Below are 48,981 nucleotides of genomic sequence, written 5' to 3' on the forward strand. Positions count from 1 at the left end.
CGGCAGCATCTCGGCCTCGAGGAATTCCACCAGCTTGCGGTTGGCGAAATAGTCGGGCTGCACGATGGCCACCTTGTCGCCGCGCGTCACCGTCGCTCCCACGGCGAGGAACAATGCGCCCTGCGTGCCCGGCGTGAGGATCAGCCCGTCGCGCGCATCGACCGGGGCGCCGGTGAAGGCCGCCAGCCGCGCCGCCACCGTCTCGCGGATCCCCATGTCGCCGCGATATTCGGTATAGGCCTGCGCGCCGCCAAGGGCCACGCCGGCCGCGAAAAGATCGAAGCTGCCGGGCGAGGGCGGATGCGCGTCCACATCGCCATGCGAGAAATCGACCGGCCGCCCCTCCAGCCGGTCGCCCCTCAGCACCGCGGCCAGCCCCTCGCCGCTCTGGCGCACCTCCTGCCCCGGGGCGTTGTCATTGGCAAGTCTGGCGAATTTGTCCTGGATCGACATCTGGTTTTCCTTGGCATGCCGTTGTCCCCACCTTCTTACCGCCGGGAACGGGAATGGCAAAACGGCGCTTTCCTGTTTCGAGGAATGGCAAGGCATTCATCCCGTCGTGCAGACGGAAACACCTTTCCTCGTCCCCGGCGGGTCCACCTGCGAGGTGATCGGCTCGCATCAATCACCCGTTCGGGTTGCCTGAAGCGCCCGGACGAAGATGTCCCAGGACCGCAGAAGGCGCTGTTCGTCGATGTCGCGGCCGATAAGGACGATGAAATCAGGATCCCCGGCGCCCGGCGGGGCCTCGGGCAGGATTTCGGGCGCCTGCACATGGTGCCGGACCGATTGCAGCAACAGCCGCCCTGCCGGAGTCGTGATCACGCCCTTGATGCGCACGATGCGGTCGCCCCGGGCATGCAGCAGCGCCGAAAGCCACGCGGACAGCGCCCACCACCCGCCTGCGTCGCGGGCGTCCAGGCGATGGGCCAGGATCGGGGTTGCCGCCTCCGGCTCGGGCAGGTCGAAGGGCGCCGCGGCGGGGTCGATCTCCTGCGGCGCCTCGACGCCGAATTCGGCCCAGGAGACCGCCGCGCCGGGGGCCAGAAGCCGGAGAGTGGCGGCCAGCCGCGACCGCTGCGGCAGGTCGGTTCCGGCCGCCTTGGTGACCACGATCTCGTCCGCCGCCTCGATCTGCCGGCGGGCCAGGGGTTCCCCGGCCAGCTGATCCATGGCGGCGCCGGCATCGACCAGCACGATCGTGCGGGCCAGGACGATGCGGCGGACCAGCACCGGATCGTCCTGCAAGGCGCGGGCGATGGCGGCGGGGTCGGCCAGGCCGCTGGTTTCCAGCACGAGGGCGTCGATCGCCCCGGCCCCCGCGCCGGTGGCGTCGTCGCAGATCCGGCGCAGCGCGGCGATCAGGGCGGCGCGCCCGGTGCAGCAGGCGCAGCCCCCTGCCAGCACCTCCAGCCGGTCGGCCCGCCCCAGGAGCAGATCGTCCACCGGCAGTTCGGCGGCCTCGTTCACCAGGACATGCACCCGGCCGAACCGGCGGGTGTAAAGCTGGTGGCGCAGCCAGCTGCTCTTGCCCGCCCCGAGGAAGCCCCCGACGATGGTCAGGGGCAGCCGACCATCCGGGCGGACCTCAGCCAAGACCCAGCGCCCGGTCCGAAAGCGGGTCGATCGGGCCGCCGGCGAGCCGCGCGGCTTCGCGCCAGAGGGACTCGAGGTCCGGCACCAGCACCCATTCGCCGCCGGGCGCGAACAGCTGCAGCCCCGGCGTCACGCCATCGTCGCGGGCCGTCAGCCCATAGCGCGCCAGCAGGCGGTTGACGACCGCCAGCCGGGTAAAGCGCAAGCGCAGCCGGTCGCCGGGGCTGGAGGCCCCGGCATCGGTCCAGTGACCCGGCGCGGCCGGAAAGCCGCAGGCGTTGCACATCTCTCAGATCACCTCGGGCCGCTTGCCGCTGTCGAAGGGATAGCGCCTGCGGAAATCGGCGGCGATGGCGTCGAAGGTGGCCCATTCGATGCCCTCGTGGCCGTTGATGTGCTCGATCAGCCGCTCCAGCATCAAGAGCACCTGCGGGCGGCCCGCGACGTCGGGGTGGATGGTGAAGGCGAAGACGGCATAGTCCATCTCGCGGTAGACCCAGTCGAACTGGTCGCGCCACATCTCCTCGATATGGCGCGGGTTCACGAAGCCATGGCTGTTCGGCGATTTCTTCATGAACATCATCGGCGGCAGGTCGTCGACATACCAGTTCGCGGCGATGTCCACGAGGTCGATTTCCGTGCCGTGCTTCAGGGGATGCATCCAGTCCCTGGCCTGTTTGGTGTAGTCGATCACGTTCCAGCTGTCGCCGACGCGGGCATAGAAGGGCTGGAAGTCGCGGTAGCCCTGGCTGTGGTCATAGGAGAAGTCGTATTTCTTCAGCAGCGCCGCGGTATTGGCCGACATTTCCCACCAGGGCGCGACATAGCCGGTGGGCGGCTTGCCGGTCAGCTTGTCGATCAGCTCGATCGACTTGACCAGAACGTCCTCTTCCTGCTGCGGCGTCATCGCGATGGGATTTTCGTGCAGATAGCCATGCGCCCCGACCTCGTGGCCCGCATCGACGATCATCCTCATTTCCTTCGGGAAGGTCTCCAGCGAGTGGCCGGGGATGAAGAAGGAGGTCTGCAGGTCGTATTTCCTGAACAGCCGCAACAGGCGCGGGATGCCGACCTCGGTCGCGAAGATGCCGCGCTGGATGTCCGACGGGCTGTCGCCCCCGCCGTAAGAGCCGATCCAGCCGGCGACCGAGTCGATGTCGGTGCCGAAAGCACAATAGATCTTCTTGGCCATGTCGTTCCTCCTGGTTGGGTCTCGCGGTCAGACGCCGCTGGGAATGTTCTGCGGATCGCGCTGGACGAAGCGGGGCGAGTTGAGGTCCTTCCAGACCGACAGCGCCCGGCTGGCGGCGGGGAAGGCGGGGCGCGGGATATAGATGCCGTGCCCGGCGCTGGGACGGGTGTTCTGGCCGTGGCTCCAGACCACCTTGCCGCGCGACAGGGTATGGCGGGCCTGGGCAGAGACCTCGATGCCCTCGAACACGTTGTAATCGATGATCGACAACTGGTCGGCGGCACGGATCGTCTTCTTCAGCCCGGGGTCCCAGACGACGATGTCGGCGTCGGCCCCGGGCACCAGCGCCCCCTTGCGCGGGTAGATGTTCAGGATCCGCGCGATATTGGTCGAGGTGACGGCGACGAATTCCTCGGGCGTCAGGCGGCCGGTCTCGACCCCCCTGGTCCAGAGGACGGCCAGCCGGTCCTCGAGCCCGCCGGTCCCGTTCGGGATCGACGGAAATCCCTTCAGCCCCATGCGCTTCTGGGCGGTCGTGAAGGCGCAATGGTCGGTCGCCACCACCTGCAGGCTGCCCGCGGCAAGCCCGGCCCAGAGGCTGTCCTGATGCCGCTTGTCGCGGAAGGGCGGCGACATCACCCGGCGGGCGGCATGGTCCCAGTCCTTGTCGAAATATTCGCCTTCGTCCAGCGTCAGGTGCTGCACCAGCGGCTCGCCCCAGACGCGCATCCCCTTCTGGCGGGCGCGGCGGATGGCCTCGTGCGCCTCTTCGCAACTGACATGGACCACGTAGAGCGGCACGCCCGCGGCATCGGCGATCATGATGGCGCGGTTGGTCGCCTCGCCCTCGACCTCGGGCGGGCGGGAATGGGCATGGCCCTCCGGGCCGGTCTTGCCCTGGGCCATGAACTTCTTCTGCAACTCGGCGATGATGTCGCCGTTCTCGGCATGGACCAGCGGCAGGGCGCCCAGTTCGGCGCAGCGCGAGAAGGAGGCATACATCTCGTCGTCCTCGACCATCAGCGCACCCTTGTAGGCCATGAAGTGCTTGAAGGTGTTGACGCCCAGCTTCACGACCTCGGCCATCTCGCGCCAGATCGTCTCGTTCCAGCCGGTGACGGCGACATGCCAGCCGACGTCGATGCAGATCCTGCCGTCGGCCTTGCGGTGCCAGTCCCGGACGGCATTCACCAGCGAGCCGTCGGGCCCCGGCAGCACGAAGTCGACGATCATCGTCGTGCCACCCGACGCGGCGGCGGCGGTGCCGGATTCGAAGGTCTCGGCGGTGGTGGTGCCCATGAAGGGCATTTCCAGATGGGTATGCGGGTCGATCCCGCCGGGAATGACATAGGCGCCCGAGGCATCCACCACCTTGTCGCCCTTCAGGTCCGTGCCGATCGCGGCGATCTTCTCGCCCTCGATCAGGATGTCGGCCTCATAGCTGCGGTCGGCGGTGACGAGGGTTCCTCCCTTGACGACGGTGGTCATGCTTCGATCCTCCAGGAAAGCAGGGAAAGCTCGGCAAAGCGGTCGGGCTGGCCGGCGAGGATGAGGAAGGCGAGCAGGAGCCGCGCCTTCAGCGCATCCAGATCCCCGGCAGGGACAAGGCCGCGGCGGATCAGGTCGATCTCGGCCCCCGGCTGGCCATAGGTGCGGGTCAGGACGCGGCCGCCCCCCGTGCGGCTGGCGAACACCACCGGCATGCGACGGGCGGCCTCGCCCAGCGCCTCGGCCCAGGAGGCCGCGGCATGGCCGCCGCCGGACAGTTCCACCACCAGCCCCGCCGCGCCGGCCCGCAGGGCGGCGTCAAGAAGGCGCGGCGGCTCGTCCAGGCCGGGCTTGAGGATCGGCACGAAGGGCATCCCCTCGCCCTTGAGCGCCAGCGCGGGCGCGCGCGGGCGGCGGCCGCGCAGCGCGGGACGACCCTCGGCCAGCCAGCCCAGCGGTGCGGGCGACCAGAAGGCGCCGGTCGCGGTGGTGTCGCGCTTCCGCACCCAGGGGGCGGCATGGATCGTATCGTCGAAGACCACCAGCACCCCCTGGTCGCGGCAGAGGGGATCGGCGGCGCAGGCCACGGCGGCGGCCAGGTTTGCCGGGCCATCCGGTCCGGGAAGCGAGGGATGCCGCATCGCCCCGGTCACGACGACCGGGATGCGGCCATCGTGCAGCAGGTCGAGGGCATAGGAGGTCTCCTCGATGGTATCGGTGCCTTGCGTGACCACCACGCCGGCCGCGCCCCCGGCCTCGACCCGGCGGATCAGCCCTGCCAGGTCGCGCAGGTTGGCAAGGCCGATCTCCACGCTGGGCACCCGCGCGAGGGTGCGCGCCCGGATCGGGGCCAGGTCCTTCAGCCCGGGCACGGCGGCGATCAGGTCGTCGGCCGTCAGCCCCGGCACCACGCCATTCCCGTCGGGGCGCGGGGTGCTGGCGATGGTGCCGCCCAGGGCGATGACCTCGATCCAGGCGTCCATCTCAGTCCTCGTGCGGGGTGCCGGTCGAATTGTTCTGGCCCGGCAGGACATGGTTGAACCGCGCCTCCCACGAGGCGCGGACCCTCTGGCCCACCTCGTTCGGCGCGGCGTAATACCTGTCGACGTCGAGATAGGCCACGAATTCCTCGCGCGAGCCGGTATCCAGCGCGACCTTCACGAAAGTCCCCTGGTATTCGATGTTTGCGACGGTGCCCTCGGTGCAGTTGCGCCCGCCGCCGAGGTCGGACGCCAGGTGGATCCGGTCGCGCCGGACCGAGAAGTTGACCGTGTCGCCCGCCTTGACGCCCGCAATCGCCGGGAGATCGTGCAGGGTTCCGTCCTTGCTGCGGACCACGGTCTGCCCGGCATCGGCGGCATCCACCGTGCCGGAGAGGACGTTCTGCCCGCCCATGAACCGCGCCACATAGGGGCTGTGCGGATGGTTGTAGACTTCGCGCGGGCTGGCGGCCTGGTCGATCACGCCGTGGTCCATCACGACGACCTGGTCGGCAAGGGCGATGGCCTCGGGCTGGGTGTGGGTGACGTGGATGAAGGTGATGCCAAGCTGGTTCTGCAGGCGCTTCAGCTCTACCCGCATCCGCAGCCGCAGGAATTCGTCCAGCGCCGACAGGGGTTCGTCCAGGAGCAGGACCTTGGGCTTGGTGATCAGGGCCCGCGCCAGCGCCACGCGCTGTTGCTGCCCGCCCGAAAGCTCTGACGGCACCCGGTCGGCAAGGTGCAGCAGCTGCACCCGGTCCAGCATCTCGCGCGCGGTGTCGCGCCGCTCGGCGGACGGCACGCCCCGGACCTTCAGGCTGAAGCCCACGTTGTCGGTCAGCGACAGATGCGGGAACAGCGCATAGTTCTGGAACATCAGCGCCGTGCCCCGGCTGCCGGTCCGCGCGTGCGTCACGTCCTCGCCGCCGATGGAGATCGTGCCCGAGGTCGGTGTCTCGTGCCCCGCGATCATGCGCAAAAGCGTGGTCTTGCCGCAGCCCGAAGGGCCGATCATGCAGCAATAGGCGCCGCCGTCGATGGTCAGGTCCACGTTGTTCACGGCGCGCACGGGGCCATACAGCTTGGTGACGCCGCGGATGTCGATCCGGCTCTGCTCGCTCATTCGGCCCTATCCCTGTTTGGCGCGGGCGCGCCTTTTCTGCACGATGGCGATCGCCAGGAAGGCGGCGGCGATCACCAGGAAGCTGACGGCCGAGGTCACCGTGCCGATGGCATAGAGCGCCGGCGTGGTGACGTTGGTCGTCATGTTGGAAATCTCGATCGGCAGCGTGTTGCTGCCGCCGACGGTCAGCAGCGACCGGGGCATCTCGTCGTAGGACAGCGTGAAGCCGAACAGCGCCACCGCGATCAGGCCGGGAAACAGGATCGGCACGGTGACATAGGCCAGCACCTGCCAGGGCCTGGCCCCGGCGTCGCGGGCGGCTTCCTCCCAGGATCCGTCGAAGCGGTTCAGCACGGCGAACATGATCAGAAGGCCGAAGGGCAGCGTCCAGGACAGATGCGCCCCGAGGCCCGAGAGCCACCAGCCCAGCCGGAAGCCGAGCAGCTGGAACAGCTGGCTGATCCCCAGGCCCAGAAGGATGCCCGGCACGACGAGGCTGACGATCGACAGGTAGAAGATCGGCCCCGCCCCCCAGAACCTGCGGCGGAAGGCAAGGCCCGCGAACAGGCAGACCACCGCCGTGATCACCAGCGACAGCCCGCCCAGGGCCAGCGAGCGGCGGAAGGCCCCGCCGAGATCGCCATAGCGGCTGGAGGACCACAGGTCCACGAACCAGTGGGTCGAGACCCCCCGCATCGGGAAGGTCAGCCCGCCGCCGGGACCCTGGAAGCTGAGGATGAAGATCATCAGCATCGGGCCGTAGAGGAAGACGACGAAGAGGCCGAAGAAGCCGGCCAGAAGATAGAAGGCCAGGCCGCGGCGTGATGTGGTCGTCTGCGTCATCGCCACTACCTCGCCAGTTCCGAGCGGATGTCCACCACCCGCAGGATTGCCGTGACCATCAGCAGCACCACCGCCACCAGCAGCACCGCCATCGCCGAGGCGACCGGGTAGTAAAGCTGGTCGATGTTGTTCTTCATCGCCGAGACGACCGAGGCGCTTTGCCCGCCGCTCATCACCCGGACCACGAAGAAATCGCCCATCACCAGGGTGACGACAAAGATCGAGCCCAGCGCGATCCCGGTCTTCGACAGCGGGATGATGACGTTCCACAGGATCTGCGCCGGCGTCGCCCCGGCATCGCGCGCGGCCTCGATCAGGTTCGAATCGATCTTGGCCATGCTGTTGAAGATCGGCACGATCATGAACAGCGTGAAGAGGTGAATATAGGTCAGCACCACCGCGAAATCCGAGTAGAGCAGGATGTCCAGCGGCTGGTCGATCAGGCCCGCCTGGATGAGCATGCTGTTGAACAGCCCCTCGCGGCCCAGGAAGGGAATCCAGCTGACCATGCGGATCACGTTCGAGGTCCAGAACGGGATCGTGCACAGCAGGAACAGCCCGATCTGCAGCTTGAGGCTGCGGACGTGGAAGACCAGGAAATACGAACAGGTAAAGCCGATGGCCGTCGTCGCCACCAGCGTCAGCAGCGCGTATTTCAGCGTGGCGAGGAACAGCTTCAGCGTGACGGGAGAGCCCAGGACCTCGGCATAGTTCGCCCAGGTGAAGGCCGGATAGACGGCGATGCCGTCGAACTCCCAGAAGCTGAGCATGACCACGGTGACCAGCGGAATGCCGACCATGGTCAGCATCAGGAAAGCCAGCGGCGCGACCTGAAGATAGGGCGCAAGCCGACTGCCGGACGGAGAGGACCTCCCGGACATGGAACCATCCTTGTTGGTGGCAGGTGCTGCGGGCCGGCCCGGCGCTGCGTCACACCGCAGGCCGGACCGGAAAGCGGGATCAGGACGAGACGAACTCGTTCCAGCGCTGGATCATGTAGCGGTCCTCGTCCATCACCGCGTTCCAGCAGGCGATGTTGCCCATCCGCTGCTCGAAGCTGCCGCCATCGCGCGAGGATCCGGCCTTGTCCATGATGTTGCCGTAGGGATCCTTGATATCCTCGGTCGCCGCCTTGCCTTCGTACCAGTAGCCGCGCTCGTTCTCCGAGAGGTTGGCCTTGGCGGTTTCGGGAACCGAGGAATAATAGCCCTGTCGCGCGATGAAGGCGCCCTGCCAGCCCGTGAGATACCAGTTCAGGTATTCATAGGCGGCCTCCAGCTTGATCCCTTCCAGATGGCGCATCAGGCCCATGCCCACGCCCCAGCCGCGATAGCCTTCCTTCAGCCCCTGGTAGACGCAAGGAATGTTGCGCGATTTCACCGCGGTCACGGCGGGCGACCACATCGACTGGATCACCACCTCTCCCGCCGCCATCAGGTTGACGCTTTCGTCGAAGGTCGACCAGAAGGCACGGAACTGGCCGTCCTTCTTCAGCGCGATCAGGGCGTCGATCGTCTTGTCGATCTCCTCCTTGGTCATGTTGCCCTTGTCGCCGTATTTCAGGTCGCCGCGGGCCTCCAGCGCCATCGCGGCGTCCATGATCCCGATCGAGGGGATGTTGACCAGTGCGGTCTTGCCCTTGAATTCGGGATTGAACAGTTCGACCCAGCTGCTGATCTCGCGGCCGACGAGGTCGGGGCGGATGCCCAGGGTGTCGGCGTTGTAGATCGTGGGCATGGCGGTCGCGAGGCCGGTCGGCGCCGCCGCGAATTCGGTGGATTCGGCACTGTCGGTATACAGCACCTTCACCGGCAGGGTGCCCTGGCGCGCCATGTCGGAGCCGTCGAAGCTCTTGCCGTCGCGCATCAGCGGGGTGATGTCGCCCCACATCTTGATCTTCGTGGTGTCGACCGGCTGCAGGTTGCCGGACCTGTAGACCTTCTGCAGGCCCCAGAATTCCAGGTCGGCGATGTCGATGGTCTCGGGCTGGTTCACCACCTTGGCCATCAGCTGCGTCGTCTCGGAGGTCTGCGGCACGATCTTGAAGCCCAGGTCCGCGCTTGCCTTCTCGGCGATGTCGGCGATCACGGAGTAGGACGGGCCGACCTGGTTCAGCGTCACGTCCTTGAGGTTCTGCGCCCAGATCATCGGCGCGCCGATGACACCCGAACCCACCGCCGCGCCGGTCAGCGCCGCGGTTCCCTTCAGAAGCTCGCGCCGCGTGACGCCCTGCGCCGCAGCTTTCGAAGCCATCTTTTCCGACATTTCAGTCTCCCTGTTGAACGTCGAGGACTAGGTCTGCTCTGGCCGCATTCAGATGCGGCTTCTTCAACGGAATCTACCAAGGAAGCCTAAGCCGGAACGTCCTTCGGATGCAATGCACAAATATTTCCGACTTTGCCCGGGAAAGACCCGGAAAAAATGCGTTCCTGGTCGCTATCGCAAACTTATTGTATGCGATAGACATACGACATGGCCCAGCCACGGATATCAGAACGCAGGGAACTCGCCCCCGAGCTGGAGGATCCGCCCCGAGTCGGGGCATCCGCCTTCCTCTACGAATCCATTTTCGGCCTGCTGCAACGGAAGATCGCCTCGGGCGCGATGCCGACGGGTGCTGTGCTGAAGGAGGCGGCGGTTGCCATCCACCTGAACGTCAGCCGGGCGCCGGTGCGCCGGGCGCTGGCCATGCTGGCCGAGCATGGGCTGCTGCGCCCGGCCGACGGCCAGGGCTATGTCGTGGGCGAGGCCATTCCCCGGCCGCTCTCGGCGCGCGAACTGCACGACATCCTGGCCGAGGCCACCGAGGACATCAGCCGCAGCGCCACCTGGGAACGCATCTTCAGCCGGGTCTCGGGCGAGGTCACCGCCCTTTTGCCGTTCGGAACCTACCGCATCCAGGAGGCCGAGCTGGGCGACCATCATGCCGTCAGCCGCACGGTGGCGCGCGAGGTGCTCTGGCGGCTGATGGATGTGCGCCTGATCGAGAAGGACCGCAAGTCACACTGGATCGCCGGACAGATGACCGCGCGCGTGGTGCGCGACACGCTGGAGATGCGCCGGGTGCTGGAGCCGCAGGCCCTGGCCAATGTCGCCCCCCTGCTGGAGCGGTCCTGGCTCGAGGACCTCGCGCGGCGCATCGAGGCGACCGTCGCGCGCTTTCCCGCCTGCGGCGCGGCCGAGATCGACGCGATCGAGACGGACATGTTCGGCACGATGTATGCCGGCCTGCGCAACACGAGGATGCTGGGTTCGATCCGCCGCAACCAGGTGGCGCTGATCGTGCCGCGCCTGTTCCGCCGGCATTTTCCGGTGCGGGACGACCTGCCGTCGCTGGTCGCCTATGGCCAGATCGTGCGCCTTCTCTGCGCCGGGGCGCTGGAGGCGGCGCAGATCCTGCTGCGCACCCAGATCGAACGCTCCGAGCCGCTGGTGCTGGCGCGACTTCGCGTGCTGTCGATCCTGCCGCCCCCGGCGACGCAGCCCTACATGATCGCCGTGCATTGAGGCCCCCCGCATGAGCCCCCCGCCCCTTCGCATCATCGGCACCAGCTCCACCCTGACGGCCGAGCTTTGCCGCGCGGCACGCCGGGACCTGCCCTTCCCGATCGAGTTCGAGGTCCTCGACGGCCCATCCTGCATGCGCCGCGGGGTCCTGAAGCCCGAGAGCTACGACATCTATGACCAATGGTTCTACTCGCTGGACGTGCTCTGGACCGCCGGGGCGATCCAGGCCATCGACACCAGCCGCATCCGCCGCTGGCCCGAGGTCCGCATTGCCGGGCAGATCCCCGGATCCGCCGCCAAGCAGGTCGGCGCGCCATCCGCGCAGCTTTTCGTCCGCCATGACGGCACCCTTGCCGAGCGCCCCGACGACCCCGCGCCGCCGCGCATCGGCATGCTTCCCACCACCTACAACGCCGACAGTTTCGGCTATGCCCGCGAGCTATTGGCCGAGCTGGCCCCCAACGAGACCGAGAGTTGGGCCTGGCTGCTGGATGACCGCTGGCACGGGCGTTGCACCCTCAGCCTCGATCCCGCGGGCAGCGCGGTGGAACTGGCGCTGGCCGCCCGCGCGGCGGGGCTGGTGGACGTGCGGGACCCCGGCAATCTGACCATCGAGGAGATCGACGCCCTGTTCCAGGTGCTGCTGTCGCTCAAGCGGCGGGGGCATTTCACCCGCTTCTGGGGCACGTCCGAGGATTCCGTCGCCCTGATGGCCGGGGGGAACGCGGTCATCGGCTCGCTCTGGTCGCCGGCCTATTACGCGCTGCGCGGCATGGGTCGCGACATCATCCACGGCGCCCCGCGCGAAGGCTATCGCGGCTGGCACAGCGGCCTGTGCCTGTCGGCCAACGTCACGGGCGCGATGCGCGATGCCGCCTATGCCTATCTGAACTGGTGGCTGGACGGCACGCCGGGCGCGATCATGGCGCGCCAGGGCTATTATGTCTCGGTGGTCGACACCCTGCGCGAGACGCTGAGCCAGGCGGAATGGGATTATTGGTATGAAGGCAAGCCCGCCAGCGAGGACCTGCCGGGCCTGGCCGCCACCATCGCGGTGCGCCGGGGAGAAACGCGCGAAGGCGGCAACTACCTGAACCGGGTGGCAAGGATTTCGGCCTGGAGCACCGTCATGCCCGAACACAACTATCTCGCCCGCCGCTGGCGGGAATTCCTTGAACTCTAGGATCCGGGGCGGCCGGGACCCCCAGGGCGGTTGCAGGGCCGGCGCGCCGGCGCTGGCGATCAGCCGATCCATGCCTGCGCCGGCGTGTTGCGGGGCCGGAGGGAATCGTGCCCCCCGGAAAGCTCCGCGGGGCACGTTCCCGGCTGCGATGGCCTTCAGCCGGCGACGGCGGCGCGGGCGGCCTTGCGGCGGGCGACGCGGGTGCGGATCGCCTCGACATCGGTCACCGGGGTCGCGGCGAACAGCGACTGCGTATAGGGATGCTGCGGATTGGCGAAAAGCGCCTCGCGACTGCCCTGTTCCACCGCCTCGCCCTTCGAGATCACCATCACCTCGTCCGCGATATAGCGCACGACCGAGAGGTCATGGCTGACGAAGACATAGGTCAGCTCGAATTCGTCCTGCAGGTCGGCCAGAAGGTTCAGCACCTGCGCCTGGACCGAGAGATCCAGCGCCGAGACGGGTTCGTCCAGCACCAGCAGCGACGGGTTCAGCATCAGCGCCCGCGCGATCGCGATGCGCTGCCGCTGCCCGCCCGAGAACATGTGCGGGTAGCGGTTGAAGTGTTCGGGTTGCAGCCCGACCTTCTTCAGCATCGCCTCGGCCCGGTCGCGCCGTTCCGTGGCCGGAATGGCGGTGTTGATGACCAGGGGTTCCATCAGCACGTCGCCGACCTTCTGGCGCGGGTTCAGGCTGCCATAGGGGTTCTGGAACACCATCTGCACCTTGGAGCGCAGCGCCGGGCCGGGACGGCGGCGGTGGATGTCCACCGCCTCGCCCGCGATGCGCAACTCACCCCCGGTCGGCGCGTCGATCAGCGCGATGATCCGCGCCAGCGTCGACTTGCCCGAGCCGCTTTCGCCGACGATGGCCAGCGTCTTGCCCTTGTCGACCTTGAAGTCGATGCCCTTCAGGGCCCGCACGTCCCGGCCGCGGGCGAACATGCTGCCCGGCACATGGTAGTCGCGCACGATTGCCCGGCCTTCTACGACCGGAATGTCCTGTCCCATCATGCGCCTGCCTGCTGGAAGAAATCTGAAACGGTGGGCAGCCGGTCGCCCGTGGCATGTTCCGGCAGGGCCGAAAGCAGCGCGCGGGTATAGGGATGCTGCGGGGCCTCGAAGAGGTCGAGCACCTCGGCCTCCTCCATCTTCTTGCCCTTGTACTGCACCACCACCCGGTCCGCGGTTTCCGCCACCACGCCCATGTCATGCGTGATCAGGATCAGCGCCATGCCATAGTCTTCCTGCAACTTCATCAAGAGGTCGAGGATCTGCTTCTGGATCGTCACATCCAGCGCCGTGGTCGGCTCGTCCGCGATCAGGAGGCGCGGGTTCGAGGCGATGGCGATGGCGATCATCACCCGCTGGCACTGGCCGCCCGAAAGCTGGTGCGGATAGGCCTTGATCTTGACCTCGGGCTCGGGGATGCCGACGGCGCGGAACAGTTCCAGCGCGCGGGTCTGCGCCTCCTTGCGCCCGAGGCCCAGGTTCAGCCGCAGCACCTCCTCGATCTGGAAGCCGACGGTGAACGACGGGTTCAACGAGGCGATGGGCTCCTGGAAGATCATGGTGATCTCGCGGCCGATCAGCCGCCGGCGTTCGGCCTTGGACAGTTTCGAGATGTCGCGCCCGTCATAGGTCATCTCGTCCGCCGTGATCGTGGCGGTGTCGGGCAGAAGCCCCATGACCGCCAGCATCGACACCGACTTGCCCGAGCCGCTTTCGCCGACGATGGCCAGCACCTCGCCGCGGTCGACATGCACGTCGATCCCGTCCACGGCGGTAAAGCTGCCGGTGGCGGTGGCGAATTTCACCGTGAGGTTGCGGATGTTCAGAAGCGCCATGATGTCAGCTCCGCTTCAGCTTGGGGTCGAGCGCATCGCGCAGCCCGTCGCCCATCAGGTTGATCGCCAGCACCGAGATCAGGATGGCAAGGCCGGGGAAGGTGACCACCCACCAGGCGCGCAGGATGAACTCGCGCGCCTCGGCCAGCATGGTGCCCCATTCCGGCGCGGGCGGCTGCGCCCCCATGCCCAGGAACCCCAGCGCGGCCGAGTCCAGCACGGCGGAGGAGAAGGACAGCGTGGCCTGCACGATCAGCGGCGCGAGGCAGTTCGGCAGGATGGTCTTGAACATCAGCCGCAGGTTGCCGGCCCCCGCCACGCGGGCGGCGGTGACGTATTCGCGCTGCATCTCGGACATGACCGCAGCGCGGGTCAGGCGGGCGAAATGCGGCTGGTAGACGATGGCGATCGCGATCATCGCATTGGTCAGGCCGGGGCCAAGGACCGCGACCAGCACCAGCGCCAGCAGCAGCGAGGGGAAGGCCAGGATCACGTCCATCACCCGCATGATGACGCTGTCGACCCAGCCGCCGAAGAAGCCGGCCAGCAGGCCGATGACGATGCCTCCGACCAGCGCGATCGACACGACGACGACGCCGATGAACAGCGAATACTGCGCGCCGAAGATCAGGCGCGAAAGGATGTCGCGGCCCACCGCATCGGTGCCGAGAAGGTAGGCGGTATTGCCGCCCTCTTGCCAGACCGGCGGGATCAGGAGTGCCGCCCGGTTCTGCACCGTGGGATCATGCGGCGCCAGGACCGAGGCAAGGACCGCGACGGCCACCAGGAGAAGGAAGACGACAAGGCCGATGACGGCGCCGCGGTTCTGGCTGAAGTAGAACCAGAATTCGGCGATCATCCGGCGGCGGATCGCGGCGTCCGACAGTCTGGCCGGCGCGGCGGTGGGGGGGATATCGGTCATTTGACGCGGATCCTCGGGTTGATGAGGCCATAGGTCAGATCGACCAGCAGGTTCACGATCATCACCAGCGCCGCGATCAGCAGCAGGCCGGATTGCACCACCGGGTAATCCCGGCGCGCGATGGAATCGATCATCCATTTGCCGATGCCGGGCCAGGAAAAGATCGTCTCGGTCAGGATCGCCCCGGCCATCAGCACGCCGATCTGCAGGCCGATCGTGGTGATCACCGGGATCATGGCGTTGCGCAGGGCATGGATGCCGATCACGCGGTAGGGCGGCATGCCCTTGGCGCGGGCGGTGCGGACGTAATCCTCGCCCATCACCTCCAGCATGGCCGAGCGGGTCTGGCGCGCGATGACCGCCAGCGGAATGGTCGCCAGCACGACCGAAGGCAGGACCAGATGGCTGAGCGCCGAGGTGAAGGCCCCCTCCTGCCCCGACAGGAGGCTGTCGATCAGCATGAAGCCGGTCACGTTGGGGAAGAAATACAGCAGGCTGATCCGGCCCGAGACCGGCGTCCAGCCCAGCATCCCCGAGAAGAAGATGATCAGCAGAAGGCCCCACCAGAAGATCGGCATCGAGAACCCGACCAGCGCCGCCGTCATCGAGACCTGGTCGAACCAGCTGCCGCGGCGGATCGCGGCCAGCACGCCCACCGGCACCCCGATCAGCGTGGCGATCAGGATGGCGCAAAGCCCCAGCTCGACCGTGGCCGGGAACAGGCTGAGGAATTCGGTCAGCACCGGCTTCTTGGTCACCAGCGAATTGCCGAAATCGCCCTGCAACAGCCGGCCGAGGAAGTCGAAATACTGCAGCACCAATGGCTTGTCATAGCCCAGCTGCGCCGAAAGCTCGGCATGGCGTTCGGGTGTCACGCCACGCTCGCCCGCCATCAGCAGGACGGGATCGCCCGGCAGGATGCGCACGAAACTGAAGGCGATGATCGTGATCCCCAGGAAGGTCGGGACCAGATACAGAAGCTTTGAAAGGATGAAGCGGAGCATAGGCCCTTGCCCTTGCAGAACGCGCGGGGGACCGATGCCCCCGCGCGTCAGGTTTCAACTGGATGGGCCGATCACTCGGCGATGTCCACCGTCTCGAAGGTGAAGTCGCCCAGCGGGCTCATCACGAAGCCCGACACCTTGGCCGACATCGGCACATACTGGGTCGAGTGCGCGATGGTGAACCAGGGCGCCTGCTCCTTGAAGATCACCTGCGCCTGTTCGTAAAGCGCGGTGCGCTCGGCCGGGTCGGCGGTGATCTTGGCGTCCTTCAGAAGCTTCGAGAAGTCCTCGTTGCACCAGAAGGCACGGTTCGCGCCACCTTCACCGGCCGAATCGCAGGACAGCAGCACCGACAGGAAGTTGTCCGGGTCGCCGTTGTCGCCGGTCCAGCCCAGGATCACGGCGCCGTCGCGGCCGGGCTCCATCGACTTCGCCAGGTATTCGCCCCATTCATACGACACGATCTCGACCGAGACGCCGATCTTGGACAGGTCTTCCTGCATCAGTTCCGCCGTGCGGCGGGCGTTCGGCATGTAGGGACGCTGCACCGGCATCGCCCAGATCTTCATCGACAGATCCTTGACGCCCGCCTCTTCCAGCATCTTCTTGGCGGCTTCCGGATCGTAGGGGTCGTCCTGGATCGAGTCGTTGTAGGACCACATGGTCGGCGGGATCGGGTTCTTGGCCGGCGCGGCCGCGCCCTGGAACACCGCATCCACGATGGCCTGCTTGTTGATCGCCATGTTCAGCGCCTTGCGGACCGCCGGATTGTCGAAGGGCGCCATGGTGGTGTTGTAGGCCAGGTAGCCGACGTTCAGGCCGGCCTGCTCGTCCAGCTTCAGGGTCGGGTCGGCCTTGATCGCCTCGATGTCGGCCGGGGCCGGATAAGGCATCAGGTGGCATTCGCCGGCCTTCAGCTTCTGCAGTCGGACGGCGGCATCCGGGGTGATCGCGAAGACCAGGTCATCGACGATGGCCGGGGTGCCCCAGTAGTCGGGGTTCTTCTGGAAGCGGATCACCGCGTCCTTCTGATAGGCCACGAACTTGAACGGGCCGGTGCCGATCGGCAGATTGTTCATGTCCTCGGGCGTGCCCGCGGCCATCAGCGCATCGGCATATTCCTGCGACACGATCGAGGCGAAGGGCATGGCGATATTGGCCAGGAACGGCGCCTCGGGCTGGTTCAGCGTGAACTTCACCGTATAGTCGTCGATCTTCTCGATCGACTTGATCAGCTCGGGCATCGCCATCGAGGTGTAATACTCGTAGGTGATGCCGGGGATATACTGGTGCCAGGGATGGTCGGCCTTGGCCTGACGCTCGTAGGAGAAGATCACGTCATCGGCGTTGAAGTCGCGCGTCGGGGTGAACTTCTCGTTCGACTGCCACTTCACGCCCTTGCGCAGGTGGAAGGTGTATTCGGTGCCGTCCTCGGAGACTTCCCAGCTTTCGGCCAGGCCGGGCTCGACCTCGGTCGTGCCCTTCTTGAACTCGGTCAGGCGGTTGAACACCGGATGGGCCGAGGCATCGAAGGTACCGCCGGCGGTGTAGGGAGCGGGGTCGAAGCCCTCGGGCGAAGCCTCAGAGCAATAGACGAAGGTCTTGGCTTCGGCCATGGCGGCGCTCATCGCCAGCGCCGAGGCGAAAATGAAAAGTCGTTTCACGTTGGGTGCTCCCTTTTGGTGGTTTGGAAATCGTACTGCCATCTTGGATGGCTACCATGCCAGCGCGCCGTGCGGCGGGCCGGATTCGGAATCGGTTCCTTGCACGCCCCTGCCCTGCAACGGTGCGAAAGTCGTCGGAGTCGCAGGATGCGCCATTTTTCCCATCCAGAGAAGCCGTGCCGGCCCGTCACCCGGATTGGAATAGGAATGGGGCTGCTGGCCCAGGTAATGCATGCTGTCGCCGGTGCGCAGCAGGAAGCTCTGGCCGTCGACCATCTGCTGGATCTCGCCCTCGAGGACGAAGATGATCTCCTCGCCCGAATGCTGGACGGTCTCGGAGCGATAGTGCGGCGGGATGTTCAGCACGAAGGACGACAGTTCATGCGCCGGAAACTCGGCGCCGATTCGCTCGTAGACGACCGAGTTCCCGGCGACCGAGAAGCGCGGTCGCTCCTCGGCGCGGGTCACGCTGTCCGCCTGCCGCGGCGTCGCGATGAAATGGTCGATGCCGACATCCAGCGCGGCGGCGACCTCGGCCAGGGTGCCCAGCGTGGGCACGGCATTGTCGCGCTCGACCTGGCTGAGATAGCTGGCCGAGACACCACAGGCGCGGCTCAACTCCTGCAGGGTCATCGACATCTGCTGGCGCCGCTTGCGGATCCGCTGGCCCAGGGCGACCGGCATCCCGGAACGCCTTTTCGTCATGCCGCCATTCACGTGTCGTCCGCCCCCTTCGTCGCGGCGGCATACAAGTGCATATCGCGCACCCCTACAACATGTTTTTGCTCGCGGTAAAATTTTTAAGTCCGAACCGGACCTTTCAGGCCGGCCGGGGGCCGCGAGGACAGCTTGCGCAGGCATGGGCTTCACGGCGCGTCGGGACGCTCGGCGGGGGGACAGAACCAGCGCGGGCCGGATTCGGCCATGTAGACGATGTCCTCCAGCCGGACGCCACATTCGCCATAGACGCAGAGCATCGGTTCGATCGAGAAGCACATGCCCGGAGCCAGCGGCGTTTTGTCGCCCTGCACGATCCAGGGCGCCTCGTGGATGTTCAGGCCAAGACCATGCCCCGTCCGGTGCGGCAGGCCCGGCACGGCATAGCCGGGTCCGAAACCGGCCGCTTCCAGCACGTCGCGGGCCGCCTTGTCCACCGCCTCGCAAGGGGTGCCGGGCTGCGCGGCGGCGAAGGCGGCCAGTTGCGCCCGGTGCTCGCAGTCCCACAGATGGCGCTGGCGGGCGGTCGAGGGGCCGAAGACATAGGTGCGGGTGATGTCGGAATGATAGCCGTGCAGCCGCGCGCCCATGTCCACTAGCACCATGTCGCCGACGGCAAGCACCTGGTCATGCGGCACGCCATGCGGATAGGCGGTGGCCTCGCCGAACTGGACGGCCGCGAAAACCGGGCTCATCCCCAGCGCCGCATGGGCGGCAGTGATGAAATCGGCCACTTCGCTGGCCTTCATGCCCGGACGCAGCCCGGCATGGACCGCCTTCTGGACAAGGTAGCTGGCATCCATCGCCGTCTGGAGGATCGCCAGCTCGGCGGCCGACTTGACCCGCCGCTGGGCCGAGATCATCTGCTCGGCCCCCGTGAGCGACAGGCCCGGCTGCGCGGCGATGCGATCGGCGAAGCGGAACGGCGTTTCGGGGTCCAGCGCCAGCCGGCCCTGCACCTGCGCCGCAAAGAGCGCGAAGGGATCCTCATGCTCCTCCCAGACCGCGATGCTGCCGGGCAGGCGCAACATGCTTTCCAGCTTAGGGCGTTCGAAATTCGGGGTGATGTAGACCAGCGACGCATCGCTGCGGACCAGCGCGCCATGGATCCGCTCGGACGGATGCAGCGACAGCCCGGTGAAATAGCTCAGCGACGAGGCCGCATCCAGCCAGACGGCATCCACCCCGCCCTGCCGCATCGCCGCCGCAAGCCGGTCCAGCCGGCCCGCATGTTCCGCCTTGGTGATCGCGGGGGCGCTGACCGCCGAGAAATCGCGCAGCGCGGTGTCGAAGTCGCTCATGTCCTGTCAATCCTGATCAGCAGCAGACGCAAGGCCCCGGTCACCCGCCACCCGCGGGGCCCGGACCCGCCTGATCAACCACGTTCTCGCGCCGAACGCCATGGGTTCCGCAAGGGCATCTTGCCGGGCCCCGTCACCGGGGCCAGGTCGCAGGCGGGGCAAGGCAGGTTATCCATTTCGATCCTCGGGATGCCGGTCCTGATGCAGGAACGTCGTGTCAAGCACAGCGGATTCGCCTATCATGCCCCGCAGCCGACGCGAACAACCGGGGACCTGATGCGGATCGACCTGAACTCCGACCTGGGCGAGGGCCTCGGACCCTGGGCGATGGGTGACGATGCGGCGATGCTGGATCTGGTCACCTCGGCCAACATCGCCTGCGGCGGCCATGCGGGCGATCCCGAGACGATGTTCGCGACCCTGCGCAGGGCGGCGCAGCGCGGCGTCGTGATCGGCGCCCATCCCGGCTATGCCGATCCGATCGGCTTCGGGCGGCGCGTGATCCCGATGTCCCCGCCCGAGATCGCGCGCATGGTCGCGGCGCAGATCGGCGCCCTGGCGGGGGTGGCGGGACTGGCGGGGGCGCAGCTGCGCTATGTCAAGCCGCATGGCGCCCTGGGCAATCTGGCCGCCGACGACCGCGCCGTGGCCGAGGCCATCCTGACGGCGGTGCCGAAGGGAATGGCGGTCCTGGCGATCTCGGGCACGGAACTGGAACTGGCGGCAAGGGCGGCGGGGATCGCGGTCTTTTCCGAGGTGTTCGCCGACCGCGCCTATCTGCCCAACGGCCGGCTGCTGCCGCGCACCGAGGCCGGCGCCGTCCTGCAGGATGCCGAGGAGGTCGCCGAACGGCTGATCGGCTTTCTGGACAGCGGCCGGATGCCGGTGATCGGCGGCGCGCCGGTCCCGCTTGCCGCGCAATCGGTCTGCATCCATGGCGACAGCCCCGGCGCGCTGCAGATGGCGCGGGCGATCCGCCAGCGACTGCAGGCGGCGGGCGTGACCCTGGCTCCGTTCCTCGGCTGATGCCACGGGACTTCCCCTGCTTCGTCCTGGTCGCCGAGCACGGCCTTCTGGTCGAGTTCGGCGAGCGGATCGACCCCGGAATCCATGCCCGGGTGCTGGCCCTGGATGCCGCCCTTGCCGCCGCCCCCTGCCCCGGCTTCCAGGAGGCGGTGCCCGCCTATGCCAGCCTGATGATCCGGTTCGACCCGCTGGCGACCGACCATCCCGCCGTCGAGGCCCATGCGAGAACGCTTCTGTCCCACGCCCTTCTGCCCCGCCCCCCGACCCCGCGCGAGGTCCTGGTCTGCTATGACGCCGACCTTGCCCCGGATCTGGCCGAAGTGGCGCGGATGACGGGGCTTTCGGCCGAAGCCGTGATCGCCGCGCATCTGGCGGGGCGCTACGAGGTCTACATGTACGGCTTCGCCCCCGGCTATGCCTATCTGGCGGGCGTGCCCGCATCCCTGCACCTGCCGCGCAAGCCGGCCGCGCAACGCGGCGTTCCGGGGGGAAGCGTCCTGATCGCGGGGCCGCAATGCCTGGTCTCCACCCTCACGATGCCGACCGGCTGGTGGGTCATCGGCCGCTCGCCCACCCGGATCCTGACCCGCGATCCCGCCCGGCCCTTCCTGTTCGATGTCGGCGATCCGGTGCGCTTCCGGCGCATCTCGCGGGCCGAGTTCGAGGCGGGGCGCGATGGCTGAGGCTGTCCTTGCCGTCGCTTTCGCCGGTCCGCATGTCTCGGTGCAGGATGCCGGGCGTCCCGGCCTGATGCGCTTTGGCGTGCCTGCCTCGGGGCCGCTGGACCGGCAGGCTTTCGCGGCCGCCCATCTGGCGCTCGGCAATCCGCCGGACGCCCCGGCCATCGAGGTCTCGCTCGGCGGCCTTGTCCTGACCTGCCAGTCCGGCGAGGTCGGCTTTGCCGTCGCCGGCGGCGGCTTCGTGGTCGAACATGGCGCATCGCGGCGCGGCTCGTGGACCGTGGCCACGCTGCGGGCCGGCGAGAGGCTGGCGATCCGGCCGGGACACTGGGGCAGCTGGTGCTATCTGGCCTTTGCCGGGGCATTGCAAAGCCCGCTCTGGCTGGGACGGGCCGCGACACATGCGCTGTCCGGCCTTGGCGGCGGCAGGCTGACGGCCGGGCAGGTCTGGAGGGTCGCCGGGACGCGCGCGGTGCGCGAGGGCGCCTTTCCCTGTCCCGTCTTCGCACGACCAAGGCAGGATCTGCGCGTGACGATCGGCCCGCAGGACCGCTTCTTCGCGCCGGAGACGCTCGATACCTTCCTGCACGCCCCCTGGCGGATCACCGAGGCCTGGGACCGGATGGGCGTCCGGCTGGCGGGGCCGCAGGTCGCGCCGCAAGCCGCGCTCGACATGCTGTCGGAACCGACCCTGCGCGGCTCGGTGCAGGTGGCGGGGGATGGCGTGGCCTCGGTCCTTCTGGCCGATCACCAGACGACCGGGGGCTATCCCAAGATCGCCACGGTGCTGGACTGCGACCTTGACGCCATGGTGCAGCTGCGCCCGCGCGACCTCTTGCGCTTCACGGTGGTCTCTCCGGCCGAGGCGGTGCAGATCGCCCGCGCCGAGGCCGGGCGGCGGCACCGCTACCGCGAGACCCTGGCAAGGGCGGCAGGGGGCGCGGGCCCCTTTGGCGACGGGCTTGCATCTCTGCCCCCCTGATCTACTCTCGGACCGCAGGTCGAAACCAGGAGGATGTCATGCCGGATGGAAGCCCCGCAGCAGCGCGCCGCAGCGTCGTCGTATCCGAATTCACCAACAGCGTCCTTGACCCCGCCGCGCCGATGCTGGGGCCGGTGGAGAACGGCGGCACGATCATCGCCAATACCGCACCGGGCTGCTGGGGCCCGATGATCACCCCGCGCCTGCGCGGCGGGCACGAGGTCACCACCCCGGTCTTCGTCAACGGGGCCGAACCCGGCGACGGCATCGCCATCCGCATCCGCGACATCACCGTGACCTCGATCGCCACCGCATCCGGCCACGACAGCTCGCCCGAGGGGTTCTGCCTGGGCGACCCCTATGTCGCCGCGCGCTGCCCGGTCTGCGACACGGTCTGGCCCGAGACCCATGTCGAGGGCATCGGCCAGGACGCGGTGAAATGCGACAGATGCGGCAATGCGGTGAAGCCGTTCGAGATCGTCCACGGCTATACCGTCACCTTCGACGACACCCGCGCCGTCGGCCTGACCCTGCCCAGGGCCGCCGCCGAAACCATCGCGCATGACGCCAACCACTATGCCGCCCTGCCCGACGGCAGCCGCCAGCATTCGATCCTGACCTTCGCGCCCTCGGACATGCCCGGCACGCTGGTGCGGATGCGGCCCTTCCTGGGCCAGCTCGGCACCTGCCCCTCGATGGCCATGCCCGACAGCCACAACGCCGGCGACTTCGGCGCCTTCCTGGTCGGCGCGCCGCATGCCTATGGCATCACCGCCGAGCAGCTGGCGCAGCACAAGACCGATGGCCACATGGACATCGACGCCGTGCGCCCCGGCGCGATCCTGATCGCGCCGGTCAAGGTGAGGGGCGCGGGCGTCTACATGGGCGACATGCACGCCGGCCAGGGCGATGGCGAGATCGCGGGCCATACGATGGACGTGGCGGGCAGCGTGACGCTGCAGGTCGAGGTGGTGAAGAACTACCCGCTCGACGGCCCGGTGCTGTTCCCGCTGGAGGAGGACCTGCCGCCGATGGCCCGCCCCTTCACCGCGGCCGAACGCGCCAAGGGGGCGCGGCTGGCCGAGAAATGGGGGGTGGGCGCGCTTGAACCCATGGCCCCGGTCAGCGTCATCGGCACGGCGGCGAACCTGAACGACGCGATCGCCAACGGGCTGGAGCGCGCCGCGAAACTTTTGGGAATGACCGTGCCCGAGGTGCGCAACCGCGCCACGGTCAACGGCGCGATCGAGATCGGCCGCGCGCCGGGGGTGATCCAGGTGACCTTCCTGGCCCCCCTGTCGCGGCTGGATGCCGTCGGCCTTGGCGGCTACGCGCGCGAGCAATACGGCCTTTGATCGCCCGGGGCTGTGCCGGAAAGGCGACAGTCCCGGTCTATTCCCCCGTTCCGGCCGGCAGGCTTGTCTTCGCCCGGCCGGAAGCCTACCTTGAGGCCATGTTGACGATCATTCCTCTGGTCAGGTTCCGGATCCTCTCCGGTTCGCTGCTGAACCATACCTTGCCCCGGGCAGAGGCCGTCGCCTGCTGACGCCTCTCCCCGGGGCAGCTTCCACCCAGGTCGAGGTCAGCCAGCGGACCGGGTCCGCGAGGAGTCGTCATGCATTGCCATCCCGAAGTCCCGCAGCCACTGGGCGCGGGCAATCTTCCTGATCGCCACCTGGCCGCCGCGACGGACGATGTCGCCGCGCTGCGTCCGATCCGCGCGATCCTGGGCCGCACGGATTACTGGCGGCTGAACGAACACCGCCGCCGCTACGAAAGCCTGGGCAGCCCGCTGCTCATGCGGCTGGCGCGGCTGATCCGCGCGAAGATGCTGGATGCAACCGTCGTGGACCCGGACCAGCTTCCCCCCGATGTCGTGACGGGAACCTCTCTCGTGACCTTCGCCATCGGGCGGCGCCAGGAAACGCGGCTGCTCTATCACTTCGACTATGAGGATCACCGGCGCAACCAGCTGCATGTCGGCACCTTTTCCGGCGTCACCCTGATCGGGATGCGGGTCGGGCAGCGGATGCGCCTGCTCGACGGCAGCGGCGTCGCGGGCGAGGTCCGGGTGCTGGCCGTCGGGCCCGACAGCGCCACGGACGGGCCGGCGTTCGGCTGAGCGTTCCCCGCCCCATCAGCCTCTTTCCATTCAAGCCCCTGCGTCTCGCCCGTGCGGCCGCAGGCCCGGATTCACAAGGACATGCCGTGCTGCATCGGTTGATACCCTCGCACTGCGCCGAATGTGGCGCCGCCGTTCCCCGCGCCGCCGCCGGGCGCTGCCCCTCTTGCCGGGCCCGGTTCGGACCGGCCAGGGCCGGGGTCGCGTCTCCGGGTCGCGGGAAGCCGCCCGATCCGCCCGGACGTGACAAGGCAAACGCCACCCTGCGCCCGCCCCGAAGCAAGCCATGAAGAAGCTGCGCCCCCTGATCGCGCCCGCGCTCGTCCTGCTCGGCATCGCCGGGGTGAACCTTGCGGCGGCCGAGGCGGGCCGGCGGTTCGACGTCGCGCCAATCGGCCCGCAAGGACAGAATATCCTGCAGATGGCGGCCTATATCGGCATCGCCTGGCTTTTCAGCCGGTTTGCGAACCTGCTCTTTACCCGGCTGCGTCCGCGCAACCGGCCGGTGCCCCGGCTCTTGCGCGATCTCGTCTCGGCCTTGCTGTACCTGACCGCGGTCGTGTCGGGGATCCTGCTGATGCTGGGCCACAGCGCCGGAAGCGCGCTGGCGGGCTCGGGCGTGGTGCTGGCGCTGTTCGGCTTTGCCATCCGCAACGTGGTTGCCGATACGCTGTCGGGGATCGCGCTTGGCCTCGAGGCGCCGTTCAGGATCGGCGACTGGGTGGATATCGAGGGGCTGGCGCGGGGCCGGGTGATCGAGATCGGCTGGCGGACGACGCGGCTTCTGACGCGCGATTCCACCTATGTGATCCTGCCCAACAGCCAGATCTCGCGGCAGCGGATCGTCAACTACAGCGCGCCCAGCCCGGAGTTCCGGGCGCAGGTGGAGATTACCCTGGGCCATGCCACGCCGGTGGCCGCGGGCGCCGATCTCTTGCGCAAGGCGCTGCGGAATGCGCCGCTGATCCGGCAATCGCCGCCGCCGGACGTGCGGATCCAGGCGATCGAGCCCGATGGCGTCCGTTATGCGCTGCGCTATTGGGTCGGCCGGTTCGACCAGGAATTCGACTGCCGCGATGCGGTCTGGCGCGAGGTCGACGCGGCCCTGCGCGAGTCCGGGGTGGCCCTGCCGCCGCGCCCGGTCCCGGTGTTCTGCGCCCCGGTCGAAGGCACGGCGACCGGGGGACCCTGCGCGCAACGCCCCCCGGTCAAGATGGATGTGCGCTGACCTGGCGCCGTCGACAGGTTCAGGCGGCCTTGCGCAGCCCCAGAAGGCCGGCGTCGCGGCTGCAGCTGTAGATGTGATGCATCGCATCCACCCGCCCCGGCACCAGCGCGACCTCCTCGCGCAGCCAGGCCCAGGGATGGGCCGAGAGCCTGCGCTCGAACCCCGGCGAGGCGGTGGCGGACCAGAAGACCGCCAGCCCGCCCGGGGTCAGGGCCTCGGCGACCATCGCCAGGCCGGAGTCGCTGTAAAGCCCGGTGTTCCCGCTGCGGACAAGGCAGTCCGGGCCGTTGTCGGTGTCCAGCAGGATCAGGTCATAGGCCGCCCGGCTGTGCGCCAGATGGGCCTGCACGTCCTGGACCAGCAGGTCGGTGCGCGGATCGTCCAGGGGATCCCCGGCCAGATGCGCAAGCGGGCCACGGACCCATTGCGCGACCTCGGGGATCAGCTCGCAGACGGTGACGCGGGCGGCGGCGGGCGCAAGGTCCAGCACCGCGCGCAGGGTGAAGCCAAGCCCCAGCCCGCCGATCAGGATGCGTTGCGCCCGAAAGTCCATCCGGCGCAGGCTGCGCAGGGCCAGCTGGTCCTCGGACTGGTGGTTGAGGTTCGACATCAGCTCGATCCCGTTGTAGCGGATCTCGAAGATCGGGCCGCGCTGGCGCAAGAGGATGTCATCTCCCGACGCCGTCCCGGCGCGGGCAAGGGTGGTCCATAAGGTCATGTCGGTTCCTGCAGGAAAGCACGCGCCCCCGCAGGGTGGCGCAGGGGCTATCAAGGGCTGGGGTCGGATCGGGGTTGCCAAGCGCCTCGGGCGATCCGGCAACCCTCAGACATTGTTTGCCCTGAAGCCGACCAGCAGGGGAAAGAGGGCCGGGAGGTTGGAAAGAGCAGTCATGTCCCAGCCCGTCCGAAAAGGACATCCCGACGCGGATGCCGCGCAATCCTAGGCTGGCGGGCGGAAAAGGCAACCGCCCCGCGCCGGTTCATCCCCCGCCCCTTCCGGAGCGCGGGATCCGGCCCTTCCGGTCGGCCCCTTCCCCGGCGCATCCCGCCGGGGAAGGAAGCGCGCGGGTCAGATCAGCACGCGCGGCACCGTCTCGGACCAGTCTCGCGTCCAGATGGTCTCGCCGTTTTCCTGCACTTTCATCTTGCACGTCAGGGTGAAGCTATCGGCCCCGGCCGTCATCAGGGTCTCGGTCTCGGTCCGGCTGCGCCAGCCCTCGCGGCCCATCTCGTAGCTTTGGGTCAGCAGGTAGCGGGCCGAGAGCGGGTCGTCCGGCCGGATGCGGAACTCGCGGCGCAGGCTGTGCGACAGCGTGGTGCCGATCTCGTCGAAGCGCAGGATGCCTTCGCCGAACAGGCCGCCCTCGCCCTCGGTCACATAGACAGATTCGCCGGTCAGGTGGTCGATCCGCGACCAGCGGGCGATGCGGCCGGGGTCGACCTGGGTGATCGGCGCATCGGTGCCGTGGACGGCGGGCAGCATCGCCACCGGGCCGTCCCCGCCCTTGCGGCAGGGCAGCCGCAGGACCGAGCCCGCCGTGTCCAGCGTCAGGCTGGCCAGGGTCGGCGTGGGCCAGATCAGCGGCCAGTAGCTGGTGGCGACCGCGACGCGGATCCGGTGGCCGGGCGCGAAGCGGTGGCCGCAGGCGTTCAGCGTGACCTTCACCGTCTCGAACCGGCCGGGAATCAGCGGCTCGGGCCGGGCATGGCCGTTGCGGTGGGTCAGGTTCAGGACCTGGAAGCTGACGCGCAGCACCTCGCCCGTGGGCAGGACATCGCACAGCCGCACCACCACCTGCGCAACCGGGGCATCGGCGGCCAGACGCAGCTCGATCTCGGGCGCGCCAAGGATTTCCAGCGGTTCGGTCAGGGACGCGGTCTCGAACAGCAGCGCCGCGCCGTCATCGACGCGCTGGTCGATCGGCATCTCGCCGGGACAGCCGGTGGCCATCCACTCGCCCGAGGCGGTGCCATGCCAGAGCGGCGAGCGGATCGCGAGCTTCGCCCCGGCCCCCGGCGCGGGCGCCAGTTCGCCAGAGCCGCCAAGGTGCAGGTCGTGGAGCGTGATCCCGGGGCTGGGCCATTCCGCCTCGGCCACCCAGCGGCCGGGCTGGTGGGGGCGCGAGCCGACCGGCGGAACGGCGTCGTTCACATAGGCGCGCAGCATGGGCTCGTCCATCACGCCGGTTTCCTCGCCCGCCAGCCAGTGCCGCCACCAGCGCAGCGCCTCTTGCAGGAAGCCGATGGCGGGGCCGGGCGTGCCGTCCTGCGGATAGACATGGCCCCAGGGGCCGATGATCCCCCGGCGCGGCACCTGCAGGTTCTGCAAGAGGCGCGGAACCGCGTTGGTATAGCTGTCGGCCCAGCCGCCGACCGCAAGGACCGGGCACTGGATCGCCGACCAGTCCTCTTGCACGGATCCATGGCGCCAGTAGGCGTCATAGCTCTGGTGCCCGGTCCAGACGGCCGGGAAGAAGGGCATCGCGTCCAGCCGCTTCAGCCAGTCCTGCCGCCAGCCCTCGCCCACCACCGCCGGGTCCAGCGGGCGGGCCTGATAGGCCTGCATGATGCTGCCCCACCACAGGTTGTCGGTCAGCAAGCAGCCGCCCATGTAGTGGATGTCGTCGCGGAAGCGGTCGTCGGTGGAATAGACGGTGATGATCGCCTTCAGCGCCGGCGGGCGGCGGGCGGCCACCTGCAGGCTGTTGAACCCGCCCCAGCTCTTGCCCATCATCCCCACCGCACCGCTGCACCAGGGCTGCGCGGCGATCCAGGCGATCACGTCCAGCGCATCCTCCTGCTCCTGCGCCAGGTATTCGTCGGCCATCAGCCCCTCGGACTCGCCGCTGCCGCGCATGTCGACCCGGACCGAGGCGAAACCGTTCGCGGCGAAGAAACCATGCATCGGCTCGTCCCGGCCACGGGTTCCGTCGCGCTTGCGGTAGGGGATGTATTCCAGCACCGCCGGCGCCTTGGCCCCGGACAATCCGCCGGGCAGCCAGAGCCGCGCGCTCAGCCGGCAGCCGTCGCGCATCGGGATCCAGACATGCTCGATCACTTCAGGTTTCATCTCGGTCCTTCCTGGAAATTCAGCTAGGGCGGCCTCACCGCGCGCGGCGGGCCATGATGTCGTCCAGCCAGTCCTGGCGCAGCTCCGGCACGGATTCGAGAAGCGTGCGGGTATAGGCCGCCCGGGGCGTCTGGAAGAGTTCGGCGGTCGGGCGGTCCTCGACGATCCGGCCCTTCTGCATCACCACCGTCCGCTCGGCCAGGCGGCGGACGACCGAGAGGTCATGGGTGATGAAGAGGTAGGTCATGCCCAGTTCGTCCTGCAACCGGCGCAGAAGGTTCAGGATGTCCTCGGCAATCAGCGGGTCCAGCGCCGAGGTCACCTCGTCGCAGATCAGAAGGTCCGGCTGGGCCGCAAGCGCGCGGGCGATGCAGACGCGCTGCTTCTGCCCGCCCGAGAGCGCGCCGGGCAGGCGGTCGGCGAAGTCGTCCGAAAGGCCGATCAGCGACAGCAGGCGGCGGAGTTCGTCGCGCAGCGCCGCGCCCTTCAGGCCGCGGTAGAAGGACAGCGGGCGGCTGATCGTCTCGCCCACGGTCTGCCGCGGGTTCAGCGCCACATCGGGCAGCTGATAGATCATCTGGATCGCCTTCAGCCCGGCGATGCCGCGCTTGCGGTAGCTGCCCTCCAGCGCCCGCCCGGCAAAGGTCACGCGGCCCGAGGCGGGCGACAGCAGCCCCGCGACAAGACGCGCCAGCGTCGACTTGCCCGAGCCGGATTCGCCCACCACGGCCAGGGTCTCGCCCCGCCGCAGCGAAAGGGAGACGTCGTTCAGGATCCTCAGCCCGGAATAGCCCGCCGAAACGCCTTCCAGCGCCAGCAGCACCTCGTCCCCGGCCTTCTGCCCGCCTGGCGCGGGCCGAAGCGACCCTTCGCGCTCGGCCACCAGCCTGCGGGTATACTCGGCTTTCGTGGCCTGCAGGACCTCGCCGGTCGCGCCGGTCTCGATCTCCTTGCCATGGCGCAGGACCATCAGGCGGTCGGCGATCTGGGCGACCACGGCAAGGTCATGGGTGATATACAGCGCCGAGGTGCCATAGCGCCGCATCGTGTCGCGCAGCAGGGCCAGGACCTCGATCTGCGTGGTCACGTCCAGCGCGGTCGTCGGCTCGTCCAGGACCAGGACGTCAGGCTTGGCGGACATGGCCATCGCCATCATCGCGCGCTGCAGCTGGCCGCCGGAAACCTGATGCGGATAGCGCAGGCCGAAGGTCTCGGGGTTCGGCAGTTGCAGGGCGCGGAACAGCTCCAGCATCCAGGCGCGGGCCTCGGGGGCGGTCATCACCCCGTGCTGCACCGGCGCCTCGATGATCTGCCGGTCCAGCCGCATCGACGGGTCGAAGGCGGCGGCCGCGCTTTGCGCGACATAGGCGATGCGCGCGCCGCGCATGGCCTCGCGCACGGCCTTGCCGGATTGCGTCAGCTCGGTCCCGGCCAGGGTGATCCGCCCGCCCGCGATCCGGCAGCCCCCCCGGCCATAGCCCATGGCCGCAAGCCCGATGGTGGACTTGCCCGCCCCGGATTCGCCGATCAGGCCCAGCACCTCGCCCCGTTTCAGGTCAAGCGAGATGCCGTCGACCAGCACGGCGCCGTTCGGGGCCACGACGCGCAGGTCGCGGATGGAAAGCACGCGGTCCGCAAGGTCGCTCAACGGTTCTCTCCCTGAACGGTGGTCCGCCCGGCCAGAAGCCAGTCGACGACAAGGTTCACGCCGATCGTCAGCAGCGTGATGGCGGCGGCGGGGAACAGGGGGGCGTAAAGGCCGTAGAGGATGCCCTGCTGGTTGTCGCGCACCATGCCGCCCCAGTCGGCGAAGGGCGGCTGCACGCCAAGGCCGAGATAGGACAGGCCGGCGACGAACAGGAAGGTAAAGCAGAAGCGCAGCCCGAACTCGGCCACCAGGGGCGGCATGATGTTGGGCAGGATCTCCTTGCGGATCATCCAGACCAGACCCTCACCCCGCAGCCGGGCGACCTCGGCATATTCCATGGCGTTGATGCCCTGGGCCAGGATGCGCGCCAGGCGGAAGACGCGGGTGGAATCCAGCAGGCCGATGGTGATGATCAGCACCGGCAGGCTGGAGCCCAGCGCCTGCAGCACCACCAGCGCCGAGATCAGGACCGGCACGCTCATGATCGCGTCGACGGTGCGCGACATGGCGATGTCGGCCATCCCGCCGCGGATCGCCGCCAGCACGCCCAGCGGCACGCCGATGGAGAAGGAAAGGCCCACGGCCAGAAGCGAGACCCCGATCGACAGCTGCGCGCCGTAAAGCATCCGCGAAAGCATGTCGCGGCCGTTCTGGTCCAGGCCCAGCAGATGCTCGGCCGAGGGGGCGGCGAAGGGGGCGCCCAGCGTCTCCTCCAGCCCGTAGGGGGCCAGAAGGGGACCGGCCAGGAAGACGGCCAGGTTGCAGGCGATCAGGACAAGGCCGATCCAGCCGGTCAGCGGGGGTTTTCGGGTCGTGCCAGCCATGGTTCAGCTTTCCAGGGTCCGGGGATGGCGCAGGCGCGGGTTCAGCGCGATGGCGCCGATATCGGCCATCATGTTCAGCAGGATATAGGTCGCGGCAAAGACCATCGCGGCCCCCTGCACCATCGGCAGGTCGCGCTTGGAGACCGCATCCACCATGAACCGGCCAAGGCCGTTGTAGTTGAAGACCGCCTCGACCAGCACGACGCCGGTGATCAGGTAGGCGATGTTGAAGGCGATGACGTTGATGATCGGCGCGGCCGCGTTCGGCACCGCATGGCGCAGCACGACACGGCTGTTCGGCAGGCCCTTGAGATAGTTCATCTCGATATAGGGCTGGTCCATCACCCCCAGGACCGCCGTGCGCGTCATCCGCATGACCTGCGCCACCGTCACCAGGGTCAGCACGATCATCGGCAGGGTGGTGGCCTTCAGCCAGGCCAGGAAGCCCATGCCGTCATAGGTATCGGCAAGGCTGGGCAGAAGCCCGGTATGGACCGACAGGAGGAGGATCAGCAGCAGGCCCAGGAAATACTCCGGCAGCGACACCGTCGCCAGCGCGACCACATTGGCCGCACGGTCGAAGACCGACCCGCGCCAGACGGCGGAAAGGATGCCCAGCGTCACCGCCAGGGGCAGCGAGACCGCCGCCGCATAGGCCGCCAGCGCCATGGTGTTCCAGAACCGCGGCCAGAGCAGTTCGGCAACCGGCTGGCGGTTGGTCAGCGACTGGCCGAGGTCGCCCCGGACGAAGTTCGCAAGCCAGCCGAAATACCGCTGGACCGCCGGAACATCGAGGCCCAGCGTCTCGCGCAGGGCGGCCAGGGATTCCGGGGTGGCATTCTGGCCAAGGATCGCGGCGGCGACGTCACCGGGAAGGATCTCCGTCCCGGCGAACACCAGGACAGAGACGAACCACAGAGTCAGGAGGCCCCAGCCCAGCCGCACGAGGACGACGCGGGTCATCAGGCTTCAAGCCAGATCTTCTCGGCCATCCGGGCGCCCATCAGGTTGAACATCGGATGCGGCCCGACGCCCTTCACCCTGGTCGAGACGGCGTCGAGGTAGTCGCCGAACATCGGGATCATCGCGCCACCCTCGTTGCTGATCAGCTCCTGCAGGCGCCAGTAGATCTCGCGGCGGCGGGTGTCGTCCAGCAGCGCGCGCGCCTCGACCAGCAACTTGTCGAACTCCTCGTTCGCCCAGCGGGTGTCGTTCTGCGCCGAGGCCGACTGGTAGGCGATCGTCAGCATCTGGTCGGCCGTGGGACGGCCGCCCCAGAAGGACATGCAGAACGGCGCCTTCATCCAGACATTGTCCCAGTAGCCGTCGGCGGGCTCGCGCTTCACCTCGACCTCGATCCCGGCCGCCGCGGCAGCCGTGCGGTAGATCGCCGCCGCATCCACCGCCCCCGTGAAGGCCGCGTCCGAAGAGGACAGGGTGACTTTCAGCGCGTCGAGCCCGGCCTCTTTCAGGTAGAACTTCGCCTTTTCCGGGTCGTAAGGGCGCTGCGGCAATTCGCTGTTGTAGAAGCGGTCGGTGCTGGGGATCGGATGGTCGTTGCCCAGCCGGCCGTTGCCCAGAAGGGCGGTCTGCAACAGCTGCTCGCGGTCGATCGAATGCTTGATCGCCATGCGGATGTTGTTGTCGGTGAAGGGCGCCTGGGTGCAATCCATCAGGAAGGTGAAATGCTGCCCGCCGGCCGAACGCACGATCTGAAGGTTCGGGGCCCGCGACAGAAGGTCGACGGTCTTGAAATCGACCCCGTTCATCGCATGGACCTGGCCCGACATCAGCGCATTGGTCCGCGCGGCGATGTCGTTGATCACGATGACCTCGACCGCGTCCACGTTGGCGCAGCCCGGCTTCCAGTAGCTTTCGTTGCGCAGGAACCGCGCCCGCACCCCCGGCTCGAAGCTTTCCAGGGTGAAGGGGCCGGTGCCGATCGGGTTCGACCAGTCCTGGAACCCCTCGGGCACCACCAGGAAGTGATAGTCGGACAGGACATAGGGCAGGTCGGCATTGCCGCTTTCCAGCGTGATCTTCACCTCGCTGTCGGAAACCCTGGCCACGTCCTTGAACGCCGCCGCGACCGACCGCGCGGCCGAGGTCGTGTCGGCGCCGCGGTGGATGTTCAGCGAATAGACGATGTCATCGGCGGTCAGCGTCTTGCCGTTGTGGAAGGTCACGCCCTGGCGCACCTTGAAGGTCCATTCCACGGCACCTTCCGCCGCCGTCCAGCTTTCGAACAGCTCGGGCTGCGCCACGTTGTCCTTGTCGATCTCGACGAGGCCGTTCATCACCATATAGGCCTGGTTCACCGGCACCCAGTCGGTCAGCTTGCGCAGGTCGAAGTCGTCGGTGGTCGAGCCGCCGCCGATCCCCATGATGAAGACGCCGCCCCGCACCGGGGTTTCCTGCGCCCAGGTCGGGCGGCCGAACATGCCCGCAAGGCCCAGCGCCGAGGCGCCGGCGATCAGGCTTCTGCGGTCAAGGATCAGCCCCTTGGAATTGCTCGTCATGTCGTCCCCCCTCCTGTCCTCCCGGCCAGACTCGCCAGGGGACCTCGGGGAAAGGCTAACTTGTCATAATTTCCGAGTGCAAATGACAAATAGTCATGGCTACATGCCCCCCGGTCCAACTGCCTGAAACCGTTCAGCGGTTGCTGGCGATCAGCCAGTCCGCCACCCGCCGCGCCAGCTGGCGCATGTGGCGTTCGGACGGCCGCAACAGGTAATAGCCGCCCCGGCCCAGCAGGACATGCGGATGCGCCTGCACCAGCCGCCCCGCCGCCAGCTCATCGCGGATCAGCCAGGTCCAGCCCATCGCCACCCCCAGCCCGTCGCGCGCGGCCCGGATGGCCATGTCATAATCGGAAAGCTTCCAGCGCCGCACGGTCTCGGGCAGGGTGACGCCCGCTTCGGACAGCCAGTTGCCCCAGTCCGTCCATTCCTTCAGCGTCTCCTCGATCGCCAGGATGACCGGCTGCGCCTGCCGGACCAGCGGCTCCAGCGCGGGCGCCATGACTGGCACCATCTCCTCGCGTCCCAGCTGGCCCAGGGTGCGGTCCGGCAGCGGGCTGGGCAGGAAGGCGATGGCAAGGTCGTAGTCGTCGCCGCGCCGCAGGAACGAATTGTCGTCGACGCGCAGCTTCAGTTCCAGATTGGGGAATTCCGCGCTCAGGGCGGACAGGCGCGGCACCAGCCAAAGCTCGCCCACCGCGCGCGAGCAGGAGAGCGTCAGCCGTCCCTGGGCCTGCCGCTTCAGCGACCTGTCCCCGAGGTTGGTCAGCACATCCAGCGCCGCCGCCACCTCCTGCGCGTAGTCGGCGCCGATCCGGGTCAGCACGACGCCCGAGGCGCTCCTTTCGAACAGCTCGACCCCCACATCCTCCTCCAGCCGCAGGATGCGCCGGCTGATCCCGCTTTGCGTCAGGCCCAGAACGGCCGCCGCATCCGAGAAACTGCCGCAGCGTGCGACCATCTGGAAGGCGATCAGCGATTTCAGCGGCGGGATTCCGTCCGTCTCCAAGGTCGCGACCTCCCTGCGCCCGGTCCATCGGACGCTGATAGAGCGCGGCCCGGATTTCGGCAATGGACCAGGCTGCCGCCCGCGCACGACAGGCTGCGGGCGGGGCGGGCTGGGATCGGCCCGGTTATCGGCCTTGTCTATAGTATTTGAAGCCTTATGCAGGGACATGAGCAGAATTCACGGTTGATTTACGTGGGACAGACGAAGATCGGCGATGTTTCGTTCTGGTATGCCGACATCGGCCTGCCCTATCCGCGCGCCTGCCTCGCGGGGGATACGACGGCGGATGTGGCGATCATCGGGGCGGGCTATACCGGGCTCTGGGCGGCCTACTACCTGAAGCAGGCGCATCCCGGCCTTGACGTGCTGGTGATCGAGAAGGATTTCGCCGGCTTCGGGGCCTCGGGGCGCAACGGCGGCTGGCTGAGCGGCGGTTTCGCCTGGAACCACCGGCGCTACCTGGAAAATTCCTCGGAACACGCCGTGCGCGCCATGGTCGAGGCGATGGGCGGCACCGTGGACGAGGTGATCCGCGTCGCCGGGGCCGAAGGGATCGAGGCCGACATCCAGCGCACCGACGAGCTGGCGGTCGCGACCAATGCCGCGCAGCTGGCCCGGATGCGGGCCGAGATCGCCGAGCGCCAGCATTGGGGCGAGGAGGAGCGGGTCTACGAGATCGGGGCCGAGGAGCTTTCCGGCCGGATCCACATTCCCGGCGCGCTGGGGGCGATGGTGGTCGGCAATGTCGCCCGCGTCCAGCCCGCGAAACTGGTCCGGGGCCTTGCGCGGGCGGTGGACCGGCTGGGGGTGCGGCTGGTCGAGGGGACCACGGTCACCGGCTATGAGAAGGGTCTGGTCACCACCGACCGGGGCCTCGTGCGCGCGCCGGTGATCCTGCGCTGCACCGAGGGTTTCACCGCCAGCCTGCCGGGACACGGGCGCGAATGGCTGCCGCTGAACTCGGCCCAGATCGTGACCGAGCCGCTGCCCGCGGAAATCTGGGACCGGATCGGCTGGGAGGGGCAGGAGATCGTCGGCGACATGGCCAACGCCTATTGCTACTGCCAGCGCACGCGCGAGGGGCGGATCGCGGTGGGCGGGCGCGGGGTGCCCTATCGCTTCGGCTCGGCGCTGGATGTGAACGGCGCGCCGGACGCCGAGACGATCCGGCGGCTGGAGGCGATCCTGCGCCGGCATTTCCCTGCGGCCTCCGGGGCGCGGATCGACCATGCCTGGTGCGGCGTCCTTGGCGTGCCGCGCGACTGGTGCGCGACCGTGGGGCTGGACCCGGCGACGGGCCTCGGCTGGGCGGGGGGCTATGTCGGCGTGGGGGTCTCGACCTCGAACCTCGCGGGGCGGACGCTGGCCGACCTGGTGCTGGGGCGCGACAGCGACCTGGTGCATCTGCCCTGGGTCAACCGCCGGGTGAAGCCATGGGAGGGCGAGCCCTTCCGCTGGCTGGGCGTGCAGGGGATGTATGCGCTCCTGAACGCCGCCGACCGCCGCGAGGCGCGCCCCGGCGCCGGGCCGTCCAGGCTGGCGACCTTCGGCAACTGGCTGACCGGGCGCAGTTGAGCGACACGCTTGCCCGGAATGTTAGCGCCTGTCATAACCGGCGGTGCGGGCATCCTGGGAGGAACCGATGCAGCTGAACCGCCGGGGTTTCATCGCGCTGTCGCTGGCCATGGCCGCCCGGCCCGCGCTGGCGGCGGATCGGGGGCAGCTGTGCTGCGAGGTGCTGATCGACTGGCACCGGCTGATCCTGGAACTGGTCCGCCACACCGCGACCTATTCGCCCCCCGTGGCCAGCCGCGCCTTCGCCTGCCTGGGGGTGACGGCGCATGAGGTGCTGGCCTCCGGCGATCCGGCCCTGGTCAGCCTGGCGGGGCAGTTGAACGGTCTTGCCCCCCTGCCCGCTCGCGGCGAAGGCGCGTTCGACGCGGCGGTGGTGATGCAGGCGGCGCTGGCCGAGGCGGTGCCGGTCCTGTTCGGCAATACCGGCCCGACCGGGCAGCGGGCCATGGCGGCGATGGCGCGGAAACAGGCGGCGAAGGCGGCCGAGGGGGTGTCGGCGGATGTCGTGGCGCGCAGCGCCGCCCATGGCGCGACGCTGGCCCGGCATCTCCTTGCCTGGGCCGCGACCGATGGCGGGGCCGTGATCGCGAACATGGGCTTTCCGCAGGACTATATCCCCGGGACCGCGCCGCAGGACTGGGTGCCGACCAGCCTGATCCGCCAGCAGCAGGCCCCGCTCCTGCCCGACTGGGGCAAGGTCCGGCCCTTCGCCATGCCCGCGAGCAATGCCTGCGCCCTGCCCCCGCCCCCGCCCTATTCCGAGGCACCCGATTCCGATTTCTACCTGGCGGCGCTCGAGGTGCGGGATGCGGTCGCGGGCCTGACCGAGGAGCAGCGGCTGATCGCGCGCTTCTGGTCGGACGACCCGATGCTGTCGCCGACCCCGCCGGGGCACTGGATCGCGATCCTGCTGGACATCGCCGAACGCGACGCGCTCCCGGCCGAGCGGCTGGCCGGGGCGCTGGCGCTGCTGGGCGTGGCGGTGGCGGACGGGTTCATCGCCTGCTGGCAGACCAAGTTCGAGGTCAACCTCCTGCGCCCCGTCACCTATATCCGCCGCGTGATCCAGCCGGATTGGGAGCCCCTGCTGATCACGCCGCCCTTCCCGGAATATCCCTCGGGCCATTCCACCCAGTCGGGTGCCGCCGCCACCGTCCTGACCGCGCTTTTCGGAGAGGACTTCGCCTTCGACGACGCCACCCATGCCGACGACGGCCTGCCGGTCCGCTCCTTCCCGGGCTTCTGGGCCGCCGCCGAAGAGGCCGCGATCTCGCGGCTTTACGGCGGCATCCACTATCGCTTCGCCGTCGAGAGGGGCCTGGACCAGGGCCGCTGCGTGGGCGCCCACGCGCTTGCGCTGCGGATCACCGCATGAGGCCCGCGCTGGGGCTGCTCCTCGCATTCGCCGGCCCGGCGCTGGCCGAGCCGGAACTGCCCCGTTTCACCGAGGAGGGCGCCGCGGCGGGGATCGACACCGCCTATCAGGGCGACTGGGACTATATGGTCGGCGGCGGGGTGGCGGCCTTCGACTGTTCGGGCGATGGCTTTCCCGAACTGTTCCTGTCGGGCGGCAGCGCGCCCGCGGCGCTTTACCTGAACCGCAGCCGCCAGGGCGGCCCCCTGGCCTTCGAGAAGACCGATGCGCTGGCCGAGGAGGCGGTGCTCGGGGCCTGGCCGCTGGATGTGGACAGCGACGGGATCATGGATCTGGTGCTGCTGCGGCAGGGCGAGAACCGGCTGATGCGGGGCCTCGGCGACTGCCGCTTCGAGGTGGCCAATGCTTCCTGGGGCTTCGACGGCGGCACTGCCTGGTCCACCGCCTTCGCCGCGATCTGGGAGCGCGGAGAGACCTGGCCGACCCTGGCCATCGGCAATTACATCGACCGGCAGGAGGAGGCCTTTCCCTGGGGCTCCTGCACCGACAACTGGCTGCATCGGCCAAGGGGTCAGGGCTTCGCCCCGCCGGTCCCGCTGACCCCTTCCTTCTGCGCCCTGTCGATGCTGTTCACCGACTGGAACCGCTCGGGCCGGCCCGCGCTGCGGGTGTCGAACGACCGGGAATACTACAAGGGCGGGCAGGAACAGCTCTGGCATCTGGAGCCGGGCCAGCCGCCGCGCCTCTATACCGAGGCCGAGGGCTGGAAGCGCCTGCGCATCTGGGGAATGGGCATCGCCAGCGCGGACGTGAACCGCGACGGCTGGCCCGACTATTTCCTGACCAGCATGGCCGACAACAAGTTGCAGGTGCTGAAGGACACGGGCTCGGGCCTGCCGGATTACGCCGACCTGGCCTTCAAGTCGGGCATCACCGCGCACCGGCCCTATGCGGGGGGCGACACGCGGCCCTCGACCGCCTGGCACCCGCAATTCGCCGATGTGAACAACGACGGCCGGCTGGACCTGTTCGTGGCCAAGGGCAACGTGGCCGAGATGCCGGATTTCGCGGCGCAGGATCCGAACAACCTGCTTCTGGGACAAGAGGACGGCACCTTCCTGGAGGTCGGCGACCGCGCCGGCGTCGCCAGCATGGGCATCGCGCGGGGGGCGCAGCTGGTGGACCTGAACCTGGACGGGGCGCTGGATCTGGTGGTGGTCAACCGCTGGGCGCGGGCCGAACTCTGGCGGCAGACCGGCGCGCTTGCGGGCAACTGGCTGCAGATCCGCTTGCAGCAGGACGGCACGAACCGCGACGCGATCGGCGCGGTGGTCGAGATCCGGCGCGGCGATACGGTCGAGCGGCACGAGATCGCGGCGGGGGGCGGCCATGCCTCGGGCGCGGCGGGCTGGCGGCATTTCGGCCTCGGGGCGCAGACGGCGGCCGAGCTGCGGGTGATCTGGCCCGACGGCCGCGCGGGCGATTGGCAAGGCCTGAAAGCGGGGGGTTTCCACATCCTGCACCCCGACCGGCCGCCGACGCCTTGGCAACCGGACTGATCCATGCCACGCCACATTTGCGCCACGATCCTGCGAAAGCTATGTCCAGGATGGCTCCCGCCCGGGGGGACATGCAATTCCTGCCCGCCTACGCCTGATCCGCTGAACTCTGCCCGCAAGACCGAGACCGGAAAAGCCTTCCATGCAACACGCGTCCCGCGACTCCGATGACCTGTCGCCTGACGGCGACGTCTTCGCCGACGACCTGAAGCCGGGGACGACGCTTCTGGACGGCCACTATACGATCCTGGGCTTTCTCAACAGCGGCGGCTTCGGGATCACCTATCTGGCGAAGGATTCGCTCGACCGGACGGTGGTGGTCAAGGAATGCTTTCCGAACACGCTCTGCCGCCGCTCGACCTCGGTGGTGCGGCCAAGGTCGCGCAAGCACCAGGGCGAGTTGCGCAGCTTCGTCGAGAATTTCATCGCCGAGGCCCGCAGCCTGGCCCGGCTGGTCCATCCGAACATCGTCGGTGTGCATCAGGTGTTCGAGGACAACGATACCGCCTACATGGTGCTGGATTTCATCGACGGGCGCGACCTGCAGGCGATCATGGAGACGACGGACCGGGCCTTCGCGCCGGGCCAGATCGTGACCATGCTGAAGAAGATGCTGAGCGCGGTCGAATTCATCCACCAGACGGGGATGCTGCACCGCGACATCTCGCCCGACAACATCCTGGTCGACCCGCAGGGCAACCCGATCCTGATCGACTTCGGCGCGGCCAGCGAGCAGACGACACGCGCGACCAGGGTCCTGACCGGACGGCGCGTGGTCAAGGAGGGCTACTCGCCGCAGGAATTCTACCTGACCGGCGCCGAACAGGGCCCGTGGAGCGACCTCTACGCCCTCGGCGCGACCTTTCACATGCTGATCGCCGGCCAGCCCCCGCCCGACAGCCAGCGCCGCCTGGCCCGCGTGGCCGAGGGCATCGGCGATCCCTACCTTCCGCTTGCCGGGCGCTTCGCGGGCTATCCCCCCGGCTTTCTGAAAAGCATCGACAAGGCGGTGAGCGTCCTGCCCAGGGACCGCATCGCCACCGCCGCCGACTGGCTGGAGCTGATCCGCCAGGGCGAGGGGGAAGCGGCCGCCCCCTCCCGACGCCTGCCCGAGCCAGGCCTGGTGCTGGACCCGCAGCAGTCGGCGCAGCCGGGTATTTCCGAAAAGCTCGACCGCTTCGTTGCGAACAGGCCCGGCTATTTCCTCGGCTTCCTCCTGGCCGCCCTGGCTGGCCTGTTCGTCGGCGCGGCGTTCCTGTTCTTCTGGTTCCTGAGCTGACCCATGCCCGCGCCCGCAGCAGGATCCGGCCCGAAGGCGTTCGACCTGGTCATCTTCGACTGCGACGGCGTGCTGATCGACAGCGAGATCATCTCGGCGCGGATGCTGGTGCAGGAACTGGCCCGGCTTGGGGTGCGCATCGACCTTGCCTATGTCGCGCGGCATTTCCTGGGCCGCAGCTACCCCACCGTCATGGCGACGATCCGGCAAGACTTCGGGCTGGACCTGCCGCCCTCGTTCGAGGAGGACTATCGTGAACGGCTGCTGGAGGGCTTTCGCCAGGGGCTGCGGATCATGCCGGGGGTGATTTCGGTGCTGGATGCGCTGGGGGTACCCTGGTGTGTCGCCACCTCCTCCTCGCCGCGCCGGGTCGAGATGTCGCTGGCGCTGACCGGCTTGACGGAACGGGTGGGCGGACGATTATACACGGCAAGCCAGGTGCGGAACGGCAAGCCCGCGCCGGACCTGTTCCTGTTCGCGGCCGCGCAGATGGGGGCGGATCCTGCCCGCAGCCTGGTGATCGAGGATAGCCTGACCGGCCTCTGCGCCGCGCAGGCGGCCGGGATGGAGGTCTGGCAGTTTACCGGCGGCAGCCATTTCCGCGTCGGCGGCGCCCCGCCCGATCTCCTGCCCGATCCGCCGCCCGACCGGCGTTTCGATGACTTTGCCGATTTCTTCACGCCTGCCCCTGCCCTGCGGAGACCCGGATGAGCCGCCCCGACGCCGAACCCAGCCTGCATGACGACGCCGCGCGGGCGGGTTGGCTGTATTACGTCGGCGGCATGACCCAGGACCAGATCGCCGCCGAACTCGGCATCAGCCGCCAGCGCGCCCAGCGCTTGGTCAGCCGGGCCATGGCCGAAGGGCTGATCCAGGTCCGGCTGAACCACCGGATCGGCGCCTGCCTGGAACTGGAGGCAAGCCTGCGCGACCGCTTCGGGCTGGACCGGGTGCGGGTCGCGCCCGGTCTTGGCGCCGGGGCCGACCCGGTGCGCGCCATCGCCCCGGCCGCGGCGGCCGAACTGGAGCGTTTCCTGCGGATGACCGAACCCCTGGTCGTGGCGCTGGGGACGGGACGCGCCCTGCGCGGCATGGTCGACGCCATGGTCGAGATCGAGGCCTCCCAGCACCGGCTGGTCAGCCTGATCGGCAATATCGCCCCCGATGGCTCGGCCAGTTTCTTCGACGTGGTGATGCGGATCGCCGACAAGGTCCGCGCGCCGCATTACCCGATGCCGGTCCCGGTGATCAGCCCCACGCCCGAGGAGAACGAGGCCTTCCACCGCCTGCCCCCGGTCCGCAAGGTGGTGGCGCTGGCCGAGGCGGCGGATGTGGTCTTCGTCGGCGTCGGCCAGATGTCGAACGACGCCCCCCTGCTGGCCGATGGCTTCGTCACCCGGGCCGAACTGGACGAGATGCAGACGGCCGGCGCCTCGGGCGAGGTGGCCGGCTGGGTCTTCGACTCGGAGGGGCGCTACCTGGACCTGGGGACCAACCGGCGCACCGGCGGGGTGCGGGTCGCGCCGGGGCTTGCGCGGCCGTCGATCGGGATTGCTGCGGGCGCATCCAAGGTTCCCGCGATCCTCGCCGCCCTGAAATCCCGCATCATCAACGGCCTGGTCACCGACGAGCCGACCGCCCGCGCACTCCTGTCCCGCGCCTGACCTTCGCAATCGCGGCGGAAGTGGGGGCTTGACGACTCCGGTCGATGTATGAGCATTTACCCATAAGGCGATGATTTGCTCATACGCTGACCCAGGGAGGGAACCATGACCACGACGCTACGCGCGCTTCTCGGCGCGACGGCTCTGGTTGCGCTGTCGGGCGCGGCCATGGCCGAAACCACCATCACCGTCGCCACCGTGAACAATGGCGACATGGTGCGGATGCAGGGCCTGATGGACGACTTCAACGCCAAGCACCCCGACATCAAGGTCGAATGGGTGACGCTGGAGGAGAACGTCCTGCGCCAGAACGTCACGACCGACATCGCCACCGGCGGCGGCCAGTATGACGTGATCACCATCGGCACCTACGAGGTTCCGATCTGGGGCAAGCAGGGCTGGCTGGAAAGCCTGAACGACCTGCCCGCGGAGTATGACGTGGACGACCTTCTGCCGGCGATCCGCGGCGGCCTGACCGTGGACGGCAACCTCTACGCCGCGCCGTTCTATGGCGAATCCTCGATGGTGATGTACCGCAAGGACCTGATGGAAGCCGCCGGCCTGACCATGCCCGACGCGCCGACCTGGGCCGACATCGAGAAGGCCGCCGCCGCTATGACCGACAAGTCCAAGGAACAATATGGCGTCTGCCTGCGCGGCAAGGCCGGCTGGGGCGAGAACATGGCCTTCCTGACCGCCATGTCCAACAGCTTTGGCGCGCGCTGGTTCGACGAGAACTGGGTGCCCCAGTTCGACCAGCCGGAATGGAAGGCGACCTTGGACTTCTACCTGAACCTGATGAACAACTATGGTCCTCCGGGTGCCTCGAACAACGGCTTCAACGAGAACCTGACGCTGTTCCAGCAGGGCAAGTGCGGCATGTGGATCGACGCCACCGTTGCCGCGTCCTTCGTGACCGGCAAGGATTCCACCGTGGCCGACAAGGTCGGCTTCGCGCTCGCCCCCGACAACGGCCTCGGCAAGCGCGGCAACTGGCTCTGGGCCTGGAGCCTGGCGATCCCGTCCTCCTCGGACGCCAAGGACGCCGCCAAGGTCTTCATCGACTGGGCGACCAACAAGGACTACCTCGCCCTCGTCGCGTCCAAGGAAGGCTGGGCCAACGTGCCTCCGGGCACGCGGACCTCGCTTTACGCGAACGAGGAATACGCCAAGGTGCCCTTCGCCAAGATGACGATCGACAGCATCAACTCGGCCGACCCGACTGCCCCGACCGTGAAGCCGGTGCCTTACGTCGGCGTCCAGTTCGTCGCCATCCCGGAATTCCAGGGCCTTGGCACATCGGTGGGCGAGATCTTCTCGGCGGCGCTGGCCGGGCAGAAGACGGCGGACGAGGCGCTGGCGGAAGCCCAGACGCTGGTCACCGACGAGATGAAGGCCGCAGGCTACATCCAGTGACGGCGACCCCGGGGGCGGACTCCCCTGCCCCCGGGATCACCTTCGGCTTGCGGGCGTCCTCGCCTGCAAGCCGCCCCCCGTAACGAAAGCCTGCTTCTTCGCCTGCGCGGTGCCCCTGGCGTCGCATCCTTCATGCATCGGTCGCTGAGTCCGGGAGGCCCGCCCATGTCCACGCAATCCAGCCGCCTTGCCGCCCGCATGATGGTGGCGCCGTCGGTGGTCCTGCTGCTGATCTGGATGGTCGTGCCGCTGGCGATGACGCTGTATTACTCCTTCCGCTTCTATCGCCTCCTGTCGCCTGACCGTACCGGCTGGACCGGCGTCACCAACTATCTGTGGTTCTTCGACTCGCCGGATTTCTGGCTGGCCCTGTGGAACACGCTGGCGCTGGTCGGCGGCGTGCTGGTCATCACCGTCGTCCTGGGCATCCTGATCGCGCTGCTGATCGACCAGCCGGTCAAGGGCCAGGGCTTCCTGCGCATCCTGGTGATCGCTCCGTTCTTCGTGATGCCGCCGGTCGCCGCCTCGATCTGGGAAAACCTGTTCATGCACCCCCAGAACGGCCTGTTTGCCGCCGTGGCGCGGGGTTTCGGGGCGCAGCCGATCCTGTTCCTGGAGCAGTATCCGATGCTCTCGGTCATCGGCATCGTCAGCTGGGAATGGCTGCCCTTCGCCACGCTGATCCTGCTGACCGCCCTGCAATCGCTGTCCTCCGAGCAGTTGGAAGCCGCCGAGATGGACGGCGCCGGTCCCTTCTCCCGCTTCCGCCATATCATCCTGCCGCACATGACAAGGGCGATCACCGTGGTCATCCTGATCCAGACGATCTTCCTGCTGGGCATCTTCGGCGAGATCTTCACCACCACCCAGGGCGGCCCCGGATCGGCCAGCACCACCCTGCCCTACATGATCTTCAAGCAGGCCATCGCCGCCAAGGACATCGGCCGCGCCGCCGCCGGGGGCATCATCGCGGTGATCCTGGCGAACATCGTGGCCTATTTCCTGATGCGCGGCCTTGGCCGGAACCTGGAGAACTGAAATGGCCCGCGCCCTGTCCCCCCGCCGCCAGCTGATCACCACCGTCGCCGCCTGGTTCGTCGCGCTGCTGATCTTCTTCCCGGTCCTGTGGATGATCCTGACCAGCTTCAAGACCGAACCCAGCGCGGTCGCCATGCCGCCCGAGTTCCTGTCCGCCGACTGGACGCTGGAGAACTATGCCGAGGTCTGGGCGCGGTCGGACTATCCGCGCTTCTTCTGGAACTCGGTCGTGATCTCGGTCGGCTCCACGCTCCTTGGCCTGCTGGTCGCGGTGCCCGCCGCCTGGGCCATGGCCTTCGTTCCCGGCCGGCGGACCAAGGACCTCTTGATGTGGATGCTCTCGACCAAGATGATGCCGGCGGTGGCGGTGATGATCCCGCTTTACCTCCTGTTTCAAAGGCTTGGCCTGATCGACACCAAGTTCGGCCTGGTCATCGCTCTGATGCTGATGAACCTGCCGATCATCGTCTGGATGCTCTACACCTATTTCAAGGAAATCCCCGGCGAGATCCTGGAGGCCGCGCGGATGGACGGGGCCTCGCTCTGGAACGAGATCGTCCATGTCCTGACGCCGATGGCCCTGCCCGGCATCGCCTCGACCATGCTTCTGAACATCATCCTCGCCTGGAACGAGGCGTTCTGGACCATCGTCCTGACCACCACCAGGGCGGCCCCGCTCTCGGCCTTCATCGCCAGCTTCTCGGCGCCGCAGGGCCTCTTTTACGCGAAACTCTCGGCGGCCAGCGCGATGGCGATCCTGCCGATCCTGATCCTTGGCTGGTTCAGCCAGAAGCAACTCGTGCGCGGCCTGACCTTCGGCGCGGTGAAGTGAGGAAACGATGGGCAAGATCCAACTGACCAAGGTCCGCAAGAGCTTCGGCGAAGTCGACGTCATCCCCGGCATCGACCTGACCATCGAGAACGGCGAGTTCGTCGTCTTCGTCGGCCCCTCGGGCTGCGGCAAGTCCACCCTCCTGCGCCTGATCGCGGGGCTGGAGGATACCACCTCGGGCACGATCGAGATCGACGGCAAGGACGCGACCAACCTGCCGCCGGCCAAGCGGGGCCTCGCGATGGTGTTCCAGAGCTATGCGCTTTACCCGCACATGACGGTGCGCAAGAACATCGCCTTCCCGCTGAAGATGGCCGGGATGGACCAGGCCGAACAGGACAAGCGGGTGGAACGCGCCGCCAAGGTGCTGAACCTGTCAAGCTACCTCGACCGCCGCCCCGGCCAGCTATCGGGAGGCCAGCGCCAGCGCGTCGCCATCGGCCGGGCCATCGTGCGCGAACCGGCGGCCTTCCTGTTCGATGAACCCTTGTCGAACCTCGACGCCGCCCTGCGCGTGGGGATGCGGCAGGAGATCAGCGAGCTGCACCAGTCGCTCAAGACGACGATGATCTACGTCACCCACGACCAGGTCGAGGCGATGACCATGGCCGACAAGATCGTGGTGCTGAACGCCGGCCGGATCGAACAGGTCGGCGCGCCGCTGGAGCTTTACAACCACCCGCGCAACCTCTTCGTCGCCTGCTTCATCGGCAGCCCGAAGATGAACGTCATCGAAGGGGCCGAGGCCGCCAAGCACGACGCCCATGCCATCGGCATCCGGCCCGAGCATATCAGCGTCGGCGACGGCCCGTGGGAGGGCGTCGTCGGCCTGTCGGAACACCTCGGCTCGGACAGCTTCCTGAAGGTCGCGGTCGAGGGGATCGGCACCCTCACCGTCCGCGCGCCGGGCGAGATCCACGCCCGCCACGGCGACCGGATCCGGCTGGCCCCGGCCGGCAGGATCCACCGCTTCGACGCACAGGGGCTGGCGCTATGAGGCTTTCGGGCAAGACCGCGCTGATCACCGGCGCCGCGCGCGGCATCGGGCTGGAATTCGCCCGCGCCTATCTGGCCGAGGGGGCCGAGGTCGCCCTCGCCGATCTCAATGCCGAGGCCGTGGCGGCCGCTGCGCGCGACCTCGGGCCCAGGGCCCATGCCGTGACGATGGACGTGACCGACCAGTCCAGCATCGACGCGGGCTTCGCCGGGGCGATCCGCCGGATGGGCAAGCTCGACATCCTGATCAACAACGCCGCGCTGTTCAGCGCCGCTCCCATCGCCGAGATCACGCGAAAGGACTATGACCGGCTCTTTGCGGTCAATGTCGCGGGCACCCTCTTCTGCCTGCAGGCCGCCGCCCGCCACATGATCCCGCGCGGCGAGGGCACGATCATCAACATGGCTAGCCAGGCCGGGCGGCGCGGCGAAAGCCTGGTCGCGGTCTATTGCGCGACCAAGGCGGCGGTGATCTCGCTCACCCAGTCGGCGGGGCTGAACCTGATCCGGCACGGAATCAACGTGAACGCCATCGCCCCCGGCGTGGTGGATGGCGAGCATTGGGACGGCGTCGACGCCTTCTTCGCCCGCTACGAGGGCAAGATCCCCGGCCAGAAGAAGCGCGAGGTCGGCGCCGCCGTTCCCTTCGGCCGGATGGGCACCGCACGGGATCTGACCGGAATGGCGATCTTCCTCGCCACGCCGGAAGCGAAATACATCGTCGCCCAGTGCTTCGGCGTGGACGGCGGCAACTGGATGGCCTGACATGACACCGCAGCTTCCCGCCCCCCGCCTTCCCGCCTATGACCGCTCGAAACTCACCCCCGGCATCGTCCATATCGGGCTGGGCAACTTCCACCGCGCGCATATGGCGGTCTATCTCGACGACCTGTTCGCCCAAGGCCTCTGCCACGACTGGGCGATCCTTGGCGCCGGCGTGCGCGAGGGCGACGCAAGGATGCGCGCGGCGCTGAAGGCGCAGGACTGCCTCTCGACGGTGATCGAGCTTGACCCGAAGGGCAAGTCGGCCCGCCGCATCGGCAGCATGATCGACTTCCTGCCGGTCGAGGCCGACAATGCGGCGCTGATCGCCGCGATGGCGCGGCCCGAGATCCGCATCGTCAGCCTGACCGTCACCGAGGGCGGCTATTTCATCGACCCGGCGACCGGCCGCTTCGACCCCCGCGCGCCCGAGATCGCCCATGACGGCGCGAACCCGGATCGGCCCGGCACCGCCTTCGGCGCCATCGTCGCGGCCCTGAAGGCGCGGCGGGCGGCCGGGGTGCAGCCCTTCACCGTGATGAGTTGCGACAACCTGCCGGGCAATGGCGCGGTGACGCGGGCCGCCGTGGCGGGGACCGCCCGCCTCTCCGATCCCGCGCTTGCCGGCTGGATCGAGACGCAGGTCGCCTTTCCCAACGGCATGGTCGACCGCATCACCCCCGCCACCGGCCCGCGCGAACGCGAGATGGCCCGCGCCTTCGGGCTGGACGACCCGGTCCCCGTGACCTGCGAGCCCTTCCGGCAATGGGTGCTGGAAGACGACTTCCCCGCCGGACGGCCCGCCTTCGAGCAAGCGGGCGTGACCCTAACCCCGCATGTCCACGCCTTCGAGATGATGAAGATCCGCATCCTGAACGGCGGCCATGCCACCATCGCCTATCCCGGCGGGCTGATGGACATCGAATATGTCCACGAGGCGATGGCGCATCCGCTGATCCGCGGCTTCCTCGACCGGGTGGAGCGCGAGGAGATCATACCTTACGTGCCGCCCGTCCCCGACACCGACCTCGGCGCCTATTACCGGCTGATCGTCGAGCGGTTCAGCAACCCCGAGGTCGCCGATACCGAACGCCGCCTCTGCCTTGACGGCTCGAACCGGCAGCCGAAGTTCATCATCCCCTCGATCCGCGACGCGCTGGCGGCGGGCGGCCGGGTCGAGGGCCTCGCGCTGGTCTCGGCGCTCTGGTGCCGCTATTGCCAGGGGATGACGGACAGCGGGGCGGCGATCGCGCCGAACGATCCGAACTGGGATTACCTGCAGGCGCAGGCCCGCGCCGCGAACCAGATCCCACGCGTCTGGCTGCAGATGAAGCCGATCTATGGCGATCTGGTCGACCACCCGCGCTTTGTCGCGGCCTTCACCCGGGCGCTGGAGGCGCTGCGAGCGCGGGGCACGGCGGCGGTGCTGAAGGATTACATCGGCTAAGCGCGTAGGGTGCGCTACAGCGCACCTTCACATCCCCAGGGCCCGGAACACCTTCGGCAGTTCTTCCGCCAGGTCCTCGGCGATGAGCCCCGGCCCGAAGGACAGCGCGCATTCCACATGCAGCCAGGCCCCGCTGCAGGCGGCATCGAAGGGCGAATACCCCCGCGCCAGCAGTCCGGTGATGAACCCCGCCAGAACGTCGCCCGACCCCGCCGTCGCCAGCCACGGCGCCGCCCGGTCATAGTGGGCGGAGTTGATCGCAGCGCGTCCCGCGGGGTCGGCAATCACCGTGTCCGGCCCTTTGAAAAGCACCACACAGCCCGCCCGCCCGGCGGCCTCGCGGGTGGCGTCGACCTTGCTGTAGGCCGGGCCTTTATTGGCCGGGGCGGCGAGTTTCGCCGCGATGTCGGGGAACAGCCGCGCGAACTCCCCGGCATGGGGCGTCAGGACGCAGCCCTCATGCAGGGCGGCGAAACGGTCGGGGTGTTGCGACAGGATCGTCAAGGCGTCGGCGTCGAGGACGAGTCGGGGCGGGGTGTGCCGGTCTGAAGCCCGGCCTGTTTC

General features: G+C 68.4%; 44 protein-coding genes and 1 pseudogene. 20 read left to right on the plus strand and 25 right to left on the minus strand.

Going from position 1 to position 48,981, the window contains the following annotated elements:
- From ACE3UA_RS00005 to ACE3UA_RS00050, 10 genes and pseudogenes are all read right to left on the minus strand, one after another.
- Positions 1-453: pseudogene (locus ACE3UA_RS00005) on the minus strand (pyridoxal phosphate-dependent aminotransferase); the annotation flags it as partial.
- Positions 454-621: 168 nt separating this feature from the next.
- Entirely contained in the window at positions 622-1,596 is a 975-nt protein-coding gene (locus tag ACE3UA_RS00010; protein WP_374641217.1) for a GTP-binding protein, read from the minus strand.
- Complete coding sequence (locus tag ACE3UA_RS00015) at positions 1,589-1,882, minus strand: hypothetical protein (RefSeq protein ID WP_374641219.1); 294 nt, start codon at positions 1,880-1,882, stop codon at positions 1,589-1,591. Before ACE3UA_RS00015 ends, ACE3UA_RS00010 begins: the two co-directional genes overlap by 8 nt.
- Before the next feature lie 3 nt (positions 1,883-1,885).
- Positions 1,886-2,788 carry a polysaccharide deacetylase gene (locus ACE3UA_RS00020; protein WP_374641221.1) on the minus strand — a complete coding sequence of 301 codons (903 nt, stop codon included), beginning with the start codon at positions 2,786-2,788 and terminating at the stop codon, positions 1,886-1,888.
- A 27-nt stretch (positions 2,789-2,815) separates the two neighbouring features.
- Positions 2,816-4,276: a dihydropyrimidinase gene (gene hydA / locus ACE3UA_RS00025; protein ID WP_374641222.1), complete on the minus strand. Its 1,461-nt coding sequence runs from the start codon at positions 4,274-4,276 to the stop codon at positions 2,816-2,818.
- Positions 4,273-5,259 carry an asparaginase gene (locus tag ACE3UA_RS00030; RefSeq protein WP_374641224.1) on the minus strand — a complete coding sequence of 329 codons (987 nt, stop codon included), beginning with the start codon at positions 5,257-5,259 and terminating at the stop codon, positions 4,273-4,275. Before ACE3UA_RS00030 ends, hydA begins: the two co-directional genes overlap by 4 nt.
- A 1-nt stretch (position 5,260) precedes the next feature.
- Positions 5,261-6,379 (minus strand): ABC transporter ATP-binding protein, encoded by a 1,119-nt coding sequence (locus tag ACE3UA_RS00035; protein WP_374641226.1) that lies wholly within the window; start codon positions 6,377-6,379, stop codon positions 5,261-5,263.
- Between the two features lie 6 nt (positions 6,380-6,385).
- On the minus strand, positions 6,386-7,222 hold the full coding sequence (locus ACE3UA_RS00040; RefSeq protein WP_374641228.1) for an ABC transporter permease: 837 nt from the start codon (positions 7,220-7,222) through the stop codon (positions 6,386-6,388).
- A 5-nt stretch (positions 7,223-7,227) separates the two neighbouring features.
- Entirely contained in the window at positions 7,228-8,103 is an 876-nt protein-coding gene (locus ACE3UA_RS00045) for an ABC transporter permease (RefSeq protein ID WP_374641230.1), read from the minus strand.
- 79 nt (positions 8,104-8,182) lie between these two features.
- Positions 8,183-9,487, minus strand: coding sequence for a PotD/PotF family extracellular solute-binding protein (locus tag ACE3UA_RS00050; protein ID WP_374641232.1), 1,305 nt, complete (start codon positions 9,485-9,487; stop codon positions 8,183-8,185).
- Between the two features lie 207 nt (positions 9,488-9,694).
- Between ACE3UA_RS00050 and ACE3UA_RS00055 the strand changes: the two genes are divergently transcribed.
- Positions 9,695-10,729: a GntR family transcriptional regulator gene (locus ACE3UA_RS00055; RefSeq protein WP_374641234.1), complete on the plus strand. Its 1,035-nt coding sequence runs from the start codon at positions 9,695-9,697 to the stop codon at positions 10,727-10,729.
- 10 nt (positions 10,730-10,739) lie between these two features.
- A complete protein-coding gene (locus tag ACE3UA_RS00060; protein ID WP_374641236.1) occupies positions 10,740-11,912 on the plus strand; it encodes a PotD/PotF family extracellular solute-binding protein in 1,173 nt (390 codons plus the stop codon).
- 155 nt (positions 11,913-12,067) lie between these two features.
- Here ACE3UA_RS00060 and ACE3UA_RS00065 read toward each other — a convergent pair whose 3' ends face one another.
- From ACE3UA_RS00065 to ACE3UA_RS00095, 7 genes are all read right to left on the minus strand, one after another.
- Positions 12,068-12,922 carry an ATP-binding cassette domain-containing protein gene (locus tag ACE3UA_RS00065; protein WP_374641238.1) on the minus strand — a complete coding sequence of 285 codons (855 nt, stop codon included), beginning with the start codon at positions 12,920-12,922 and terminating at the stop codon, positions 12,068-12,070.
- On the minus strand, positions 12,922-13,758 hold the full coding sequence (locus tag ACE3UA_RS00070) for an ABC transporter ATP-binding protein (protein ID WP_374641240.1): 837 nt from the start codon (positions 13,756-13,758) through the stop codon (positions 12,922-12,924). The genes ACE3UA_RS00065 and ACE3UA_RS00070 overlap by 1 nt, the downstream gene beginning before the upstream one ends.
- A 4-nt stretch (positions 13,759-13,762) precedes the next feature.
- On the minus strand, positions 13,763-14,617 hold the full coding sequence (locus ACE3UA_RS00075) for an ABC transporter permease subunit (protein WP_374641912.1): 855 nt from the start codon (positions 14,615-14,617) through the stop codon (positions 13,763-13,765).
- A gap of 59 nt (positions 14,618-14,676) precedes the next feature.
- A complete protein-coding gene (locus tag ACE3UA_RS00080; protein ID WP_374641242.1) occupies positions 14,677-15,684 on the minus strand; it encodes an ABC transporter permease subunit in 1,008 nt (335 codons plus the stop codon).
- Positions 15,685-15,755: 71 nt separating this feature from the next.
- Complete coding sequence (locus tag ACE3UA_RS00085; RefSeq protein ID WP_374641914.1) at positions 15,756-17,300, minus strand: ABC transporter substrate-binding protein; 1,545 nt, start codon at positions 17,298-17,300, stop codon at positions 15,756-15,758.
- Between the two features lie 99 nt (positions 17,301-17,399).
- Entirely contained in the window at positions 17,400-18,032 is a 633-nt protein-coding gene (locus ACE3UA_RS00090; RefSeq protein WP_374641244.1) for a helix-turn-helix domain-containing protein, read from the minus strand.
- 182 nt (positions 18,033-18,214) lie between these two features.
- Positions 18,215-19,366 carry a M24 family metallopeptidase gene (locus ACE3UA_RS00095; RefSeq protein ID WP_374641246.1) on the minus strand — a complete coding sequence of 384 codons (1,152 nt, stop codon included), beginning with the start codon at positions 19,364-19,366 and terminating at the stop codon, positions 18,215-18,217.
- A gap of 276 nt (positions 19,367-19,642) precedes the next feature.
- Between ACE3UA_RS00095 and ACE3UA_RS00100 the strand changes: the two genes are divergently transcribed.
- The 6 genes from ACE3UA_RS00100 (at position 19,643) to ACE3UA_RS00125 (ending at position 25,404) form a co-directional block, all read left to right on the plus strand.
- Positions 19,643-20,392, plus strand: coding sequence for a LamB/YcsF family protein (locus ACE3UA_RS00100; RefSeq protein WP_374641916.1), 750 nt, complete (start codon positions 19,643-19,645; stop codon positions 20,390-20,392).
- Complete coding sequence (locus ACE3UA_RS00105) at positions 20,392-21,075, plus strand: allophanate hydrolase subunit 1 (protein WP_374641248.1); 684 nt, start codon at positions 20,392-20,394, stop codon at positions 21,073-21,075. Before ACE3UA_RS00100 ends, ACE3UA_RS00105 begins: the two co-directional genes overlap by 1 nt.
- Positions 21,068-22,054 (plus strand): biotin-dependent carboxyltransferase family protein, encoded by a 987-nt coding sequence (locus tag ACE3UA_RS00110; RefSeq protein WP_374641250.1) that lies wholly within the window; start codon positions 21,068-21,070, stop codon positions 22,052-22,054. Before ACE3UA_RS00105 ends, ACE3UA_RS00110 begins: the two co-directional genes overlap by 8 nt.
- Positions 22,055-22,092: 38 nt before the next feature.
- Positions 22,093-23,409 carry an acetamidase/formamidase family protein gene (locus ACE3UA_RS00115; protein ID WP_374641252.1) on the plus strand — a complete coding sequence of 439 codons (1,317 nt, stop codon included), beginning with the start codon at positions 22,093-22,095 and terminating at the stop codon, positions 23,407-23,409.
- A gap of 260 nt (positions 23,410-23,669) precedes the next feature.
- Positions 23,670-24,176, plus strand: coding sequence for a hypothetical protein (locus ACE3UA_RS00120; protein ID WP_374641254.1), 507 nt, complete (start codon positions 23,670-23,672; stop codon positions 24,174-24,176).
- Between the two features lie 286 nt (positions 24,177-24,462).
- Positions 24,463-25,404: a mechanosensitive ion channel family protein gene (locus ACE3UA_RS00125; protein WP_374641255.1), complete on the plus strand. Its 942-nt coding sequence runs from the start codon at positions 24,463-24,465 to the stop codon at positions 25,402-25,404.
- A 19-nt stretch (positions 25,405-25,423) separates the two neighbouring features.
- On the opposite strand, the gene ACE3UA_RS00130 is transcribed toward ACE3UA_RS00125, so the two are convergent.
- The 7 genes from ACE3UA_RS00130 to ACE3UA_RS00160 all read right to left on the minus strand — a co-directional run bounded on the left by ACE3UA_RS00130 (position 25,424) and on the right by ACE3UA_RS00160 (position 34,474).
- Positions 25,424-26,122, minus strand: coding sequence for a spermidine synthase (locus ACE3UA_RS00130; protein WP_374641257.1), 699 nt, complete (start codon positions 26,120-26,122; stop codon positions 25,424-25,426).
- 351 nt (positions 26,123-26,473) lie between these two features.
- Complete coding sequence (locus ACE3UA_RS00135; RefSeq protein WP_374641259.1) at positions 26,474-28,474, minus strand: CocE/NonD family hydrolase; 2,001 nt, start codon at positions 28,472-28,474, stop codon at positions 26,474-26,476.
- A gap of 34 nt (positions 28,475-28,508) precedes the next feature.
- Entirely contained in the window at positions 28,509-30,122 is a 1,614-nt protein-coding gene (locus ACE3UA_RS00140; RefSeq protein WP_374641261.1) for an ABC transporter ATP-binding protein, read from the minus strand.
- Positions 30,119-30,946, minus strand: coding sequence for an ABC transporter permease (locus ACE3UA_RS00145; RefSeq protein ID WP_374641263.1), 828 nt, complete (start codon positions 30,944-30,946; stop codon positions 30,119-30,121). The genes ACE3UA_RS00140 and ACE3UA_RS00145 overlap by 4 nt, the downstream gene beginning before the upstream one ends.
- A gap of 3 nt (positions 30,947-30,949) precedes the next feature.
- Positions 30,950-31,909, minus strand: coding sequence for an ABC transporter permease (locus tag ACE3UA_RS00150; RefSeq protein ID WP_374641265.1), 960 nt, complete (start codon positions 31,907-31,909; stop codon positions 30,950-30,952).
- On the minus strand, positions 31,909-33,465 hold the full coding sequence (locus ACE3UA_RS00155) for an ABC transporter substrate-binding protein (RefSeq protein ID WP_374641267.1): 1,557 nt from the start codon (positions 33,463-33,465) through the stop codon (positions 31,909-31,911). The genes ACE3UA_RS00150 and ACE3UA_RS00155 overlap by 1 nt, the downstream gene beginning before the upstream one ends.
- Before the next feature lie 133 nt (positions 33,466-33,598).
- Positions 33,599-34,474, minus strand: coding sequence for a LysR family transcriptional regulator (locus ACE3UA_RS00160; RefSeq protein WP_374641269.1), 876 nt, complete (start codon positions 34,472-34,474; stop codon positions 33,599-33,601).
- 192 nt (positions 34,475-34,666) lie between these two features.
- On the opposite strand from ACE3UA_RS00160, the gene ACE3UA_RS00165 reads away from it, so the two are divergent.
- The 12 genes from ACE3UA_RS00165 to ACE3UA_RS00220 all read left to right on the plus strand — a co-directional run bounded on the left by ACE3UA_RS00165 (position 34,667) and on the right by ACE3UA_RS00220 (position 48,417).
- Positions 34,667-36,049: an NAD(P)/FAD-dependent oxidoreductase gene (locus ACE3UA_RS00165; protein WP_374641271.1), complete on the plus strand. Its 1,383-nt coding sequence runs from the start codon at positions 34,667-34,669 to the stop codon at positions 36,047-36,049.
- 67 nt (positions 36,050-36,116) lie between these two features.
- Positions 36,117-37,424 carry a vanadium-dependent haloperoxidase gene (locus ACE3UA_RS00170; RefSeq protein WP_374641273.1) on the plus strand — a complete coding sequence of 436 codons (1,308 nt, stop codon included), beginning with the start codon at positions 36,117-36,119 and terminating at the stop codon, positions 37,422-37,424.
- The gene (locus ACE3UA_RS00175; RefSeq protein WP_374641275.1) at positions 37,421-38,983 is read left to right on the plus strand and encodes a CRTAC1 family protein; all 1,563 of its coding nucleotides are present in this window, start codon (positions 37,421-37,423) and stop codon (positions 38,981-38,983) included. The genes ACE3UA_RS00170 and ACE3UA_RS00175 overlap by 4 nt, the downstream gene beginning before the upstream one ends.
- Positions 38,984-39,125: 142 nt before the next feature.
- Positions 39,126-40,262, plus strand: coding sequence for a serine/threonine-protein kinase (locus tag ACE3UA_RS00180; RefSeq protein ID WP_374641277.1), 1,137 nt, complete (start codon positions 39,126-39,128; stop codon positions 40,260-40,262).
- 3 nt (positions 40,263-40,265) lie between these two features.
- Positions 40,266-40,973 (plus strand): HAD family hydrolase, encoded by a 708-nt coding sequence (locus ACE3UA_RS00185; RefSeq protein WP_374641279.1) that lies wholly within the window; start codon positions 40,266-40,268, stop codon positions 40,971-40,973.
- Positions 40,970-41,926 carry a sugar-binding transcriptional regulator gene (locus ACE3UA_RS00190; protein ID WP_374641281.1) on the plus strand — a complete coding sequence of 319 codons (957 nt, stop codon included), beginning with the start codon at positions 40,970-40,972 and terminating at the stop codon, positions 41,924-41,926. The genes ACE3UA_RS00185 and ACE3UA_RS00190 overlap by 4 nt, the downstream gene beginning before the upstream one ends.
- 105 nt (positions 41,927-42,031) lie before the next feature.
- Positions 42,032-43,342 carry a sugar ABC transporter substrate-binding protein gene (locus tag ACE3UA_RS00195; RefSeq protein ID WP_374641283.1) on the plus strand — a complete coding sequence of 437 codons (1,311 nt, stop codon included), beginning with the start codon at positions 42,032-42,034 and terminating at the stop codon, positions 43,340-43,342.
- Between the two features lie 165 nt (positions 43,343-43,507).
- Positions 43,508-44,380 (plus strand): carbohydrate ABC transporter permease, encoded by an 873-nt coding sequence (locus ACE3UA_RS00200; protein WP_374641285.1) that lies wholly within the window; start codon positions 43,508-43,510, stop codon positions 44,378-44,380.
- Between the two features lies 1 nt (position 44,381).
- A complete protein-coding gene (locus ACE3UA_RS00205; RefSeq protein ID WP_374641287.1) occupies positions 44,382-45,212 on the plus strand; it encodes a carbohydrate ABC transporter permease in 831 nt (276 codons plus the stop codon).
- 7 nt (positions 45,213-45,219) lie between these two features.
- Positions 45,220-46,209 (plus strand): ABC transporter ATP-binding protein, encoded by a 990-nt coding sequence (locus ACE3UA_RS00210; RefSeq protein WP_374641289.1) that lies wholly within the window; start codon positions 45,220-45,222, stop codon positions 46,207-46,209.
- Complete coding sequence (locus tag ACE3UA_RS00215) at positions 46,206-46,973, plus strand: L-iditol 2-dehydrogenase (RefSeq protein WP_374641291.1); 768 nt, start codon at positions 46,206-46,208, stop codon at positions 46,971-46,973. The genes ACE3UA_RS00210 and ACE3UA_RS00215 overlap by 4 nt, the downstream gene beginning before the upstream one ends.
- 1 nt (position 46,974) lies before the next feature.
- Entirely contained in the window at positions 46,975-48,417 is a 1,443-nt protein-coding gene (locus tag ACE3UA_RS00220) for a mannitol dehydrogenase family protein (RefSeq protein ID WP_374641293.1), read from the plus strand.
- Between the two features lie 27 nt (positions 48,418-48,444).
- Here ACE3UA_RS00220 and ACE3UA_RS00225 read toward each other — a convergent pair.
- Positions 48,445-48,981: NAD(P)H-hydrate dehydratase (locus ACE3UA_RS00225; RefSeq protein WP_374641295.1), on the minus strand; the 537-nt coding region annotated here is incomplete at its 5' end.

Origin of the sequence: Tabrizicola sp. (assembly GCF_041919135.1) — a bacterium.
Classification (GTDB): Bacteria; Pseudomonadota; Alphaproteobacteria; order Rhodobacterales; family Rhodobacteraceae; genus Tabrizicola.

Bases quoted from the DNA above. Each gene is read 5' to 3' on its own strand.
- ACE3UA_RS00015 (WP_374641219.1), bottom strand. From the start codon at position 1,882: ATGTGCAACGCCTGCGGCTTTCCGGCCGCGCCGGGTCACTGGACCGAT.
- ACE3UA_RS00020 (WP_374641221.1), bottom strand. From the start codon at position 2,788: ATGGCCAAGAAGATCTATTGTGCTTTCGGCACCGACATCGACTCGGTC.
- hydA (WP_374641222.1), bottom strand. From the start codon at position 4,276: ATGACCACCGTCGTCAAGGGAGGAACCCTCGTCACCGCCGACCGCAGC.
- ACE3UA_RS00030 (WP_374641224.1), bottom strand. From the start codon at position 5,259: ATGGACGCCTGGATCGAGGTCATCGCCCTGGGCGGCACCATCGCCAGC.
- ACE3UA_RS00035 (WP_374641226.1), bottom strand. From the start codon at position 6,379: ATGAGCGAGCAGAGCCGGATCGACATCCGCGGCGTCACCAAGCTGTAT.
- ACE3UA_RS00040 (WP_374641228.1), bottom strand. From the start codon at position 7,222: ATGACGCAGACGACCACATCACGCCGCGGCCTGGCCTTCTATCTTCTG.
- ACE3UA_RS00045 (WP_374641230.1), bottom strand. From the start codon at position 8,103: ATGTCCGGGAGGTCCTCTCCGTCCGGCAGTCGGCTTGCGCCCTATCTT.
- ACE3UA_RS00050 (WP_374641232.1), bottom strand. From the start codon at position 9,487: ATGTCGGAAAAGATGGCTTCGAAAGCTGCGGCGCAGGGCGTCACGCGG.
- ACE3UA_RS00055 (WP_374641234.1), top strand. From the start codon at position 9,695: ATGGCCCAGCCACGGATATCAGAACGCAGGGAACTCGCCCCCGAGCTG.
- ACE3UA_RS00060 (WP_374641236.1), top strand. From the start codon at position 10,740: ATGAGCCCCCCGCCCCTTCGCATCATCGGCACCAGCTCCACCCTGACG.
- ACE3UA_RS00065 (WP_374641238.1), bottom strand. From the start codon at position 12,922: ATGGGACAGGACATTCCGGTCGTAGAAGGCCGGGCAATCGTGCGCGAC.
- ACE3UA_RS00070 (WP_374641240.1), bottom strand. From the start codon at position 13,758: ATGGCGCTTCTGAACATCCGCAACCTCACGGTGAAATTCGCCACCGCC.
- ACE3UA_RS00075 (WP_374641912.1), bottom strand. From the start codon at position 14,617: ATGATCGCCGAATTCTGGTTCTACTTCAGCCAGAACCGCGGCGCCGTC.
- ACE3UA_RS00080 (WP_374641242.1), bottom strand. From the start codon at position 15,684: ATGCTCCGCTTCATCCTTTCAAAGCTTCTGTATCTGGTCCCGACCTTC.
- ACE3UA_RS00085 (WP_374641914.1), bottom strand. From the start codon at position 17,300: ATGGCCGAAGCCAAGACCTTCGTCTATTGCTCTGAGGCTTCGCCCGAG.
- ACE3UA_RS00090 (WP_374641244.1), bottom strand. From the start codon at position 18,032: ATGCCGGTCGCCCTGGGCCAGCGGATCCGCAAGCGGCGCCAGCAGATG.
- ACE3UA_RS00095 (WP_374641246.1), bottom strand. From the start codon at position 19,366: ATGAGCGACTTCGACACCGCGCTGCGCGATTTCTCGGCGGTCAGCGCC.
- ACE3UA_RS00100 (WP_374641916.1), top strand. From the start codon at position 19,643: ATGCGGATCGACCTGAACTCCGACCTGGGCGAGGGCCTCGGACCCTGG.
- ACE3UA_RS00105 (WP_374641248.1), top strand. From the start codon at position 20,392: ATGCCACGGGACTTCCCCTGCTTCGTCCTGGTCGCCGAGCACGGCCTT.
- ACE3UA_RS00110 (WP_374641250.1), top strand. From the start codon at position 21,068: ATGGCTGAGGCTGTCCTTGCCGTCGCTTTCGCCGGTCCGCATGTCTCG.
- ACE3UA_RS00115 (WP_374641252.1), top strand. From the start codon at position 22,093: ATGCCGGATGGAAGCCCCGCAGCAGCGCGCCGCAGCGTCGTCGTATCC.
- ACE3UA_RS00120 (WP_374641254.1), top strand. From the start codon at position 23,670: ATGCATTGCCATCCCGAAGTCCCGCAGCCACTGGGCGCGGGCAATCTT.
- ACE3UA_RS00125 (WP_374641255.1), top strand. From the start codon at position 24,463: ATGAAGAAGCTGCGCCCCCTGATCGCGCCCGCGCTCGTCCTGCTCGGC.
- ACE3UA_RS00130 (WP_374641257.1), bottom strand. From the start codon at position 26,122: ATGACCTTATGGACCACCCTTGCCCGCGCCGGGACGGCGTCGGGAGAT.
- ACE3UA_RS00135 (WP_374641259.1), bottom strand. From the start codon at position 28,474: ATGAAACCTGAAGTGATCGAGCATGTCTGGATCCCGATGCGCGACGGC.
- ACE3UA_RS00145 (WP_374641263.1), bottom strand. From the start codon at position 30,946: ATGGCTGGCACGACCCGAAAACCCCCGCTGACCGGCTGGATCGGCCTT.
- ACE3UA_RS00150 (WP_374641265.1), bottom strand. From the start codon at position 31,909: ATGACCCGCGTCGTCCTCGTGCGGCTGGGCTGGGGCCTCCTGACTCTG.
- ACE3UA_RS00155 (WP_374641267.1), bottom strand. From the start codon at position 33,465: ATGACGAGCAATTCCAAGGGGCTGATCCTTGACCGCAGAAGCCTGATC.
- ACE3UA_RS00170 (WP_374641273.1), top strand. From the start codon at position 36,117: ATGCAGCTGAACCGCCGGGGTTTCATCGCGCTGTCGCTGGCCATGGCC.
- ACE3UA_RS00175 (WP_374641275.1), top strand. From the start codon at position 37,421: ATGAGGCCCGCGCTGGGGCTGCTCCTCGCATTCGCCGGCCCGGCGCTG.
- ACE3UA_RS00180 (WP_374641277.1), top strand. From the start codon at position 39,126: ATGCAACACGCGTCCCGCGACTCCGATGACCTGTCGCCTGACGGCGAC.
- ACE3UA_RS00185 (WP_374641279.1), top strand. From the start codon at position 40,266: ATGCCCGCGCCCGCAGCAGGATCCGGCCCGAAGGCGTTCGACCTGGTC.
- ACE3UA_RS00190 (WP_374641281.1), top strand. From the start codon at position 40,970: ATGAGCCGCCCCGACGCCGAACCCAGCCTGCATGACGACGCCGCGCGG.
- ACE3UA_RS00195 (WP_374641283.1), top strand. From the start codon at position 42,032: ATGACCACGACGCTACGCGCGCTTCTCGGCGCGACGGCTCTGGTTGCG.
- ACE3UA_RS00200 (WP_374641285.1), top strand. From the start codon at position 43,508: ATGTCCACGCAATCCAGCCGCCTTGCCGCCCGCATGATGGTGGCGCCG.
- ACE3UA_RS00205 (WP_374641287.1), top strand. From the start codon at position 44,382: ATGGCCCGCGCCCTGTCCCCCCGCCGCCAGCTGATCACCACCGTCGCC.
- ACE3UA_RS00210 (WP_374641289.1), top strand. From the start codon at position 45,220: ATGGGCAAGATCCAACTGACCAAGGTCCGCAAGAGCTTCGGCGAAGTC.
- ACE3UA_RS00215 (WP_374641291.1), top strand. From the start codon at position 46,206: ATGAGGCTTTCGGGCAAGACCGCGCTGATCACCGGCGCCGCGCGCGGC.
- ACE3UA_RS00220 (WP_374641293.1), top strand. From the start codon at position 46,975: ATGACACCGCAGCTTCCCGCCCCCCGCCTTCCCGCCTATGACCGCTCG.